We start from the raw sequence: 42,119 nt of genomic DNA, 5'->3' as shown, positions 1-42,119 counted from the left end.
CCTGAGCGCCTTGCCGCCCGCTGGCCCAGGCCGGTTCCACTCGTTTGAAAAGTTGCACCGGCCTGGGCCAGCTACCACCGCGCAGGTGGGGTCAATTTTGCACGCCGATAGGGGGTCAATTTTGCGCGCCGATTGACAGCATTCTCTCCTAAGGCGAATATTTTCGGCGAATACACTTTGATTGGAAATGAATTCATCAAACGACTTCGGAGTCACCAAGCACACCATGTCGACGCGGAGCGGAATAGGCCCGTAGCCGAACGCAAGACTGCATGAGATTCGCGCGAAAACAGGCGAATTGACGAGCAATTCGACGCCGCACCTTTGAAAATTCAGGTTGGTCAAAGACGCGGACACAACCGGTTGGCGCAAAGTATTGCTGCTGTTGTTCTATTATGGCTTTACTTAAAGCCGGGGCCGTAGCGCCGCGCGATCCGCGCGATGCATCCTTTGAAGGCAAGGTTAATGCGTTTGAGCTCATCAGAACCGCTGCAGGCTTCCGTGCGCACCGTGCGCCGGTTTCGCCGCGCGTCCGCGGATGGGTTAGCTTTCGTGCCTTACGGGCTTTTGCCCCTGCTCGGCCTTGGTTTGCTTACGGTGATCGTCTGGACCAGCTTCGCGCCCCACAGCATCGAGTCTTCCGTGCGTCAGTCGGCTGAAGAAGCCGTCGCAGATACCGGCGCTGAGTGGGCGAAAGTGGAAGTCTCAGGCCAATGGGTCACGGTCAGGGGCACGCCGCCCACGCCCGAAGCGGGCGAACGCCTGCTCAACGCAATCCGTACCGCGCGCGCGCCGACCTGGCTCGGGTCCGCGCGGCCTGCGACACGCGTGAGAGGCAACTTTGGCGGCGTAGCTTCCGCGCGTCCCGACTTGGCCGGCAGCGACGGAACGGTCGTACCGGGCAGCGGTACGCCCGAGTTCCTGTTCCGGTTGTCCGGCCCGAAACTGACTTTGGAAGGCCGCGTACCTGACATTGCGACGCGGGACGCCTTGATTGCAGAAGCGAATAATGAGCGGCCTGCGCATGTCGAAGAAGTGGTCAGCCATATCGAGACTCTGGGTGTCGCATCTCCGGCGGGCTTTCAGGAAACGGCGCTTCGCGGCGTTGACGTGTTGAAACAATGCGACAGCGGAACGGTGAGCCTGACGTCCAAGCGGTTCAATGTCCGCTGTGCGCTGCCGCAGAGCGAAGCTGATCGTGTGCGTGCGTTGGCGTCGCGAACATTGCCCTATGGCAGCATCGGCGATGTCGAAATCCTTGCGCAGGAAGTTGTCGAAACCTGCGAGGAAGAGCTCGCGCGTCTTCTGGAAGCTTCGCGGATCGAATTTGATCCCGGCAGCGACCTGATCACGAGTTCGAAAGCCGCGTTGCTCGACCTTACCGCCAGGGCCGCAACGGATTGCCCGGGTCGCTTGCGCGTCGAAGGGCATACTGACAATACCGGCAGCGCGGCGCTGAACGAAAGCCTCAGCAAGCGCCGCGCCGAAGCCGTCCGTGCCGCCCTGATCCAGAGGGGCGTCGCACCCTCTCGGATCCTCGCTGCGGGCTATGGCGCCTCGAAACCGATTGGCGACAACACGACTGACGAGGGCCGCGCTCTCAATCGCCGCATCGAAATCCGTATCGTGAAGGCGGACGAATGAACCGCTTCATCCTTCACGCCTTCACACCCCATTCTGCCGGAGCCTGACCATGTGGTTTCTCCTCGTCAAAATCTTCCTTCTGCTTGGCCTCGCGGCGCTGCTAGGTGCAGCTGTCGCCTGGTGGTGGATGCGTCGGCGGTTCGTGGATGTCACGGAATCCCATGCGGAACTCAGCCGTCAGGTCGATGCCTTCCTGGCGCAAGGCAAATCCCTGACGCGCGAAGATGTCGAGTATGCCTTGAAGATGGCACTCGAAAGCTATCGGCCGCCTCAACCGGATTTTGCACCGGTACAGCACAAGCTGATCGACCTTGAACGAACACTCGCGGCGCCAGATCAGGAAGTGCGCGCCTTGAACGAAGGGCTCAGCAACCGTCTTAGCACGCTCGAACAGTCCGTCTCTGCGATCTCGGCGGCTGTGTCATCGATGCGCACGGTACACCTCGAAGCCATCGATCAGCATCTGCGCGGTGTGTCAGCCCGTATCGACAACCTTCGCATGCCCGACCTTGAGGGCGTGAATGCCAAAATCGCCGCCCTGTCTTCGCATGTCACCGAGTCCCGCGTGCCGGACATCCTGCCTGCCATCGAGCCGCGACTTGCCCAGATCGAAGAACTCATCGCCAGCATCAAGATCCCCGAAGCCGATCTCGGGCCGGTTCATAGCGGTTTGGCTGCCCTGCAGCTCGCCGTCGAAAACCTCGAACTGCCAGAGCCCAATCTCGCGCCGCTACAGAGCCAGATGGATCATCTTCAGCTACGGATCGAGGAATACGCGGCACGCCCTGACCTTGAAGTCGTTCTGGAGCGCGTCAGCGCGCTCGAAAAGGCCGTGCGCGACGTGCAGATCCCCGAACCGGATCTCGAGCCGATCATCACCCGCCTCGCAGGGCTTGAATCCAGTATCGCAGAAGGCGTGTCATCGGACGCGCTTATGAGCATGCTGGCGGGCATCGAGAGTGATCTCAATTTCCTCTCGCGCAAGTCGAACGATCTGGAACCTGTCTACAGCCAGTTCGCATCACTGGATGCCTCCCTTGCTTCCATCCGCACCGATCTACGCGGCCAGAGCCGGAACGAAGCGCTTGATCGCCGACTGGCAGCTTTGCAGGAGGCTGTGCTCAATCTTCCGCAGCCGGACTATACGCGCATCGATCTCGCGCTGCGATCGATCGAATCTACATTCGATCTCGGCGCTCTCGAAGACCGCTTGACCGCAATCGAATACGGCCTGTCTGCCGTACACCACATGTTGCGCACCCGCGCCGAGTTTCCCCGTCCGGAACCCGAAGTCCGCGCCCGTCCTGAACCGGCGGCGGTGTACGATCCGCGACCTGCGCCCCGCCCGGTGCGGGTGGCTCCAGCAGCGCCGGAACCGGCGCCGCGTCCGCCACGGCGGCTCGATCCGATTACGGTTGCGCGAAAGCCGGATGACCAGGCCAACCTGCTGACGCACGCGGCCTTCGGTGTGGGTGACCCGCTGGAAGACATCATTGGCGTTGGTCCGATGCTCAACGACCTACTGCACGAAGTCGGCGTGTTCTATTTCTGGCAGATCGCAGAATGGGACGAGGCCGACATCGAATATGTCGATGGCCTTCTACGTCATTTCCGGGGCCGTATCGAACGAGATGACTGGGTCGGACAGGCACGCGAGCTTGCCGCTCTGCCCCACACAGCGAAGCGACCCGTCGCAGACTGAGCCTGCCCCGGCGAAAAGGCTTGGTTTTCTGCTTCGGCCGGGCCAAACCCGTCCCAGGAAAATCAGGAGGAAGCGCCCATGCTGGAAGGCATCAAAGTCGTCGAATACGCCACCTACATGGCAGCGCCGGGCGCCGGGTGCATCTTGCGGGACTGGGGCGCGGACGTCACGAAGATCGAACCTCCCGGCGGCGACCCGATCCGCTTGTTCTTCCGCACAATCGGTACGGACCTCCAGGACAACCCGGTCTTCGATTTTGACAATCGCGGCAAGCGATCGGTGGTCATCGATACCAGCAAGCCCGAAGGTCAGGCCCTGATCCGCGAACTGGTTGCAGACGCCGACGTATTCTTGACCAACGTGCGTCCGGGCGGCTTGACCCGATCGGGCCTCGACTACGACTCCTTGTGCCAGTTGAACCCCAGACTCGTCTATTGCTCCTTGTCCGGCTACGGTCTCGAAGGCCCGGATGCGGACCGCCCGGGTTTCGACATTGCGAGTTTCTGGAGCCGAACCGGCGTTGCCAATCTCACGATCCCGAAAGGCGGCGAACCTTTCCCGCTGCGTACCGCCTTTGGCGATCACACGACGTCGATTGCGGCCGCAGCCGGCATCTGCGCGGCGCTCGTTGAGGCGCAACGCACAGGCAAAGGACGCCTGGTCGAGGCGTCCCTGTTCCGGACGGGGCTCTACGCCATGGGGTCTGATCTTGCGATCCAGTTGTTCTTCGGCCGGGTCGCTTCGACCAAGGGTCGCGGCGAGCAGAACGTGCCCATCTCGAATTTCTTCCAGTCGAAGGATGGAAAGTGGTTCTGCATTGTCGCACGTCAGGGCGAGACCGATTGGGCGCCGCTCTGCCGTGTTATCGGAAGGCCGGATCTCATTGCAGATCCGAAGTACAACAACGCCAAAGGACGGCGGGCAAACAACGCCGAAGTGGTTGCCATTCTGGATGCAGGATTTGCCGTTCACACCATGGACGCGCTCGCCGAACGCCTCGATGCCGAGTCGATCGCGTGGGCGCCAGTGCAAACGCTCGCCGATGTGGCGCAGGACCCGCAGGCTTTCGCGGCGGGCGCCATCGTCCAGACCCCGAGCGCCAAGGGAGACGGTACCACCTACGCCTCTCCAGCCTCCCCCGTGCGCTTTCCAGGCGCGCACGATGGTCCGAAAGGCCCCTCCCCGTCGGTTGGTCAGCATACGGCGGAGGTTCTGGCGTCGCTGGGCCGTAGCGACGCCGAGATCAAGGCACTGTACGCCGCCGGAATTGTTGCCTGAAGCATTGAGCCGGCGCTCAGGCAGGCGCCGAAACAACGGCGCCGTTCTGGCGCTTATTTGCCCTTGAAAACCGGCGCACGCTTTTCGAGGATCGCGTTGACGCCTTCGATATGGTCCTCGGTTTCGTGCATGAGCGCCTGCGCGGCTGCAGACATTTCCATGATCGTGTCGTAGGACGATGTCGCGCCGTGACGCATCAACGTCTTCGCGAGACGCAGAGCTTGCGGCGGCTGTTGCGCAATCTTCTCAGCCATCGCCATCGCCGCGTCCATCAGCTCAGCTGCGGGCACAACCTTGCTGACAAGGCCCCATTCTGCAGCAGTCTTCGCGTCGATCACATCACCGGTGAAGAGCAGCTCGGCTGCGCGCGACGAACCAATCAATCGTGGCAGCAGCCAGGCGCCGCCATCGCCCGGGATCAGGCCGAGCTTGAGGAAGGTCACGCCCATCTTCGCGGTATCTGCTGCAATCCGGATGTCGGCCATGCAGGCGACATCACAGCCAAGTCCGATTGCAGGTCCGTTGATCGCGGAAATCAGCGGGACTTCAAGATTGTACAGCGCGCGGACAATCATGTGGATGTTGCGGCGATAACCTTCGCGGATATCTGCGGGACTTCCGCCGAATGCGCCGTTGCGCTCCTTCATGGCCTTCACGTCGCCGCCAGCCGAGAAGGCGCGTCCAGCTCCGGTCAGCACCGCGCAGCGGATCGTTGGATCCGCCATGACCTCGGCGCAAACCGCCGTAACCGCAGGGCCGTCGCCTTCCTGCCCGAGCGCATTCATCATTTCGGGCCGGTTGAGCGTCAGGATGGCAATCGGGCCGCGTTTTTCGAGCAGAAGAATCGACATGGCAGGTCTCCAGATGAAAGATCAGGTTTGTCTCGTAGCGGCGCTATCGGACTTGTCCAGCGCGCTCCCGCCGGAAGCGCGTCCCGGGCGCAGGCGGCTCGGAGGGCGCGCCGGCAAAGCACTGCGCCTTGCTCATCCAGTCTGTCGCGACGGGGCCGGTCACCTTCAGCGACGTGTCCGCGATGTTCCGGGTCTGCGTCACGACCTGACAGAACTCGTCCGCACGGCCTTCTATCCGCTCAGCCTCACTCGGCTCGCCATGCGTCCAGATTGCGCCGGACGGAGCGGTCAGGACAAGGTGCGGCATCGGGCCCGGCGGCGGCTCGCGCCGGGTCGCATAGGTCCAGCCGAACGTGTTCACACCCAACGTCACGATGTTACTGATCCGGTCCTCGTTGCGCCGCTCGACGCCGGCAAAATCGTACACTTCCTGGCCATGCGCCCACGTTTCCATCTGGCGCGCGGTGATCGACGAACGCGCGCTCATGTCCGGGCCTGCCCACTTCAGACGGGCCTTTGGATCAGCGTCCGCAAACAGATCAGCTGTGCGCTCTGCAAAGTTGCGCCAATCCGACAACAAGGCCTGCTCGCCGAGATGGCCAAGTTGTGCGGCCTCGTAAGCGCGCATCGACGATCCACTCGCTTGCATTGCCTTGAGGTGTCCCGAAAGCTGCTCGGGATCGCTGAGTTGGAAATGCGCCATCCTGTTCCAGAAATGCAGGTGGCGAAGGACGTCTACAATCGTCCAGGCCTTGAATTGTGTCGGCGTATGAAAGTCGTCGAGCGACAAGGTTTCAACCAGGTCGGCGAGCGCCCGGGTCTCCTGCCGGAAATCTTCTGCTTGTTGCACGGCGCAGCCTCCCCTTTTGGGGGTAGCATTGAAGGTGCGGCCACGTCTTGCAAGCCCTGACGCCGGGAACGGCGCGTCGGTAGATTACTTGAGCAACAGGTCGACCTGCACTTCAAGCGCTTCAGCGAGCCGCTTGGCGGTCTTGAGTCCGTAGGACATGCCGCGTTCAATCGCCGAAATGTGATTGGGCCGGATGCCGCTGCGATCGCCGAGTTCTCGCTGTGTCATCAGACGGAACTGCCGGATCGCGCGGACCGGGTTTTCGCCGTCATTGATCCGCTTGATCAGGGCTGCCGGCAGCGGCGCTAGCCCCGACCCTGCCGACGTTTTCCGCCCTGCCACAAGGCCGTCGATCTGCTTTTCCAGATCAACCACCTTCTTCTCGAGATCCAGCAACCGGATCTCCAGCGAGTAGACAAGTTTTGGATCGCTCATGACGTCAGCCCCGATTTTCGATCCATTATTAGGAGCGTTGTGAAACGGTTCAGTGTCGGGCACGTCACAGTTTTGTGTATTATCGGGTCTTGGCGTAGGCTCCGCCGCCCCTTGGGTGGCCTTGCCTGAACCGGCAATCACCTCCACCAAGGCAAAGTCCAGCAATCCTGAGCCGATGCCCAACGAGATCACTGCCGCACCCGCGCCGTTCGAGATCCCGCTCTTTCGCCGGATCTGGATCGCCAATGTCATGTCACAATTCGGCGGCCAGATGCAGAGCGTCGGGGCGGCATGGCTCATGGTGCAGCTGGGCGGCAGCCACACACAGATTGCGCTCGTCGCGGCTTCGGTGACGCTGCCCATCCTGTTGATCGCACTGGTGGCGGGCGCGGTTGCTGACAATTATTCGCGCCGTAGCGTGATGTTGGTCGCGCAAGTTTACATGTTTGCCCTCTCGGTCACGCTTTGCGGGCTCGCCTGGGCCGGTTTGCTGACGCCTTGGTTGCTGCTCACCTTCACCTTCCTGATCGGTTGCGGCATGGCGATGAATGCGCCGTCGTGGCAGGCGACTGTGGGCGATATCGTTCCGCGCGGAACCATTGCAAACGCCGTCGCGATGAACAGCATGGGGTTCAATATCGCCCGCTCGGCGGGCCCTGCGCTGGGCGGCGCAATCGTGGCCGCGTTCGGCGCAGCGGCGACCTTCACCTTAAACGCAATCAGCTATGTCGGGCTTATTGCGGTCCTGTTCCGCTGGAAGCCGGCCGGTCCGGAAAAGCCCAGGCTGCGCGAGAGCCTCGGCAATGCCATGCTCGCGGGTGTGCAATATGTGTCCCTGTCGCCACCAATCCGGCGCACGATGGTTCGGGGGGCGCTGTTCGGGATCGGCGGCGGATCGATCACTTCCCTCATGCCGCTGGTAGCCAAGGACCTTGTCCAGGGCGGCGCAGCCACATTCGGATTGCTTCTCGGGGCATTTGGCGGCGGCGCTGTGTTAGGTGCCATCTCGAACGGGCGCCTGCACCGGCTTTTCACGAATGAAACCGCCGCCCGGATATCAGTTGGCATGGTCATCGCGAGCATGATCATCGTCGCGACAAGCCGGTACTTGCCAATAACGATGCTGGGACTGGTTCTCGGCGGGGGCGGCTGGCTCATCACCGTTGCGACCATGAACGTCGCCGTCCAGATGTCGGCGCCGCGCTGGGTCGTGGGGCGCGCCTTGTCGATCTACCAGATGGCAACATTCGGGGCGATGGCCGCGAGTAGCTGGACGAGCGGGCTGCTGTCCGAGAGCTTCGGCGTTGCGGGTGCCCTGATGATCATGGCGGGCCTGATGATCGTGGCATTCGCAGCCGGACTGTTCTTCCGGCTTCCGGAAGTTGATCACCTGAACCTCGAACCGGTCGGACGCTGGCGCACGCCGGATGTGAAGGTCCAGATCGAGCCGCGCAGCGGGCCGATCCGGGTAAGCATCCACTACCGGATTTCAGAAGCCGATATTCCGGCATTCATCGCCGTCATGGGCGAGCGCCGCCGCGTGCGCCGTCGTGACGGCGCGCAAGGCTGGATCCTTTCCAGAGACCTTGAAGACCCCGAAGTCTGGATTGAACAGTACAGGTTCGCCCGCTGGACCGAATGCATCCTGCACAATGAGCGCCGGACCCATGCCGATGATGAAAACCTGGAAGCAATCAGGGCATTACACAAAGGACCATGGCCGCCGGAGGTGCACAGGTTCCTCGAACGCCAGGTCAACAGCCTGACCATCGATCCGGGTCTGCCCATCGACACGACGATAGACCCGACTCGCTCAAGCTGACTCGAAGTGGTGCCGGCTACAGGACTCGAACCCGTGACCCCCTGATTACAAATCAGGTGCTCTACCAGCTGAGCTAAGCCGGCACGGGTCTGGCGTTACCGGAATCGTCCTGCCTGCGCAAGAAGCGGACCTGCACCGAGCTTGTCAGAACTCAAACGGCACCGCATGATCGCGTAGGGACCCACGAGGGACGTCATGACGGACCTGAAGCCAGACCGCCCGGATCGTTTTCTCATGCCGGATCTTGTCCGCGCTTTTGCCCTGTTCGGCATTGCGGTGGTCAATGTGGCTGGATTTGCCCAGCCTTTGACGACCGGCTTCCACGCCGGAGGACTGGACCGGCCGGCGGACCAGTTCGCGTACGGCGCGGTCGCCACTCTTTTCCTGATGAAGTCCTACCCGTTGTTCTCGATGATGTTCGGCGCGGGTCTCCACTACCAGCAACTGGCCGCGGAGCGCGCAAATGTTGATCTGCGACCACGATATTTCCGACGGATGGCCGCACTGTTGGTGCTCGGCGGGCTGCATTTCATCTTCTTCTGGATCGGAGACATCCTGATCACCTATGGCCTGCTCGGCGCCCTGCTTTTCACACTGCGGGGCGCGTCTGTACCCGGTTTGGTCCGCACGGGAGCCATCCTGATTGCGCTCAACACGGTCCTGCTGCTGTGCCTTGCGGGTCTGCTATGGGGCGCCGAACGCTCCGCGCCTGGCCAGTTGGCCGGATACGAGCGCATGACCGCCGACTCGCTGCGCGCGTTTGGCGAAGGTTCTTTCTTGGATGTGGCCCGGTACCGCTTTGTTCTTCTGCCAACCATCCTGGTGAGCTTGATCGGCCAGCAAGGGCTTTCCGTCTTCGGATTCTTTTGCTTCGGCCTGGCCGCTGCGAACTCCGGGGCCATTTCCCGTCCAGACGCGCCGATCTGGCGACGCTGCCGGCGGATATTCCTGCCACTAGGGCTGACAGGCAGCCTCGTGGGAGCCTTGATCCTTTTGCAAGCGCACTCGTCGGTGGACAGCACCTACCTGTTCGGCTGCGCTGTTATGATGGGTTTCTCGGCATTTGGTGCCTTGGGCTACATGGGGCTCATCGCGGCTTCGGCCCACAAAGCGGGGCCGATCCGGCGATTCGCGGCGCGGGCGGGATCGGCCTCGCTGACGGCCTATCTCCTGCAGTCGGTGATCCTGTCGGTCATCTTCACGGGTTACGGCTTGGGCGCATTTGGCCGCTTGAGCGCCGGAGAGGCCATCGCGGTCGCGGCCGCCGCTGCTGTACTGTCCCTGGCGTTCGTAGCGGTCTGGCGCGGCTTCGCGGCGCGCGGGCCCATGGAGGTGCTCCTCCGGCGCGTCACCTATTGGGGGCGCGCCTGACGCTTTCCTTTGCCGCTCAGGGCGTTAAAAGGCGCAGTTCCCTGACCCAGAAGGCTTTGAAGCGTCCCCATGACCCAGCCCCGGCGCATCCTGATCACATCGGCCCTGCCCTACATCAACGGCGTCAAGCACCTCGGCAACCTCGCCGGTTCCATGCTGCCGGCCGACGTTTATGCCCGTGTGATGCGCCTGAAGGGCCATGACGTGACCTATATCTGCGCCACGGATGAACACGGTACGCCCGCCGAACTCGCGGCGCAGGCGCAGCAGATCCCCGTGCAGGCCTATTGTGACGCGCAATTTGAAATCCAGCGGGCAGCCGGCGAAGGGTTCCATCTGTCGTTCGACTGGTTCGGACGCTCTTCGCGTCCGGCCAACCACGCGCTGACCCAGCATTTTGCGCAGGCCCTCGAAAAGCGCGGCCTGATCGAGGCGCGCATCTCGAAGCAGGTCTATTCGGTCGATGACGGCCGCTTCCTTCCGGATCGCTATGTTGAAGGCACCTGCCCCAACTGCGGCTTCGAAAAGGCGCGCGGTGACCAATGCGACAATTGCGGGACGTTGCTGGACCCTGTTGAGCTCATCAATCCCTACTCGGCCGTGTCTGGAAGCCGCAATATCGAGATCCGGGATACCGAACACCTCTATCTCCTTCAGGCAAAGATGCAGGACGAGATCCGCGCGTGGGTAAACCGCAAGGGCGCGAACTGGCCGCAGCTTGCTGTCTCGATTGCCAACAAATGGCTCGATGAAGGTCTGATTGCCCGCTCGATCACGCGCGACCTCAGCTGGGGCGTCAAGGTGACATCCGCAGACGGATCACCCCGCCCCGGGTTTGAGGACAAGGTCTTCTATGTCTGGTTCGATGCGCCGATCGGCTACATCTCTGCCACGCAGGAATGGGCCGAAGCGAACGGCAAGGACTGGGAAATTCTCTGGCGCACTGACAAAGGCGCGGACGAGACCGAGTACGTGCAGTTCATGGGCAAGGACAACGTCGCCTTCCATACGGTTAGCTTCCCGGTCACGCTGCTCGGCTCCGGCGAGCCCTGGAAAACCGTCGACAAGCTGAAAGCCTTCAACTGGGTCACCTGGTATGGCGGCAAGTTCTCGACGTCCAACAAGCGCGGCGTGTTCATGGACCAGGCGCTGGACCTTCTGCCGGCGGACTATTGGCGCTGGTACCTGACTGCAAACGCGCCGGAAGGTTCCGATGCAGCCTTCACCTGGGAAGGCTTCCAGAGCGCCGTGAATTCTGATCTCGCCAACGTTCTCGGAAACTTCGTCAACCGGATCACGAAGTACTGCGCCTCGAAGTTCGACAGCAAAGTGCCTGAAGCGGGAGAGACCGGAGAAGCTGAAGCCTGGATGGCGAACGAACTCGCCACGCGGCTGAAGACGCTGGATGAACATTATGAAGCTATGGAATTCCGCAAGGCCGCAGCCGAAACGCGCGCAATCTGGGCTGCCGGCAACGAATATCTGACGAAGGCCGAACCTTGGGTGAAGTACAAGTCAGACGTCGATGGCGCGGCTGTCGGCGTACGCGCCGGACTCAATCTGGCGGCCGTCTTCGCGATCATCGCATTGCCGATCATTCCGGAGGCCGCGACGAAAGTGCTCGACGCGCTTGGCATTCCTTTGGAAAATCGACGCTGGCCGTCCTGGCAGGACAGCGGCTTGCTGGATGCGATTCCGCGCGGCGCGCCGATCAATCCACCTGAAGTGCTGTTCCAGAAAATCGAGGACACGCAGGTTGCCGAGTGGACCGAACAATTCGGCGGCGGCAAAGCCTGAGCTGCTTTCTTCAGCGCGTCTTTTCGAACTCGAACATCTCGGTTGTCACGCTGGCCTGCCCCATCGCGTTGTAACGTGGACCGACTGCGCGTTCCGGCGAGAAGTGTTGATCGAGTCGTTTCACCTGATCCGGCGTAAGTCGCACCTGCGCAGCGTTGTGATTTTCCGAGAGGTGGGCGGGTTTCGTCGTGCCAGGAATTGGAATGACGTGATCGCCTTTCGCCAAAGTCCACGCCAAGGCGAGCTGAGCGACGGAACAGCCAGCTTCTTTCGCAACGGCGCGCGCCTCTTCGAGTAAGGCGAGATTCTGGGGATAATGATCGGGGCCGAACCGCGGGAATAACGTGCGGCGCATGTCGATCTCGTGGAACTTTGAAGGATCAGCCGGCGGGTCGGCGAGAAAACCGCGGCCGACCGGTGAAAAGGCAACCAGCGCCGTTCCGAGTTCTGCGCAGGCTTCCAGCACTGCGATTTCCGGATTGCGAACCCAGAGTGAATATTCGGATTGCAGCGCCGCAACCGGGTGCACGGCATGGGCGCGGCGCAGATGATCCTCGCCCATCTCCGACAGGCCGATGAACCGAATCTTTCCGGCGGCAACGAGATCGGATAGTGCACCCGCCGACTCTTCGATGGGTACTTTCGGATCAGGCCGGTGAAGGTAATAAAGATCGATAACGTCCGTCTGCAGACGTTTCAGGCTCGCGTCACAGGCCGACTTGATCGCTTCCGGCCGCCCATCGAGCACGCGGGCGCCGTCCTTGTACCCGAGCACGCATTTGCTCGCGAGGAAGTACTCGTGTCGCCGATGACCCAGTGCCTCTCCGATAAGTTCTTCGCTACGCCCGAGGCCGTAGATGGTTGCCGTGTCCAGGAAATCGCACCCGAGATCGAGCGCCTGGACGAGCAAAGCCTTTGCATCGGCTTCATCAATCGGCGGACCGTAGGCGTGCGTTATATTCATGCATCCGAGGCCAACCGGGTAGACGTCCCGGTCACCAATTCGACGTTTCAGTACCGTCATTTACTCAGCCTTTGCCGTAAACCGTTGGCGCAGCTCGGCCTTGAGAATCTTCCCGTTGGCGTTTCGCGGAAGCGGATCGTTCTGGAACTGGATTTCCTTCGGCACCTTGAAGGCGGCAAGCATGCCCGCCACGTGCGCGCGGAGTTCCGCTTCCGTTGCGGTTTTACCGGGCTTTAACTGCACGACCGCGCCAACTTCCTCGCCCAGTACCTTGTGCGGAATGCCGACAACGGCGGCGTCCATGACGGAAGGGTGATCGTAGAGGGCGTTTTCCACTTCGATACAGTAGATGTTTTCGCCGCCGCGGATCAGCATGTCCTTGGCGCGGTCGACCAGGTAGAGGAAGCCCTCTTCATCAAGACGCGCAAGATCGCCCGTGACAACCCAGCCATTGCGGAATGTCTCGGCCGTCGCATCAGGCCGGTTCCAGTAGAGCCGGCAATTCATCGGCCCCTTGCACCAGAGTTCACCCACTTCGCCGTCCGGTAGCGGATTTCCGTCCGGATCGCAGATCTTCAGCTCCACCGCGCCAGGAGGCGCTCCGGCGCTGGTCGGACGGTTCACATAGTCTTCGCCGATATTGAGGGTCGCCGTAGCGCAGGTCTCGGTCATGCCCCAGCCGTTGCCGGGCGCCGCATCGGGAAAGCGCTTCTTGATGCTGGACACGAGCTCTGGCGCCGACGGCGCGCCGCCATACGAGATCACCTGGATGGATGACAGGTCGTATTTGTCCCGGTCCGGATGTTCGAGCAATTGCCAGGCTATAGCCGGCACACCGCCAATAGAGGTAATCTTTTCAGCTTCGATGATCGGGAGCGCCTGCCCCGCATCCCATTTGAACATCGACACGATCTTGTCGCCGCGAATGGCTGACGGGATCAGGATCGCAAAGGAACCGGTCGCATGGAAGAACGGAATCGATAGCAAGGTGGCGCGCATCGCTTCCGGATCCGGCTCAGGCAAAGGTTCGCCTTTGCGCAGATACATGCGGGCCTGGCACGTCATTGAATTGAACATGTTTGAGATGACGGCCCGGTGAGTTGCCAGCGCGCCTTTGGGTTTCCCGGTCGTTCCCGAGGTGAACATGATCGTTGCATCATCTTCCGGCTGAAGGTCGACTGACACCGGACCGGGGTCAGGCAGGTCCACCCAATCGTTCGGCTGTCCGACAATCGCCTCTAGCGACGAAACACGGGGATCGGCGATTTCATCTGTCGGATCGCGCGCGATCAGGATGTGCTGCAGGTCCGGCAGGCGCTCGAGATGGCCGCGAATGCGCTCATAGATCTGGCCATCGACAATCGCGACCTTCACGCCGGCGAAAGACAGTCCGTACTCCAGCTCCTCAGCCGTCCACCAGGAATTCATCGGTGTCGCAATCGCCCCGAGGCTGAGCGCGGCGTAGAAACCCAGTGGCCATTGCGGGTAGTTGCGCATGATAACCGCAACCCGGTCGCCCTTCTGAACGCCGTATTCCGCCTTCAGCCGATGCGCCAGCGTGCGCGAGGCGAGTTGGAGAGCGCTGAACGTGACCCGTTCGTTCTCGTAAACGAGATAGGTGCGGCCACCGAACTGCTCTGCGGCAGCGTCAAGGATGGACGGAATGGTCGGGGGCGCATTGCTGTAGACTTTCATCGGCACACCGCGGATGACCGCATCCTCGAGCGCCAATGGCGACCCCGGCCCGGCGAGCGCCGCATTTGCCGCTGCAATCGACATTACGGGCCAGTCTGGAGTTGCGCCTTCAGCCATTGATCAATTCCTCCGATATGTTGTTGCGCCCACAAACCATGTCCGCCCCGCGGTTTGAAGGGGGGCCGCTACAATTTGAAGGGAAACAACGACTCGCAGCTTCGGGCGAGGAGGACCGGTTTGATCACCGCGACAACGCGGCGTCAGCTCGTCTGGCCGAGACCGCCGCAGGTCCTCATCCTTCCAAAGGATGGGCGACCTGCGGCGATACCCGGTCAAGCGAGTCTACACGCGTCGACCCGAAAGGGCTCGGCTCGCGCGATTATTTGCCGAAATCGCAGAACCGGAGATTGCGGACCGTGCCATCACGGTCCGTGACCGAGTAGGCCCGGCCCGTCAGGTTGGAATCGTCGCACAGGTAACCGATCTGGTACATGGCGAGCAGTTCCTCGTTGCCCGGGAGGATATCGTTGGCGACCATCAGGTCGATGGCTTCCTGATGGCGACCAAGGTTGAACAGCGCCTCGAACTCCTGCGAGCGGGTGGTGTCCAAGGATTCGAGCGCAGCGATGTAACCAGCGACCTTTGCTTCTGCCGCAGGAAGCGCCGCAGCAGCAGGCGCCGCAGCGCCCGTCATTCGATAGTCGGCGAGAACTTCCTTGAAGTAGGAGACGGCTCCTTCGGCGTTGTACCCGGTCGGGGACCCGCTGAGTTCACCCAGCTTGTAGAGCACATTCGCGGTCTGGTCCGGGGTCAGGCTGGTATCTCCGACAAGCTGCATGAGCCGCTGGATCGCGGTCGGCGTATTGCCGGCGGCAACCAGCTCGTCGGCGGTCTGGAAGCCGAGATCGTAGGCCGAAGGCACAACGGCCGTTTCGGTAGCGCTGGAATCGGACTTTCCAGCCGCTTCCGGCGATGAAGCGCATGCGCCCAGGACGAGGGCTGAGGCCATGGCGAACAGGAGGGGACGAAGCATCGGTATTCTCCGTTGAAATTCAGGACTGCGCTGAATGGGAAGTGCGCAAAGCATTGCTTAGCTTGCTAAAATGCGCCGCAACAGGTCCGAACTGAGGTCAAACTGTGGCGCGTGGGCCTCAGGCCGTTGCCGCACGTTCAATTGCAGAAATGTCACCCCGGCCCAGCGCTTCGATGGCGCGTGCCGCGATATGGCGCGCGGTCAAGCCCGCGGCATTATACATGATTTCTGGGGTGTTCTGGTCCTGGAAAACGTCCGGCAGCGTCATGACGCGCACCTTGAGGCCGCCATCGAGCGCGCCGGTATTTGCCAGATGTTCAAGTACAAAGCTGCCGAAGCCTCCGGTTGCGCCCTCTTCGATCGTGATCAACACCTCGTGGTTGCGAGCGAGCCGCTCGACGAGGTCCTTGTCCAACGGCTTGGCGAAGCGGGCATCGGCCACCGTCGCACTCAGCCCTTGAGCTGACAAAAGGTTCGCCGCCTTAAGCGCCTCTTGCAGGCGCGTGCCGTAGGACAGGATCGCGATGGTGGTCCCTTCCCGCATGACCCGGCCCTTGCCGATCTCGAGCGCTTTCAGATCTGACGGGATCTCGACGCCCACACCTTCGCCGCGCGGATAACGGAAGGAACTGGGGCGGTCGTCGATCTCGAGGGCGGTCTTGACCATTCGGGCAAGATCCGCCTCGTCGGCCGCTGCCATGCAGATGAAACCCGGTAGCGCGCCAAGATAGCCGATATCAAAACTGCCGGCATGGGTGGCGCCATCCGCGCCGACGAGACCCGCGCGGTCCAGGGCGAAGCGCACCGGTAAGCGCTGGATCGCCACATCGTGGACGACCTGATCATAGCCGCGCTGGAGGAAGGTCGAATAGATCGCACAAAAAGGTTTCATGCCGTCTGCGGCGAGGCCGGCCGCAAACGTGACGGCGTGCTGCTCGGCAATGCCGACATCGAAATGACGTTCCGGAAAACGTGCCGCGAAAATGTCCGTGGACGTACCAGAGGGCATGGCTGCCGTGATCGCACAGATCTTGTCGTCGGTCTCGCCCAGCTTTGTCAGCGTCTGTCCGAACACTTTCTGATAGGATGGCGCGCTCGCCGCGCCCTTCGCTTGCTCGCCGGTGACCACGGAGAACTTGGAGACGCCGTGATACTTGTCAGCCGAATTCTCGGCCGGCGCGTATCCTTTGCCCTTTTGTGTGACGACGTGGATCATCACCGGTCCGTCCTGCATGGCGCGAACGTTCTCCAGGATCGGGATGAGCGTATCGAGGTCATGGCCGTCAATTGGCCCGACATAATAAAAGCCGAGCTCCTCGAACATCGTTCCGCCCATCGCAAAGCCGCGAAGGTATTCTTCGGCGCGGCGAGCGGGAGACTCGAGCCCCATCGGCGCGACAACCTTCTTGGCGAAGCGGCGAAGACCCCGATAGGGGCGCGACGAGACGAGGCGCGAGAAGTAATTGCTCATCGCGCCAACGGGCGGCGCAATCGACATGTCGTTGTCATTGAGTATGACGATCAGGCGCGACTTGTCGGCGCCGGCATTGTTCATTGCTTCATAGGCCATGCCGGCCGACATTGAACCGTCGCCGATGACGCAGATCACGTTGTTTTTTGCGCCCTGCAGGTCACGCGCCTTGGCAAAGCCGAGCCCGGCAGAAATCGAAGTCGCGGCATGCGCCGCGCCAAAAGGATCGTATTCGCTTTCCGACCGTTTGGTGAACCCCGACAGGCCATCGCCCTGGCGCAGGGTGCGCATGCGGTCGCGCCGGCCTGTGAGGATCTTGTGGGGATAGCACTGGTGGCCGACATCCCAGACCAGCTTGTCGGCCGGCGTGTCGAAAACGGAATGGATCGCCACGGTGAGCTCGACCACACCCAGCCCCGAGCCGAGATGTCCCCCGGTCACGGAGACGACATCGATGACTTCTTCACGCACTTCCGCCGCAATCTGCTTTATTTCAGCGCGTGAGCGCCCCTTCAGATCGGACGGGGAATGGATCGAATCGAGCAGCCGGTTGGGGCGTGTTTCTGTCATCTCGCCTTGTCTTTTCTAATTGCCATTACGACCGATTCAACGCGGCCGGTTCAGCACATAATCCACCGAATGCAGCAGGATGACGGCCTTGTCACGAAAAATTGCCAGATGTTCCTTGGCTTGTTCGGCAAGCAATCGAACTCTCTGACGCGCCCCATCAACGCCCAAAAGCGTCACAAAGTTGGCCTTTCCTGCCGCTTTGTCCGTCCTGAGCGGCTTTCCGGCGACGGATTCATCGCCTTCCGCGTCCAGAATATCATCCGCAATCTGGTAAGCGAGGCCGAGGTCGTTCGAGAAGCCCGCAAGCGCATTGCGCTCCCCTTCCCGTGCATGGCCGATGATCGCCGCCGCTTCGGTCGCATAGGAGATCAGGGCCCCCGTCTTGAGGCGTTGCATGCGGGTGATCGTGTTGAGATCGCGCGGACTGTCGAGTTCGAGCATGTCGATCATCTGCCCGCCGACCATGCCGCGCGCACCTGCGGCATCGGCCAGTCGTTCGATCAACATCACCCGGATGGCAGGGTCGTCGTGGGTCTCGTTTGACGCCAGGATCTTGAAGGCGAGCGTCAGGAGCGCGTCCCCGGCCAGCACAGCGGTCGCTTCATCGAATGCCTTATGCACCGTGGGCTGGCCCCGGCGGAAATCGTCGTCGTCCATGCAGGGCAAGTCGTCATGGACGAGCGAATAACAATGGATGCACTCGAGTGCAGCAGCGGTCCGCAACAGGCTCTTCTCGGACGCATCGAACATCGCACCCGTTTCAAGCACGAAAAACGGCCGCATCCGTTTGCCGTTCGCAAGCGCGGCATGGCGCATGGCACGCATCAGATTGGCTTCAGGGCCGCTGGCGGGTGGGATCAACTGATCAAGGGCGACTGTTACGCGGTCCGCCACTTCCTTCAGCCGCTGTTCGAAATCGGTCACTTCCCCCATCGGCCTGCCCGAACCTCAATCGAAAGCCGCAGGTTCGGTCGCAGGGCCGTTTGTGCCTTGCACGATCTGTTCGACCTTCAGTTCGGCCGACTTCAGCCGCGTTTCGCAATGCGCCTTCAGCGCAGCGCCGCGTTCGTAGATCGCGATGGACTTTTCGAGATCGACATCGCCCGCTTCTAGTTGGCGCACGATCACTTCGAGCTCGGCGAGCGCCTCTTCGAAGGTCATCTTGTCGACGGGTTTGGTCTTTGTCTCAGCCATATCGGGCAATTTCCTCACGTCCGTTCCGGCATGTCTAGAACCCAGAACAAGGGGCGACAACCGAAATACCGGCCAACGGGCGGTTTATCCCCCGCGATACTCGTAGATGCGGTAACTCCAGTAGGCGTCCCCGCCATCCTTGACGCAGATCCAGCCCAGCCGCCGAAGTTCGGGCCGAAGCATTCGATTGAACCAGCCATGGGCTGCCAGATAGACTTTTCCCTGGGCCGAGGCCTCATGCAGCCGCAATGCGGCAATCTTGGCCCTGAGGTGTGCTTCCCGGGCTGTTTCGCCGCCGAGACTATGACCGCCCAGCCAGGCTGTCCGGGCGAGCACGTTCCACGTCTTGGGCAACATGCGAAGGCCGCTGAGCGTTGGCGGCGGCAAGGTTGCTTCATTGAACACCGGGTCGTGGGCCGCCGGCTTGTGCGGCAAGGCGCGCTCGGCTGTCTGCTGGGCGCGCAGGCGGCCGGACGCAAATACGATGTCTGCATCCGCGACGATGTCGATCAGCTCCTGGGGCGGCGCCTGGTCGTCAGCCAATGGCCCCGCTTCATAGCGGTCCCACCAGTGCACATAATCCCGCCATCCGAGCCGGGGACCGGCCCTCCGGTCCAGCGCCGGCCGGCCATGCCGGGAAATAATGATAGGCCCTCGCGGCGATCGAGCCGATGTCGTTGCTGGCATCGTCCTTCCTCGTCGGTTCGGATTCCGGTGGGCCCTCTGCCCTCCCCCTCCGACTAACGGCGTTGCCCCGATGGGGCAAGCGTCTTGCCCGCCTCAAAGAGGCTGCCAGACCCGTTTCCTGCAGGATGCATCATCCTGCAGCTTGCAGCGGTGGAAGGTGAGCAGCACCGTGTCCGCACGTCCGATCAGGTGATCGAGCGGCACAAAGCCGACCGACGCATCGTTCGGGTCGCCCCGCAGGGGGCAGCCGGCCCGGTCGACGACGCCGTTGACCGGCGGGCAATGCCCGGACAGCTCGCGGCTGTCGTAGGAATTGTTCCGGTTGTCGCCGACCATGAACAGATGGCCTTCCGGGACAATGAAAAGGAGCGAGTCCGAAACTGGACGGCCGCGCAGGCCCCGGTGCGTGATCCAGGACTTGTCGCCGATCGTTTCACGCCATTCCTCGGCCTGGTCGATCACGACTTCCTTGTCCGGGACATAGCGCACGGTCCGAAGATACTCGGAGTCCACAGGCTCGCCGTTGATGATGAGCGTCTCGTTCAGCATCTGCACCGTATCGCCGGGCAAACCAATGACGCGCTTAATCATCACGCGGTCAGAGTGCGTGTGCTCGAACACCACGACGTCGCCGCGCTCCGGCAAGCTGGGGAAAAACCGGCCATGGCCGAGCGGCAGATACCGTCCCAGGCTCAGCGGCAGGGAATACCGTCCGTAGCCGTAGGCAAATTTGGCAACGGCGACGCGGTCCCCGACTTCCAGGGTCGGCACCATGCTCTCGGAGGGGATCACCCGCTGCTCGTAGACCAGACCGGTAAAAAGCAGGAAGGCGGGCGCGACGATCGCCAGCGTCGCCGCCCATTCCTTGAGTTCGCGAACCACCTTTTGCCAGGTCGTCAGAGGCTCTTCCGTTTGCGACGGGGCATCGGTTTCGCTCGACATTCTGACCTCGACAATCGGTTTCCGGAGGCTGTCTTAGACGAAATCGCCCGCTCCTGCGAAGGCGAAAACACGGATTCGACTGCTATTTAACCGCGAGGCCCGATTAGGCGAGACCATAGAGTGTCACACCGTCGGAATTGACCGAAAGTGACAATTCTCCGCGCTGTTTGAGGTAATTGAGGTGCGCGAGCGCCTCGCCTGTGGCCATGCCCAATTCTTCGCCGTCGATGGCCCGCCCGAAGACGGAGACAAACGTTTCGAGCACCGGCACCGGCCCTTTCGCGAGCTTCTGGCGCAAACGGGTCAGGGCCGTCTCATGTCCATTGATCAGGTGCTGCAGGCGCGGGTGGGCGCCCACAAAGGGTTCATTGTGGGCCGGCAACACCAGGCAATCGGCCGGAATCAGATCCAGAAGCTTGCGGCAACTGGCGAGCCATTCCTCAAGTGGGTCCGCATCCGGTTCAGTCGGGTGGACCGACACATTCGAAGAGATCCGCGGCAGGATCTGGTCCCCTGAGATCAGGAGGTTCCGCTGTGCGCTGTAAAGGCAGGCATGCTCCGGGGAATGCCCCGCCCCGACGATGACCTGCCAGTCGGCACCGCCCATCCGGAAAGTGTCCCCATCCGACAGCCGGTGATAGGCATCCGGCATGAGGCTGACCCCACGGCCAAAGCCGCCGAAGCGCGCCTTGTAATGTTCGATCGCCTTCTCATTCCAGCCCGCGCTTTTGTAGAAATCGAGCCCGGCCTTTGGCGCCTTGCGGCCCGTATCCGCAACAAGCATGCGACAGGTGATGTATTCGAGCCGCGTCATCCACAGCTCGGCGCCGTATTTGTGGCACAGCCAGCCAGCGCTTCCGACGTGGTCGGGGTGCATGTGCGTGATGATCACCCGCTTGAGCGGCTTTTCGGGCGTTACCCGAGCGTCAAGCAGCTGGCGCCAGGCATTCTTCGTCTCAGGCAGAGGCAAGCCGGTATCGACAATGGTCCAGCCATCACCGTCATCGACGAGCCAGAGATTGATGAATTTGAGCGAGAATGGCAGCGGCATGCGCACCCATTCGATCCCGGGCCCGACCGGGATCGTCTCGGCGAGGCCCGGCGTAACCTCACCGAAAGGGTAAGTCAGCCCGAACCGGGTCGTGGGAGCGAATTCAAAACCATCCATGGTGCGACGATACCCCTGACCGCGCGCCCGTCGAGCCGTCACGCGGGGGAAAGTTACTTGATCGGGCTGCGCGGGCGTTTTGGCAGCTTTGTCCTCCGGAACCCCTCGCCTGTTGGACCATAGGACCGCGTTTTGTAGGTTGCTTTCGGGGGCTGCTCCGTGGCGGCTGTGACGGACTTCTGCGTTGCCGATTTCCGGGGCTTTGGTGCCTTGTCCGCTTCCTTGCGGGTAGCGGCCTTTTTGGCGCCGGTTGCCACACTGGCAGCAATCAGGGCTGCGCGTTCCTTGTGGCTCAATGGGCGCCATTTGCCCTCTGCGAGGCCGCCAAGCTCAACGGGGCCAACCCGAATCCGTTGCAGATCCAGCACGCGCAAATGGACCAGAGAGCACATGCGGCGGATCTGACGGTTGCGGCCCTCGTTCAGCACGAAACGTAGCGTGTCCTTGCCCTTGGCCTCGACCGTTGCAGGGCGCAGCTTGCGGCCGTCCAGTTCGAGGCCATGGCGAAGCAATGACAGCTTTTCGGAGGTGATCTCGCCTCCGACTTTCACGATGTACTCTTTGTCGACATCGCTGAGCGGCCCGATGATGGCCTTCGCGAGCACGCCGTCCTCCGAGAGGATGAGCAAGCCGCGCGAATCCTTATCGAGCCGGCCGAGCGGCGCCATCTTGTTGTTGCGCCCGGGTATCGCCTGAGCCTGGCCGGCCAAACGCTCCTTGACGATCAGGCGAATGGCCGGGGTTTCGCCCGGCTCGGGTGTGCCGGACACAAAGCCAACGGGTTTGTTGAGAACAATCGACAACTGGTTGTCGAGGGCGCGTTCGGCTTTGGCGGCTAGACTCATGGTCTGGCCAGGCAAGATCCGCTCGCCGAGTTCGGTGATCTTTTTGCCGTCGATCTCGACAAGACCCTGTTCGATCAACGCATCTGCTTCGCGGCGCGAACAGACACCTTCAAGCGCCAGCCATTTGTTGATGCGCAGCGGCTCGGGGCCCTCATAGGTCTTCTTCCAGGCCATTTTTGGAACTGTCTCCTGCCGCGAGTGCTCCTCTTATCCACAGGGCGAAGTCGCTGCAACAGCTGCTGCCGGAGGAGGCAGAACGGCCCAACGATGCGGACTTGCGCTCTCGTCTCATCGACAGGTTCACTGCGAGTCGCGCTTAAGCCGCCGGAATGACGCCCTTCTCCCTTGCTTCCCGCGCGCGCGTGATCACGTTCGTCCTGATCGTGGGGGCCAACTTCGCCGGCAAGCTCACCGAGCATTTCGGCGCCGAACCCATGATCCTGTTCGGTTCGGCGTTGTCGACGGCGGTTCTCCTCGGATTTCTCGCCTACCCGTTTGCCGGGGGATCACACCCCGTCGCGCTGTGCCTGCTGATCATCCCGACAAATGTCGGCCTCGGCTTCCTCGGACCTCCGGGCTTCTACCGCGCCGTACTGGCCTCGAAGGGCGGCGACGCGCTGGTGCTCGCGGCCGTTCTCACGACAACAGCAGGCGGAACGGCCGCCGCAGCGCCATTTGTCACGTTCGGGAACGTGCCCCGGGTCAGCCTCGCGGCAGCGGTCTCCAGCGCATCGGTCGCGTGTCTGCCGCTGCTGCCCAAACTGGGCGATGCATCAGTCGATCCCGAACAAGGCCTTGCTGTTTACCAGGAAGGTTGAGCCACCCTCCGTAATGCTCGCCAGCGTGCCGGGCGCGGCCGTGAGAATGGTTTCAGCAAAGAAGCCTGCCAGCGCCACCTTGCGCGCGCGGTCGCTCAGATCTTCGCTACCGCGCGCAGCGAGTGCAGCGCGGGTCAGGAAGTGACCGCCGATGACGTTTCCGGCGAGGCCGAGATAGACCGTGGCGCTGGCGAGCGCCTTATCCTGCTCTTCGGCTTTCATCGTTTTCAGCATCCAGTCCGTCGCATCACCCAGCGCCTTCGACGCCGTCCAGAGACGCTCCGCCAACTGAACGAATTGCGGATCATTGGAAGACCGGGCCATGCGGACGGTTTCGTCGATCTCTTCGAGCATGGCGCGCATCGACGCGCCGCCATTGCCGGCAAGTTTGCGTCCAACAAGGTCGATGGCCTGAATGCCGTTGGTGCCTTCGTAGATCGGTGCAATCCGGGCATCGCGGTAAAGCTGCGCCGCCAGCGTTTCATTCATGAAGCCCATGCCGCCGTGCACCTGAACCCCTAGGCTGGCGATATCCACACCCATGTCGGTGCTCCACGCCTTGGCAATGGGGGTCAGCAGGTCTTCGCGCGCCTTTGCGGCAGACCGGACCGATGGAATTCTGGACGCATGCGCTAAATCTGCCGACACCCCACAGGCATAGCAGATCGCCCGTGCAGCCGCGACGCGGGCACGCATCGTGATCAGTGTACGGCGCACATCGGCATGATGAAGGATGGGCGCAGGACCGGCAACGCCGTCGACTTTGCCTTGCTTGCGCTCCTGGGCATAGTTGAAGGCGGCCTGATAGGCGGCTTCGCCGACGGCAACCCCTTCAAGGCCTACATTGAGACGCGCAGAATTCATCATCGTGAACATGCACGCGAGGCCCTTGTTTTCCTCGCCGATCAGCCAGCCCTTGGCGCCGGAATATTCCATCACGCAGGTCGGGCTCGCATGAATTCCGATCTTCTTCTCGAGGCCGATGCAGCGAACACCGTTGCGGTCGCCCAGCCTACCATCCTCGTTCACCAGGAATTTGGGCACGAGGAACAGGGAGATGCCCTTTGAGCCGGCCGGCGCGTTCGGCAGTCGCGCAAGCACCAGGTGTACGATATTGTCCGTCAGATCGTGGTCGCCCCAGGTGATGTAGATCTTCTGACCGGTGATGGCGTAGCTTCCGTCCCCATCTGGCACAGCTTTGGTCGTGAGCGCGCCGACATCGCTGCCGGCCTGCGGCTCGGTCAGGTTCATCGTGCCCGTCCATTCGCCGGATACGAGCTTCGGCAGATAAAGGCGTTGCTGGTCCGGCGTACCGTGGGTCTGAAGGGCTTCAATGGCCCCGAAGCTGAGCAGCGGGCACAGACCGAATGCCATGTTGGCGGAATGGAACATTTCCATCACACCCAATGCCAGCGCTCTGGGCAGGCCCTGACCGCCGAAAGTCTCAGGTGCAACCAGACCCATCCAGCCGCCCTGGCGGAACGCGTCATACGCCGCCTTGAAGCCTTCAGGGGAGATTACCCCATTCTCACCGAGCCTGGCCCCTTGGGAATCACCGACGGCGTTGAGCGGCGCCAGAATGTCACGCGCCAGCTTGGCAGCTTCTTCCAGGATCGGCCGCACGAGTTCTTCGTCATAGGCTTCGAAGCCGGGCAAGCCTTCAAGCTGGTCAAGGCGGGCTACTGCCTTGAGTGAAAACTCGATTTCGTCGATCGGTGCATCGTATGCCATCAGTCATTCCGTGTTTCGGATAGGAGTTATGCCGGCCCAGTGATAATGATTTGGTTCAATCGCGCAAAGTCCGCATTACCTTGCGGGTCGACCCGTTGGGCAATTTGGAGAGGAATACAATGCGACTTTTATTGATTTCAGCCAGCGCACTGGTGCTCGTGGCGTGCACGCCAGCTGCAGAGACGGCGCCGGCCGCCGAAGCGCCTGCTACAGCCGCAGACACCGCCGCGCCTGAAGCTGCGCCGGCACCGGAAGTGGCCTTTGGCGAGGCCGGCACCTACAAGGCCGATCCGACCCACACCTCGATCACCTGGCGCGTCGGCCACCTCGGTCTTTCGAAGTACACGGCGCGGTTCACGACGTTCGACGCGACGCTCCAATTCAATCCCGAAGATCTGGCGGCGAACTCGGTCGATGTCACAATCGATCCGCTTTCGGTCGAAACGGATTTCCAGGGTGACTACAAGGGCACGCACAAGGATAGCCCCTATGCCAGCTGGAACGAAGACCTCGGCAAGAGCCCGGTCTGGTTCAACGCAACCGCTTTCCCGCAGATCACCTTCAAGTCGACCGGCGTCACCCAGACAAGCCCGAACGCTGGTACTGTGACCGGTGACCTGACCTTCCTCGGCGTGACCAAGCCTGTGACGCTGGACGTGACCTACAATGGCATGGTCCAGCTGCCCTGGACGCCGGATCAGGATCGGATCGGCTTTTCGGCCAAGACGACCCTCAAGCGGTCTGATTTCGGCATGACGAGCAATCTGGAATTCATCGGCGATGACGTCGAAGTCATCATCGAAACGGAATTCCTCGAAGTCGCGGAATAAGATCCGTGAGCGCCGAGGCGTCGCCACGATACACAAATATCGCCATCGCCCTTCACTGGGCGATGGCGGCCCTGCTGCTTTTCATGATCTGGCTCGGCTGGAACATGGACGACAACGAGGTGCGCTATCAGCTGCACAAATCGATCGGGATCACGATCCTCTTCCTGGCGCTCGCCCGTCTGGCATGGCGCTTTGCGAATCCGCCGCCGCCCCTGCCGGAAGGTATGCCTGCCTATGAGAAGACAGCGTCCCACGCGGTGCACATTGCGTTCTACGTGCTGATGATCGGCATACCGCTCGGAGGCTGGTTCATGGTTTCGGTATCGCCATTCCAGGTTTCGACGGTGCTGTTCGGCCAGGTCAGCTGGCCGCACCTTCCCTTCACCGACGGCCTCATCGGCAAGGAACTCTATGAGTTTGTAGCCAACATCCATGGCAAAGGCGCCTGGGTCATCATTGTTCTTCTGGCGCTGCACGTCGCTGGCGCAATCAAGCACGAGCTGGCCGCCGAAGACGGCGTTCTGAAGCGGATGATCCCTGGCCTGTTCGGCAAGACGAGCCCGCCTTTGCTGCCGGCACGCGGGGCGCTGTTTGCCTTTGGCGGCAGCCTTCTCCTGTTTGCCGCGATTGCGGCCGTTCCCCTCATTGGAGCGGGCGGCGCGAAACCTGCGCCCGCAAGCGCGCCTGTGGAATTGGCCGGAAACTGGGACGTGGACTACAGCCAATCCGAAATCACCTTTTCCGGTCAGCATGAAGGCAACGCGTTCAACGGTGTGTTCGGCAGTTGGACGGCAGACATCACCTTTGATCCGGACGCGCTGGCAGACGCCAAGGTGCACGCGGTGGTCGATACGCGGACGGCCAAGACCGGCACCAAGCTCTATGACGACAGCCTCAAGAGCAAGGAATGGTTCAATGTGGCAGAGTTCCCGGAGGCTACGGTGGATCTGTCGGATTTCCGGAGCGTAGGCGCGGGGTACACGGCAACCGCCACGCTGACACTGAAGGGCGTGCCCGTGAGTGTTCCGCTCAATTTCACGCTGGATATAGCGGGCGACACCGCTACGCTGGATGCGACCGCCGAGTTCTCCCGCAAGGCGCTGAATCTCGGCCAATCGTCAGATCCGGGAGCGTCCTGGGTCGCCGATGCGGTTGCAGTGAACGTAACCGGTCAGGCGAAGCGCAAACGCTGAGGGGCCTTTTGCGTGACGCCTGAGAGGTGATAAGGGCGGGCGATGACCGCCGCCATTGCGCCTATCTTGCCGGAAACCATTGCCCTTGCCGCTGATATTCTCGGTGATGGCGGGCTGATCGCCATGCCGACTGAAACAGTTTATGGCCTTGCGGCGGACGCGGCCAATGCCGAGGCAGTTGCGCGCATCTACGAAGCCAAAGGCCGGCCCCGGTTCAATCCCCTGATCGCGCATGTATCCTCCTGGGCGATGGCGGAACAAGAAGCCGAGTTTTCGCCGCTCGCGCGCCAATGTGCCGAGGCGTTCTGGCCGGGGGCTCTGACACTCGTTTTGCCGGCCAAGCCGGGGGGGCAGGTTTCCGATCTGGCGCGCGCGGGGCTTGATACGATCGCGATCCGATGGCCTGCACACTACGCGGCGACCGCGCTGATCACGGCATTCGGACGCCCGCTCGTGGCCCCCTCCGCCAACTTATCAGGTCATGTCAGCCCCACACGGGCAGACCATGTGATGGCCGATCTGGGAGACCGCATCGATCTGGTACTGGATGGCGGGCCCTGCCAGGTCGGAATGGAGTCGACGATTATCGGTGTTGATGGAGACGAACTGGTCCTGCTGCGGCCGGGCGGTATCCCGACGGAACTGATCGCGGAGAAGACCGGCCGACCCGTGCGCGTGCATACGCCGGATGACGCGATCAATGCGCCGGGGCAGATCAAATCCCACTACGCCCCGAAGGCCCGCTTGCGCCTTAATGTCTCTGCACCGGAACCCGGTGAGGGCTATCTGGCCTTCGGGGCAGACAATCCGGGCGGCCTCAATCTATCTCCGAGTGGCGACCTGGTCGAAGCGGCGACCAAGTTGTTCGCGATGCTGAGGGCACTCGACGCACGCTATGAGCGCATCGCTGTCGCGCCGATTCCGGAAGACGGACTCGGAGAAGCCATCAATGATCGTTTGAAACGTGCCGCGTACCGTGAGGGAGACGGAGCGGCCTAGCCGCCCATGATGTCTTCCTGCAGCACAGTCATCATGAACTGGTAGGACGTTTCGCCCTCTTCGTCGTCGCGGTAGACGACGGCGAGAAACTCTGCACCAAGATAGACCTCTGCCGAGTCATTAGCTTTGTCGCGCGGCAACAGGCGCAGGCCCGGATTGAGCTTTTCCTTGAGGTAGGCCTCGAGGCGCAGCATTTCTTCTTTGTTCATCACTAAATTTCCTGAACCAAATCAACACGCGCGGAGACTAGACGCTTTGGGCGCCTGAGCAAAGTGCCGGGCTGCAAGGTTTGGACTAACCGTTGGTCTGGTCCGGGATGCCCTGGTCCATCGTTTTTGCCGGCTGGCAACAGCTGGGCCCGCCAACGACCTTCGCAGGCACGCCTGCGACCGTGCAATGGGCCGGCACGTCTTTCAGCACGACACTGCCGGCGGCGACTTTCGCTTCATCGCCTACAGTGATGTTGCCAAGGATCTTGGCGCCGACCGACAAGAGAACGCCGCGGCCGATTTTGGGGTGTCGGTCGCCGACTTCCTTGCCTGTTCCTCCAAGCGTGACGCCGTGCAGAAGCGAGCAGCCTTCGCCCACGACAGCCGTTTCACCAATCGTGATGCCGGACGCGTGGTCGAGCATCACGCCGGCGCCGATGCGGGCAGCCGGGTGGATATCGACATCGAACAGCTCCGACGCGCGGCTCTGGAAGTGGAAGGCCAGCGTCTCCCGGCCCTGACGCCAAAGCTGGTGGGCGACGCGGTGTGTCTGGAGCGCGAGGAAGCCCTTGAAGAAGAGGAAGGGCTGGAGCAGCCCCCGGCAGGCAGGATCCCGTTCGAGCACAGCCTGCATGTCGGCCTCGGCCAGCACAACCAGGCCCGGATTGGACTCGTAGGCGCCCGTGATCACATGGCGCACCTGCTGGGTGCTCATTGCCGGGCTCGAGAGCTTTTCGGCGAGATGATACGACAGGGCTTGCCCCAGCGTGGCGTGCGTGAGGATTGCCGCGCTGAGATATCCCGAGAGCGAATGCTCCTCTGCGGCCGCGGCGGTTGCCTCGAAGCGGAGGCGTTTCCAGGCCGGTGCGGGCGCGCCGATGTCCGGATTGTCGATCATGATAGGCCTCCTCAGGCTTCGTACGGACCTAGATGGCGCCCGAACGGCCAGATTTCAATTGCGGGAATCGCTTCAACTCAGGCTATTCCGCGTGCGCAACGGTCGGCTGCCGCCGCTTCGACCGCCGCCCGAACAGGCCCATGGTCGAAAGCCGGAAGACGGCCGGCGTGAAATACAGCGCCAGAAGCGCCGAGCCACCGACACCGCCTGCGATACCGGCCGCAAGGGGCATCCAGAACGCATCGCCGCCAAGCAGGATCGGGACAAAGCCGCCCATCGTCGTCAGCGTTGTTGCGATGATGTGGCGGGTGGCGTTCATCACCACCTCGCGCTGAGCAACAATGTCGTCGGCCATGGCCTCGGGACTGTCGCGCAAGAGGGACAGCACAACGATCGTGCCGTTGATCGCGATTCCGAAGAGCCCGAGGCTGCCCACGATGGCGTTGAACCCGAATGGCAGATTGAACAGCCAGACACCGAAGAAGGCGTAGAAGACGGACAAGACGCCCGAAACGATGATCAGCAGCATCATGCGGAATGAATTGAACACGAGCATGATGGCGCCGGCCATCACCAGCATCAGCGGTATGCCGACCGCCGCAAGATTGCCTACGGCTTCTCCGGAGTTTTCTGCTTCACCGCCAATCAGCATGTCGTAGCCGGGGGGAAGCGAGAAACCGGAAGCCTCAAGACGTTCCTGGAATTGCGCAAGGCTCGGCGCAGGCAACGTGTACGGATCAAGGAATGCCAGAATCTGGTTGGTGCGAAGGCCGTCGCGCCGGGAAATAATGGACGTTTTTGGCGTCAGTTCCATTTCGCCCAGCGCCGACAGTGGCGTGCCGGTGTCGCCAGGCGTCGCGCCTATGGTCTTGGATTGAAGGTCTGTCAGGTTCGTCCGACGGTCACTCGACGATGTGATCCGCACCGGGAGTTCTTCGGTGCCTTCGAGAACCGAACCGGCCCGGACCCCTTCGAGTTCAGAATTTATGTTTGCAGCGAGGTCCGTCAGACGGCTGCCGGCGAGATTGGTCGCAGATTCGTCCGCCTTGAGACGCAAGGTCGGCGAGCCCAGTTCGAGCGACGCTAACGAATACGTGATTCCCGGTGTCTGGTTCAGCACGGTGCGGACGTCCTGACCGAGCTGGTTCAGAATCTCGAGATCGGGCCCTCGGAGGATAAGTTCGATTGGCGCGTCGGCTGGCGGCCCCTGCTCGAACGGCAAGGCAAGAAAGCGCGCAGACGGGAACTCGCTGCGAAGCTGGCGCTGAACATCGTCCACGATCTGGCGCGTGCGCTGGTTTCCGTCGAGTTGAACCCAGCCTGATGCAAATCCTTCGACGCCGCGCGTATTGTTGAACGAGTTATAATACACACGAGGCGATGGTTCGCCGAGCACCCACGTGACCGACTTCACGCCCTCATTCTGCATGACGAGTTCGGTCGCACGCTCGGTGATAGCAATTGTGTCGGCGAGGCTGGATTCCGACGTCAAACCAAGCGTGAGCTGGAACTGATCCCGCTCCGTAGGCGGAAAGAACTGTTGCGGAAGCTTGGTCATGAGCATCAAGCCCATGATCGCTGGCGCGACGCAGACAATGATTCCCAACAAGGGATACCGTATTACAGCCCCGACTGTTGCGCGATACCCGTCCGACACCAGATCGATCGCAATCCCATCGCGCCACCAGCGGCGCGGCCTCCGCATCGCTCCCTTTTCCCAGCTGCGCTTGCGGTCGAACCAGCCGGCAAAAGCTGGCACGATCGTGATCGAAATCAGGAACGACGCTGTGATCGAATAGATCACCGAGATACCGATCATGCCGATGAACTCACCAGCCGGTCCAGGAAGCATCGCAATGGGCGCAAAAGCGAGCGCGGTCGTCAGCGTTGACGCCGCTAGCGGCGCCAGCAGATGCTTGAGGCTGCGATCAATGGACTCCAGCCGTGAGAGTCCCCTAGCCCGCCACTGATCGATGTCATCGACGACGACAATGGCGTTGTCGATCAGCAGGCCGAGCGAAATCACTAGGCCGGTGACGGACATCTGATGCAAAGGCTGGCCGAATATATTGAACAGGATCAGCACCAGTGCGACAGTCAGCGGCATCGCCGTGCCGCAAACGAGCGCCGAACGCCAACCCATCGTGAAAAACAGGACGGCGAAGACAATCAGGGCTGAATAGCCGAGGTTTTGCGCGAGCCCGTTCAATCGCGCTTCGGTATAGCGGCTCTGGTCGAAGACGACCTCAACCTTGATGCCCGGCGGCACATCGGCGGCGAATTGATTGACAGCGTCGCGCGCCGATTTCGCCCAACGGTCTACGCGCAGGTTCGGCGAAATAAAGCCCGCGACAAGCACCGCGCGCTTTTCATTCTCGAACGCCATGCGGGTTGGCGGATCTTCGAAGCCCTTGATGACAGACGCGACATCGCCGACACGCAACACTGACCCGCCGGGCATTTGTCGGATCGGCACAGAGCGCACACGCGCAAGACTGTCGAGATCACCGTCGACCTCGACGCCGATCGTGCCACCATCAGTGCGCAGGCGTCCGGCGGGCGCCTTTGAATCAGCTGCCGCGATGGCTCGCGCGGCGTCAGCAACGCTGACACCGGATGCCGCGAGCATGTCACCGTCTACCGTAACCCGAATCTCTTCGGCCGGAAGGCCGAACGTTTCGGTCAGTTCAGTTCCGTTGAGCCGCTGGAACGTGTTCTGCAGGTCCAGCGCGAGACGGCGCATGACGGCAAGCGGCGGCTCTCCCTCCCCTGTCCAGGTCAGGGAAACGATCATTGTGCTGGCGCCGACATAGAAGCGCGTGATGTCAGCGTTGCTCGTTCCCGGGGGGAACGATTGCTGCGCTTTCGCGACCTGTTGCCGGATGAGCGTCCAGGCGTCGTCGACTTCGGCTTCAGTCAGATCATCCTCGATGTTGAGACTGACCTGCACCACGCCGCTGCGCGCAAACGTCTCGACCTGTTTCAGCTCCGGAAGCTCCATCAATGCCGCTTCCAACGGCTGCGCAACCAGCGCTTCCATACGCTCTGCATCGGCCCCCGGAAGGGTGACGACAACGATTCCGAACCGTTCAACCAGCGTGGGGTCTTCCTGCCGACCGAGCGAAAGCAGCGCGCCCAGCCCGCCGAACAGGATCACGAGAACCGCAAGTGCGGTCAGACGCGGGAGACGATAGAACAGGGACAGCATTGGAGTGACCGTCCCTAACCGTCGTGCTCTGTCGACGCCCTCTGGGAGTCGATTGGGGTGACGGGCACGCCGGGTGTGATCCGGTGAAGACCATCCGTGATGATCCGGTCGCCGGGCTGCATGGGTCCGCGCACGAAGGCGCGGTCACCGGAGGTGTGTACCATCTCGACGACGCGTGACTCTGCCCGGGCCCCGCCGCCATCCGGCACCGCCACATAGATGGTCCACAACCCGCGGGTAGCGCTCGTCAGGGCCTTCAGCGGCACCCAGAAGCCGCCCTCATCGATCGTCCTGGGAATTGAAAGGCGTACAATTGTGCCAGCCGGGACGGACGCGGCGTCGTCAATATCGAAGACAGCCGCGACCGTGCGCTGCGAGGCATTGACAACGCCGGTGACGCCGCGGAGTGTCGCATCGACCGGGCCCGTCTCGGCGGTGAGCGTGTAGACCTTGCCGGGCTCTAGGTCGGCCACGGCGCTCGCCGGCACGCCGATCTCCGCCTCCAGCTTTCCAGCTTCAACCAGCTCCAGCAACGGTGTCCCTGGGCCGGCGATGGCGCCCTCGTCGGCAAACCGCGCTGTCACAACACCGTCGAATGGCGCCGTGATTCGCGCGAGATCGATCTGCACCCGGAGCGTATCCGCCTGCGCTTTGGCCGAGGCTATTCGCGCCGCTGCGGTTGCGGCCTGCGCTTCGGCTTCGTCGACACGCTGTGTCGAGACATGGCCCTGCGCTAGCAACGTTCGCTGGCGCTCGACTGTATCCAATGCCAGCTGATAGGACGCGCGTGCTTCGTCAACGACGGCTTCGAGTGAAGCGAGTTGGGCCGCAAGCCCCCTTGTGTCCAGCTTGGCAAGCGTGTCGCCAGCTTTGACGTGGTCTCCGACCCGTACACGGATGGATTCAATCCGTCCGCCGGACGGAAATCCCAGCTGACTGGTACGCTGCGCTTGGGCGAGGCCGGAATAGGCTTCGTCCAGGACGAAATCCTTGACCAGAACGGCTTCGGTCACCTCAACCGTCATCGGCTCTGGCTCGGCGACGGCCACCTTCGGTCCTTCGGCGCTTCGCATCAGGAAGGCTCCGAACAGGAAACCTGCAATCACGAGCCCCAGAAGGACAAGGAAAACAACCCCCTTCATGAAGGTCGGGCGGAATTCTCTCTGATCGCTCAGTGAATGATAATCCGGGTCAGACATCTGTGCGCTCTTTGTTTCCGGGAGTTGGTGCAGTCGGCCCATGTGTGTCGCAAAGGCTGCGGACCAACAGGCCGACATGGAAATCGGTGAAGGCATCGTTGGAAAGGACGCCGCGATCATTCGGCATCATTTCCGGAAAATGGGGAATATGGATCAGCAACTGCGCAAGGCCGTGCATCGACGCCCAAAGCGATTTCGCAGCCTGATAGGGATCCATTTTGGCGTCAAAAACCCCGGCGCTCTGACCTTGCTGCACGAGCGACACCACCATTCCGAAGGCTTGGCCCTTCTTCATGTTCTGGAAATTCGCCCAGTCGGTGGCCGAACCTTGCGATGCAAACGCGGCGAGGTAGTGGTGCGGCCGCTCCACGGCGACACGGATGTACGTCTTGAAACAGGTCCGGACGCGCTCTTCGAATGAAAGCGAAGTGATCGCCGCGTGATCCACGCGCTCCATCAAACGGCCGAAAAAAGCCTCCTTGAGCTCGTCGACCAGCTCTTCCTTGGAGCCGAAATACTTGTAGATCGCGGACGGTGAATAGTCGATTTCCTCGGCCAGCCGGCGAATGGACAATCCGGCCTCGCCCTCGACGGAGAACACACGCTCGGCCGCCTCGAGAATCGCTCCCCGGACTTTCTGCCGGCGGCGCTCTGCAGGCGAAGCCTCTAGTTCCAGCGGCTGCGACAAACGAAGCTCCTCCCCGAGCGGCGTTTAATTAGTGAACACTGTTCACTTTAGAAGAATTAGGCCGCGCGAACCGCAACGGCAAGCCGGATTGAAAAATTAATTCGCGCCTTCTCCTGAGGCCGTCCGGACATTAAAGCCTGAGAGTGATGACCAAACGATTTCCGCCGCCGCCGCTCCGAGACATACCCTTGCCTGGGGCCCGCCCTAGCAGGGAAGCCCGCGCGATGCTTGCCTTGCGCAAGTCCGCCAACAAGCTGCTTCTAGGACCGCCGGGACCTTCGCCCGAAGAGTTGGATGAGTTGCTGTGCGTTGCGATGCGGGTGCCGGACCACCGCAAGCTGGCGCCGTGGCGATTCGTCGTGTTTGAAGGCGATGCACGCGACAGGATCGGCGCTGAACTCGCTGACATCCTCAGCGCACGAGGTGCGCCTGAGCCGCAGGTCGCGGAAGCCGCAAAATCAATGGTTCGGGCGCCTGTTGTCGTGATGATCGTCTCAAGTCCGGTCGATGACGGGCGTACGCCGGTTTGGGAGCAAGAGCTTTCGGCGGGCGCGGTCTGCTACAATCTGCTTCTGGCCGCCAATGCCAGCGGCTGGGCCGGCGTCTGGCTGACTGAGTGGCCCGCGTTCGATCCCGACGCTGCCATTCGTCTTGGCATCGGCTCATCGGAACGGATTGCAGGCTTCGTGCACATCGGCACGGCGCGTGCGCAGACGCCCGAGCGCGAACGACCAACTCTGGATGCCAAGGTCACGCGTTGGCCTTGAAGGCGCCCGCCGCTTAAATCAGGCTGATACGAGGGATCAGGCCGAACGTCATGCCCATGTAGAGGGCGTAGCCCAGGAGCAGCACGCACCCTTCCCAGCGCGCAATCTGCCGCCCGGTCATCGCGAACAGCATCAACAAACCTGCCGACAAGACGAGCGCGCCCACATCCATGGACGAGATGATACTGACCGGCTGCGAGCCAGCCATCGCGACTGCACCTTCATCCCCCCGGATGCTGAACGGTTGGACCAGCGCCGTCACACCGACAATTCCAAGGATATTGAAGATGTTCGAGCCGATGATGTTGCCGAGTGCCACATCGGCCCGCTTGCGCAAGGCTGCAACAACGGACGTTGCAAGTTCCGGAAGGCTGGTCCCCACCGCCACGATGGACAGACCGATGACCGTCTCGCTGATGCCGAATGACCGGGCGAGCGTCGATGCGCCCGTCACCAGCAGGTTCGCACCGAAAACGACGGCAACAAGACCTGCGGCGGCAATCAACAGGCCCAAAGTGAGACCATACCCGGCCTCGACCAGCTCTCCTTCAGCCCGGTGCATCTCAGCCGTCGCGTCCTGGCGCCGCTGATCGGCGATCAACGAAAAGGCCAGGTAGGAAACGAGCAGCGCGACCAGAATGATGCCGGCGATACGCCCGAACTGGTCGAACCAGAGCAAGCCGCAGAGCAGTATGGTTACCGCGATCATGATCGTGCCGTCGCGCGCCAATGCGCTGGGCTGCACCATGATCGGCGTGATGATGGCCGCCACAGCAAGAACCAGGAAGATGTTGGCGACGTTGGAGCCGACGACATTTCCGATAGCAATGCCGACCGAGCCGTTCCCGACCGCCTGAATACTGGTGACCAGTTCCGGGACTGACGTGCCGAAACCGACCAGAGTGAGCCCGATCACGAGTTCGGATATGTTCAGTTTGCGGGCAACGCTTACCGAGCCCCGGACGAGCGCTTCGCCGCCGATGAACAGCAAAACCAGTCCGCCGAGCACAAAAAGATACATCATATGACCGAATCCCGCCGTTTCCCGGCCATATAGTGTTACGAAACTGCATGATGCAATCAAACCTGGCGGTTCACGTCATTTACCATTCACCCATCAAGTGAACGTAATGGTTTCAGGCTCATGGATGGGCCAGAACTTGCATCCCTGCTCCGGCAGAAAGCTGAGAACGCGATGAAAGAGGCGAAGCCGGCAAATGCCTGGACGATCGCCCGGCCTTTGGCCGGGGCCTGTCTGCTGGCCGCAACCTCCGCCTGCGCACTGGTGCCCGGGCTCGACACTGTCGCGACCCAGGAAGCCGAAAAGACGCCTCGGGCGACGATCGAAGGCGTTCCCCTTGCCCTCGAAGTGCGCGCCAATTCGCTCGTGCGTGTGGCTGAACCGGCGCCGCGCAGCGTTCTGGAAGCCCGCAACCGCGTCAACAAGTCCGCCGACCTCGTGCACGACCTCTTGTCATCCGAAGGCTACCTCGCAGCGGAGGTTACCCCGTCGCGCATCGAATCGACCGATGGGACTCCGATCCTCGTTGCGGTCCCGGGCGAACGGTTCACCGTGTCGACAGGGACATATTCGGGCCGGGATGCGATTGTGCCCGAAGTTGCCCGGCAGCTTGATGCCGATCTGGGCGAATTGCCGGTTGGCTCCATCGCCCGCACGCCAGATATCGAGCGGATTGACGACCAACTCGTGATGTCCCTGCGCAAGCAAGGCTATGCATTTGCCTACAGCGAAGGGATCGATGTTCTCGCCTCCCGGTCTGAGTCGAATGTCGATCTCACCTTCCTTCTGGTTCCCGGGCCACGCGTTGCACTCGGCGCGCTTGATCTGCCAGGCGTTGATGCGCGCGGCTCGAAAATGATCGGGACCATGAAGACCTGGAGCGACGGCGATCTCTACAATCCGGCGATCATCGACAAGCTGCGCACGCGGCTGCGGTCTACGGGGCTCTACGAAGGCATCGGTGTGACGGTGGCCGAGGTGCCCGGCCCTGACGGTCTGCACACCGTCACCGCCACCCTGGTTCAAGCTGACCCCCGGACCATCAGTATAGGTGCGACGGCATCGACGACCGAGGGAATTGGTGTCGATGCCTATTGGGAGAAACGCAACCTCACCGGACGGGCGGACCGTCTGCGCATCAGCGGCGAAGTCGCAACGCTCGCCCGTGACCTGACAGCGACCTACGAGCGGCCAAATATCGGAACGTATGGGCGGACTTTGACGCTCGAAACCGGCGTCCGGGCTGAAGAGACAGATGCATACGACCTGACCGGCGCGAAAATCGGCGCCTCGCTTTCACAACCCTTCATGAAGAACCTGACGCTTTCAGTCGGTGCCACACTCGATGCCACCCGTACCCTGGATCAACGTGCACGCATCGTGGGCGGTACCGAACGGGATCAGTTGACGTTGTCCTTCCCGATCTCTGCCAACTATTCGGACGTCGGCGATCCGCTTGATCCGCAGTCCGGCGTCAGACTGTTTGCAGGCACGGAGACCGGCGTGTCTGTCGGTGACGAGACGCCGGGCTATACGCGACTTCACCTCACCGGCGCGACCTATCGTGCGATTACTGACAATATCGTCGGCGCGTTTCGTGCTGAATATGGCGCTTTCGTCGGTTCGAATGCCGTGCCGCCCGACAAGCTATTCTTTGCGGGCGGTGGCGGCACCGTTCGTGGATATGAATACCAGAGCCTGTCGCCGCGCGACTCGGCCGGGATCCTTACCGGCGGCCGCAATCTGTTTGCCTTGTCGGCGGAAGTTCGCTGGCGCGCGTCGGAACGGTTCGGATATGCTCTTTTCACAGACTTGGGCGCAGCCGGCAACGATGCCGGCTCGGTGATTTCAAATGCGTCGGCGTCTGTAGGTGTCGGTGTTCGCTACTACCCCGGCTTCGGTCCGATCCGTCTGGATCTTGCAACCCCGCTCGACCGGCGGGATGGTGACGCACCTGTTCAGGTTTATATCTCCATCGGACAGGCGTTCTGATGGGTCTGTTCTCCGGTTTCACTTCCTTACTCCGCCGGCGCCCGTTGACGTCCTCGCTCGCGGCGCTCGTTCTCGCACTTGTGGCGCTGACTTCCTTTGTGCGTTACTGGATCACAACTGACGCCGGACGCGATTTCGTGATCTCTCAGCTCGATGGCCGTGAGATTGCCGGATACGGCAAGCTCAGCATCCGGAATATCGAGGGCGATCCGCTCTCGGACTTTTCCGTAGGGCTGATCGAGATACGCGATTCGTCCGGCGCGTGGATCAGCGCTAAGTCCATCAAGGTGTCGTGGTCACCGCTAGTCCTGCTTTCACGGCGCCTGGATCTGTCGGAGGTCGCGGTCGAAGCCATCGACCTGAGCCGCCTGCCGGACCGCACGCCCCAACAAGCTTCAAGCGGCAAGGCGTGGGAGGTACGGCTTGGCAATGCCACAATTGACCGTCTGCATATTGCCAAAAGTGTCGCGGGACCTGAATCTGCGTCGTCGATTTCTGCACGCTTCCTGACCGCCCGGACCGGAAGTATCGACGCACGGCTGCGTATCTCGCCGCTGGAAGGCGCCGGTGATCAGATCGACGCCCAGATCAAACGCGATGCCGCTTCGTCCTTCGAACTCCAGATCGACGGCATTGCGCCAGCAGACGGGCTGTTCGCCCATCTCCTCCGTCTGCCGGAGGGCTCGGCGGCTGTCCTGACGGCCTCGGCCGCAGGTGATCTTTCCGACGGCCGCGGCGAAGCCCTCCTGTCGATAGACGGCGTCGACAAGGTACTCGTATCGGGCAAGATCGAAAACAATGCACTGGAAGCCAATGCCCGTTTCGATGCCACCGCTTTGCCGCTTACCGAAAAGCTCTCTGCGTTTCTTGGCACGCAAGCCGAAGCGGACCTTCTGGCGACATTCGCGAAGAAGTCGGCGACGGTAGGCCTGGATGCGCGCATAGCGGCTGGCTCGCTCAAACTCACCGGCAAGTCGCGGCTCGACCGGCTTGAGCTTGTCGAGCCCGCGAATCTCGAAGCAAACCTGACAACGCTCCTTCCCTATTGGGGCGGCGCGGACGGATTGAAGCTGAACGGCACGCTGTCGAAACAGGATGACGGCTACCAGTATTCCGGTGAAACAACGCTCAGAATTTCCGAACGTTCTTCCCTTCCCTTCGAAACCGCCTCGGGTCCCGTCACGGCTACGCTGGAAGATGGACGGATTCCATTCTCTGCGACTTTGACGGTAACGAAGCCGGTCGCCAGAAACGCAACCTTCGCCGGTATTCTGGGCGAACAGGTCCGCCTGTCCGGCACGGGCGTCTATGAGCTTCAGGGCCGCCGCCTGCTGATGGATGCCATCGAGCTTACGCACAAGACCGGCACAGCGCAGTTGCTGGGCGAAGCGGACTTCCGCAGCAGTGATCTCAACCTGACCGGAAAGATCTCCCAGGATATAGCCGCCCTACCGGGTGGTTTCGGCGGCACGGCATCAGGCTTCGTTCAGGCCAAGGGGCAGCTGCGAGACCTGGAGCTCTCGCTGAACCTCAACCTCGCCAACGTGACCTCCGGTCTGGAAACGCTATCCCCCTTGGTCAATGGTTTTGGCACGTTGCGCGGTGTGATGTCGATCAAGCCGGACGAAGGCGCGATCCAGAAAATGGAACTGAAGCTGCCGGGACTTCAAGGCCGGGTTTCGGGACGCGCCTACGGAACACGGGCGCCTGACCTCAGCATCGAGGCCGAACAGCTGGAGCCGATTGTGATGTCCGGCAACCAAATCAATCTCGGATCCATCTCGACCCAGCTTCGCAGGACGTTCGCAGGTTTGCGCCTGAGCGGATCATCCGAAGATGGCCGCGCCATCATCAGTGGACGCACCATCTCCAGCCTCGTCGCAAAAGCCGATCTGCTTATCGATGACGGAACCATAACCGGTCCCGTGACACTGGCTGGCGTTACCGATGGCCAGCCGGCCACTGCGTCGTTCATTCTCGATCGGCGGGCCAAAACGACACGGATCAGCTCGCTCGATGGCCGGTTCGGCGCGATCGACCTATCCGGATCTGCAGCAATCTCGGATTCCGGATCGATCGAGGCCAATATCAATGCCGACGCCAGCACATTCAAGGTCGGCGGGGTGCGTTTCGGCAGCTTGACGATCAAGACGTCGAATAGTCCGGCCGGCAGCAATGCCTCGGCGCTCGGCGCCTCATTCGAGGCCACCGATGTCTTGCTCACATCCCGCTTGGCGGTCGACAGGATCACCGGCTCAGTCATCTCCACAACGGCAGGTTATCGCTTTGAAGGCCGGATTCTCGACGACAAGAACGGCGCAGCCAGCGATATCCTGTATTCGGGGCTTTTCCGGACCGGGAGTGAAACACCATCGGGCACACTGGCCTTGACGGGTAATCTCTTCGGAGCCCCCATCGCCACGCGCAAGGACATCACATGGACGATGGGTGCCGCGCCCACTGCCGATGTCGATCTATCCATTCTGGGTGGACGGATTCAGGCGCGCGTCAGACCGGGTAACACGACCGACAGCAGCACGCTGACGATCGACAAGCTGGTGCTTTCGCCCGCGCTCGCAGCCTTCGGCTTGCCCGAAATTGATGCGGTGATATCGGGCGACGCCAACGGGCGATTGTACGGTGAGAATCCGGAAGGCCGCTTCGTTGTGACGGGCACCAGCGGATTGTCCGGCCTGAAGACGGCGCTGGATCTGACGCTGACTGGAAACCTAAACCGCCGCGCTTTGACGTTTACCGCAGAAGCCGGGTATGGCCCGGAACTGAACGCCGCAGCGTCGGGACGCCTTCCTGTAATGACGGCTCCCGCAGCTGTCGTGAAACTCGACCGCGACAAGGCGATGGACGCCGAGCTTGATCTGGCAGGAAACCTTGACGCGCTCCGGCTGGTCGCCCTCGCCTACGGGCACGACATTGGCGGTCAGATCGATGCCCACGCAAAAGTCGCCGGCACGCTGGACAACCCCAAGATCACTTCAAACGCCACGATCACGAAGGGGAGATACGAGTATGGCGCGACCGGCCTCAGCCTCAAAGATCTCGAGGTAAAAGCCGACTACCGCGACATGACCACAACGCTCTCCGGCGCGGGTGCAGGTGCCCAGGGCGGCAGTCTAACGTTCGATGGGCGGCTTGCAGAAGCCGAGACCGGCGTGAAGGTCAAGTTTGATCGCCTGCTTGTTTATGACAAGCTCGGCGACCAGGCGCGCATCTCCGGCGATGCCCAGCTCGTTGAGGGCGCAGATGATCGTTTGCTGAGCGGTGCATTGACGGTCAATGAGGCCAGGTTCAACATCGACAACTTCTCCGACAACTCGATCCGGACACTGAATGTGCGCTGGGATACAGATGATCCGGATGCCGCGCGCCGGGCAATTCTCAACAAGCCGATCCGGCTCGACATGACCGTGTCCTCCAAGCGCGGCGTTGTCGTGCGCGGGCGCGGACTGGACAGTGATTGGGGCGTGGATGTTGCAGTGACGGGAACGCCATCAAGCCTGCTGTTCAACGGGCGTGCAACGTTGGTGCGCGGCACGCTGGAACTCGCGCGGCGCCCCTTCGAATTCCAGACCGGACAGATCACATTCGATGGTCCGCTTGATTCCGCCCGCTTGGCTATTTCAGCGACACGTGAGGTCAATGGTTTCTCGGTTAACGCCGATGTCAGTGGAGCTGTCAAAGATCCTACGATCGAACTTTCGAGCACACCATCGCTTCCTCAAGACGAAATCCTCTCTCGGATGTTGTTTGGCAGATCGTCTGTTGATCTGTCCGCGCTGGAGGCGGCAGAGCTTGCCTCATCGATCGCCCGTCTCGCCGGACGGGACACCGGCGTTGATCCCGTCTCTGCAATCCAGTCCGGTCTTGGTGTTGATAGACTAAGGCTTGGCGTGGATAGCGCCGGCAATGCCGAACTCGGCGTCGGCCAGTACCTGGCACCGGATGTCTATCTTGAGGTGACAACCCAAGGCGCTGCTGGCAATAGTGTGGAAGTCGAGTGGCAGCCACGCCCTCAGGTTTCGGTTGCATCAGAGACGAGTTCCACTGGAGACTCGCGTATATCGATCCGCTGGAAAAAAGACTACTGAGTGTGTTTCGGCGTGCAAGTTTGACCCCTTAGACGGGGTTATCGGCGTCCAACTTTGACCCCCCGTTTGGAGTGTTTGACCATCCGCGTTTTGGTAGCGGATGGAGCTGGAGTTGAAGGGCGTGGATACGATTGCGCGGGT

33 protein-coding genes and 1 tRNA gene are annotated in these 42,119 nt (G+C 61.7%); 13 read left to right on the top strand and 21 right to left on the bottom strand.

All coding sequences use genetic code 11. The annotated features are described in order from the left end of the window. Positions 1-465 precede the first annotated feature (465 nt). The 3 genes from GC148_RS15500 (at position 466) to GC148_RS15490 (ending at position 4,624) form a co-directional block, all read left to right on the top strand. Positions 466-1,644, top strand: a complete 1,179-nt coding sequence (locus GC148_RS15500; protein WP_291072200.1) for an OmpA family protein — start codon at positions 466-468, stop codon at positions 1,642-1,644. Between the two features lie 49 nt (positions 1,645-1,693). Next, positions 1,694-3,346 (top strand): hypothetical protein, encoded by a 1,653-nt coding sequence (locus GC148_RS15495; protein ID WP_291072198.1) that lies wholly within the window; start codon positions 1,694-1,696, stop codon positions 3,344-3,346. Positions 3,347-3,424: 78 nt separating this feature from the next. Next, the gene (locus tag GC148_RS15490; RefSeq protein ID WP_291072197.1) at positions 3,425-4,624 is read left to right on the top strand and encodes a CaiB/BaiF CoA-transferase family protein; all 1,200 of its coding nucleotides are present in this window, start codon (positions 3,425-3,427) and stop codon (positions 4,622-4,624) included. Between the two features lie 53 nt (positions 4,625-4,677). Here GC148_RS15490 and GC148_RS15485 read toward each other — a convergent pair whose 3' ends face one another. The 3 genes from GC148_RS15485 to GC148_RS15475 form a co-directional block, all read right to left on the bottom strand. After that, positions 4,678-5,475 (bottom strand): crotonase/enoyl-CoA hydratase family protein, encoded by a 798-nt coding sequence (locus GC148_RS15485; protein WP_291072195.1) that lies wholly within the window; start codon positions 5,473-5,475, stop codon positions 4,678-4,680. Positions 5,476-5,518: 43 nt separating this feature from the next. Next, on the bottom strand, positions 5,519-6,325 hold the full coding sequence (locus GC148_RS15480; protein WP_291072193.1) for a TIGR03084 family metal-binding protein: 807 nt from the start codon (positions 6,323-6,325) through the stop codon (positions 5,519-5,521). An 84-nt stretch (positions 6,326-6,409) separates the two neighbouring features. Further along, the gene (locus tag GC148_RS15475; RefSeq protein ID WP_291072191.1) at positions 6,410-7,012 is read right to left on the bottom strand and encodes a helix-turn-helix transcriptional regulator; all 603 of its coding nucleotides are present in this window, start codon (positions 7,010-7,012) and stop codon (positions 6,410-6,412) included. On the opposite strand from GC148_RS15475, the gene GC148_RS15470 reads away from it, so the two are divergent. After that, positions 7,011-8,582, top strand: coding sequence for an MFS transporter (locus tag GC148_RS15470; RefSeq protein WP_291072189.1), 1,572 nt, complete (start codon positions 7,011-7,013; stop codon positions 8,580-8,582). The two genes, GC148_RS15475 and GC148_RS15470, sit on opposite strands and share 2 nt — an antisense overlap. 7 nt (positions 8,583-8,589) lie before the next feature. Here the strand turns inward: GC148_RS15470 and GC148_RS15465 are convergent. Next, positions 8,590-8,665: transfer RNA gene (locus GC148_RS15465), tRNA-Thr, on the bottom strand. 112 nt (positions 8,666-8,777) lie between these two features. Between GC148_RS15465 and GC148_RS15460 the strand changes: the two genes are divergently transcribed. Both GC148_RS15460 and metG read left to right on the top strand, forming a co-directional pair. Next, complete coding sequence (locus tag GC148_RS15460; protein WP_291072186.1) at positions 8,778-9,953, top strand: DUF418 domain-containing protein; 1,176 nt, start codon at positions 8,778-8,780, stop codon at positions 9,951-9,953. A gap of 69 nt (positions 9,954-10,022) precedes the next feature. Continuing rightward, on the top strand, positions 10,023-11,750 hold the full coding sequence (gene metG / locus GC148_RS15455; RefSeq protein ID WP_291072184.1) for a methionine--tRNA ligase: 1,728 nt from the start codon (positions 10,023-10,025) through the stop codon (positions 11,748-11,750). Between the two features lie 10 nt (positions 11,751-11,760). Here metG and GC148_RS15450 read toward each other — a convergent pair whose 3' ends face one another. The 10 genes from GC148_RS15450 to GC148_RS15405 form a co-directional block, all read right to left on the bottom strand. After that, a complete protein-coding gene (locus tag GC148_RS15450; RefSeq protein ID WP_291072182.1) occupies positions 11,761-12,774 on the bottom strand; it encodes an aldo/keto reductase in 1,014 nt (337 codons plus the stop codon). Beyond that, positions 12,775-14,526, bottom strand: a complete 1,752-nt coding sequence (locus tag GC148_RS15445) for a class I adenylate-forming enzyme family protein (RefSeq protein WP_291072181.1) — start codon at positions 14,524-14,526, stop codon at positions 12,775-12,777. A gap of 262 nt (positions 14,527-14,788) precedes the next feature. Further along, on the bottom strand, positions 14,789-15,442 hold the full coding sequence (locus tag GC148_RS15440) for a hypothetical protein (protein ID WP_291072179.1): 654 nt from the start codon (positions 15,440-15,442) through the stop codon (positions 14,789-14,791). Positions 15,443-15,560: 118 nt separating this feature from the next. After that, the gene (gene dxs / locus GC148_RS15435; RefSeq protein ID WP_291072177.1) at positions 15,561-17,483 is read right to left on the bottom strand and encodes a 1-deoxy-D-xylulose-5-phosphate synthase; all 1,923 of its coding nucleotides are present in this window, start codon (positions 17,481-17,483) and stop codon (positions 15,561-15,563) included. 36 nt (positions 17,484-17,519) lie between these two features. Then, entirely contained in the window at positions 17,520-18,407 is an 888-nt protein-coding gene (locus GC148_RS15430; RefSeq protein WP_366064057.1) for a polyprenyl synthetase family protein, read from the bottom strand. A 24-nt stretch (positions 18,408-18,431) separates the two neighbouring features. Next, positions 18,432-18,677, bottom strand: coding sequence for an exodeoxyribonuclease VII small subunit (locus tag GC148_RS15425; protein WP_291072174.1), 246 nt, complete (start codon positions 18,675-18,677; stop codon positions 18,432-18,434). A gap of 84 nt (positions 18,678-18,761) precedes the next feature. Next, complete coding sequence (locus tag GC148_RS15420; RefSeq protein WP_291072173.1) at positions 18,762-19,220, bottom strand: histidine phosphatase family protein; 459 nt, start codon at positions 19,218-19,220, stop codon at positions 18,762-18,764. 237 nt (positions 19,221-19,457) lie between these two features. After that, positions 19,458-20,306, bottom strand: coding sequence for a signal peptidase I (gene lepB / locus GC148_RS15415; RefSeq protein ID WP_291072171.1), 849 nt, complete (start codon positions 20,304-20,306; stop codon positions 19,458-19,460). Between the two features lie 103 nt (positions 20,307-20,409). Then, positions 20,410-21,474 (bottom strand): MBL fold metallo-hydrolase, encoded by a 1,065-nt coding sequence (locus GC148_RS15410; protein ID WP_291072169.1) that lies wholly within the window; start codon positions 21,472-21,474, stop codon positions 20,410-20,412. Between the two features lie 53 nt (positions 21,475-21,527). Further along, positions 21,528-22,493 carry a pseudouridine synthase gene (locus tag GC148_RS15405; protein ID WP_291072167.1) on the bottom strand — a complete coding sequence of 322 codons (966 nt, stop codon included), beginning with the start codon at positions 22,491-22,493 and terminating at the stop codon, positions 21,528-21,530. A gap of 155 nt (positions 22,494-22,648) precedes the next feature. Between GC148_RS15405 and GC148_RS15400 the strand changes: the two genes are divergently transcribed. Beyond that, positions 22,649-23,137: a hypothetical protein gene (locus tag GC148_RS15400; RefSeq protein WP_291072165.1), complete on the top strand. Its 489-nt coding sequence runs from the start codon at positions 22,649-22,651 to the stop codon at positions 23,135-23,137. Here the strand turns inward: GC148_RS15400 and GC148_RS15395 are convergent. Then, entirely contained in the window at positions 23,093-24,868 is a 1,776-nt protein-coding gene (locus tag GC148_RS15395; protein ID WP_291072163.1) for an acyl-CoA dehydrogenase, read from the bottom strand. The two genes, GC148_RS15400 and GC148_RS15395, sit on opposite strands and share 45 nt — an antisense overlap. 119 nt (positions 24,869-24,987) lie before the next feature. Between GC148_RS15395 and GC148_RS15390 the strand changes: the two genes are divergently transcribed. The 3 genes from GC148_RS15390 to GC148_RS15380 are packed head-to-tail and all read left to right on the top strand — an operon-like array spanning position 24,988 to position 27,890. Beyond that, positions 24,988-25,698, top strand: coding sequence for a YceI family protein (locus GC148_RS15390; RefSeq protein ID WP_291072161.1), 711 nt, complete (start codon positions 24,988-24,990; stop codon positions 25,696-25,698). Between the two features lie 5 nt (positions 25,699-25,703). Then, positions 25,704-26,891, top strand: a complete 1,188-nt coding sequence (locus GC148_RS15385) for a cytochrome b/b6 domain-containing protein (RefSeq protein WP_291072159.1) — start codon at positions 25,704-25,706, stop codon at positions 26,889-26,891. Between the two features lie 42 nt (positions 26,892-26,933). Then, a complete protein-coding gene (locus GC148_RS15380; RefSeq protein ID WP_291072158.1) occupies positions 26,934-27,890 on the top strand; it encodes an L-threonylcarbamoyladenylate synthase in 957 nt (318 codons plus the stop codon). Here GC148_RS15380 and GC148_RS15375 read toward each other — a convergent pair. The 5 genes from GC148_RS15375 to GC148_RS15355 form a co-directional block, all read right to left on the bottom strand. Continuing rightward, on the bottom strand, positions 27,887-28,099 hold the full coding sequence (locus tag GC148_RS15375) for a DUF3126 family protein (protein ID WP_291072157.1): 213 nt from the start codon (positions 28,097-28,099) through the stop codon (positions 27,887-27,889). The two genes, GC148_RS15380 and GC148_RS15375, sit on opposite strands and share 4 nt — an antisense overlap. 85 nt (positions 28,100-28,184) lie before the next feature. Next, on the bottom strand, positions 28,185-28,997 hold the full coding sequence (gene cysE / locus GC148_RS15370; RefSeq protein ID WP_291072155.1) for a serine O-acetyltransferase: 813 nt from the start codon (positions 28,995-28,997) through the stop codon (positions 28,185-28,187). 82 nt (positions 28,998-29,079) lie between these two features. Next, entirely contained in the window at positions 29,080-32,205 is a 3,126-nt protein-coding gene (locus tag GC148_RS15365) for an efflux RND transporter permease subunit (protein ID WP_291072154.1), read from the bottom strand. A 14-nt stretch (positions 32,206-32,219) separates the two neighbouring features. Then, entirely contained in the window at positions 32,220-33,347 is a 1,128-nt protein-coding gene (locus tag GC148_RS15360) for an efflux RND transporter periplasmic adaptor subunit (RefSeq protein WP_291072152.1), read from the bottom strand. 49 nt (positions 33,348-33,396) lie between these two features. Continuing rightward, complete coding sequence (locus GC148_RS15355) at positions 33,397-34,092, bottom strand: TetR/AcrR family transcriptional regulator (protein ID WP_291072150.1); 696 nt, start codon at positions 34,090-34,092, stop codon at positions 33,397-33,399. A 224-nt stretch (positions 34,093-34,316) separates the two neighbouring features. Between GC148_RS15355 and GC148_RS15350 the strand changes: the two genes are divergently transcribed. Then, positions 34,317-34,859 carry a nitroreductase gene (locus GC148_RS15350; protein ID WP_291072149.1) on the top strand — a complete coding sequence of 181 codons (543 nt, stop codon included), beginning with the start codon at positions 34,317-34,319 and terminating at the stop codon, positions 34,857-34,859. Between the two features lie 13 nt (positions 34,860-34,872). On the opposite strand, the gene GC148_RS15345 is transcribed toward GC148_RS15350, so the two are convergent. Beyond that, on the bottom strand, positions 34,873-35,883 hold the full coding sequence (locus tag GC148_RS15345; protein WP_291072147.1) for a calcium/sodium antiporter: 1,011 nt from the start codon (positions 35,881-35,883) through the stop codon (positions 34,873-34,875). Between the two features lie 171 nt (positions 35,884-36,054). Between GC148_RS15345 and GC148_RS15340 the strand changes: the two genes are divergently transcribed. Both GC148_RS15340 and GC148_RS15335 read left to right on the top strand, forming a co-directional pair. Further along, the gene (locus GC148_RS15340; RefSeq protein WP_291072145.1) at positions 36,055-37,872 is read left to right on the top strand and encodes a BamA/TamA family outer membrane protein; all 1,818 of its coding nucleotides are present in this window, start codon (positions 36,055-36,057) and stop codon (positions 37,870-37,872) included. Continuing rightward, on the top strand, positions 37,872-41,978 hold the full coding sequence (locus tag GC148_RS15335) for a translocation/assembly module TamB domain-containing protein (RefSeq protein WP_291072143.1): 4,107 nt from the start codon (positions 37,872-37,874) through the stop codon (positions 41,976-41,978). The genes GC148_RS15340 and GC148_RS15335 overlap by 1 nt, the downstream gene beginning before the upstream one ends. The last annotated feature ends 141 nt before the right edge of the window (positions 41,979-42,119 follow it).

This window comes from Hyphomonas sp., assembly GCF_016125515.1.
Taxonomy (GTDB): domain Bacteria; phylum Pseudomonadota; class Alphaproteobacteria; order Caulobacterales; family Hyphomonadaceae; genus Hyphomonas.
Note: the sequence above shows the minus strand (reverse complement) of the source record. Positions and strands in the feature narration are given on the sequence as shown.

Coding starts and splice junctions, on each gene's coding strand:
- GC148_RS15440 (WP_291072179.1), bottom strand. CDS start 15,442: ATGCTTCGTCCCCTCCTGTTCGCCATGGCCTCAGCCCTCGTCCTGGGC.
- GC148_RS15450 (WP_291072182.1), bottom strand. CDS start 12,774: ATGACGGTACTGAAACGTCGAATTGGTGACCGGGACGTCTACCCGGTT.
- GC148_RS15405 (WP_291072167.1), bottom strand. CDS start 22,493: ATGGCCTGGAAGAAGACCTATGAGGGCCCCGAGCCGCTGCGCATCAAC.
- cysE (WP_291072155.1), bottom strand. CDS start 28,997: ATGATCGACAATCCGGACATCGGCGCGCCCGCACCGGCCTGGAAACGC.
- GC148_RS15425 (WP_291072174.1), bottom strand. CDS start 18,677: ATGGCTGAGACAAAGACCAAACCCGTCGACAAGATGACCTTCGAAGAG.
- GC148_RS15340 (WP_291072145.1), top strand. CDS start 36,055: ATGAAAGAGGCGAAGCCGGCAAATGCCTGGACGATCGCCCGGCCTTTG.
- GC148_RS15470 (WP_291072189.1), top strand. CDS start 7,011: ATGTCACAATTCGGCGGCCAGATGCAGAGCGTCGGGGCGGCATGGCTC.
- GC148_RS15460 (WP_291072186.1), top strand. CDS start 8,778: ATGACGGACCTGAAGCCAGACCGCCCGGATCGTTTTCTCATGCCGGAT.
- GC148_RS15410 (WP_291072169.1), bottom strand. CDS start 21,474: ATGGATGGTTTTGAATTCGCTCCCACGACCCGGTTCGGGCTGACTTAC.
- GC148_RS15375 (WP_291072157.1), bottom strand. CDS start 28,099: ATGAACAAAGAAGAAATGCTGCGCCTCGAGGCCTACCTCAAGGAAAAG.
- GC148_RS15365 (WP_291072154.1), bottom strand. CDS start 32,205: ATGCTGTCCCTGTTCTATCGTCTCCCGCGTCTGACCGCACTTGCGGTT.
- GC148_RS15490 (WP_291072197.1), top strand. CDS start 3,425: ATGCTGGAAGGCATCAAAGTCGTCGAATACGCCACCTACATGGCAGCG.
- GC148_RS15400 (WP_291072165.1), top strand. CDS start 22,649: ATGACGCCCTTCTCCCTTGCTTCCCGCGCGCGCGTGATCACGTTCGTC.
- GC148_RS15335 (WP_291072143.1), top strand. CDS start 37,872: ATGGGTCTGTTCTCCGGTTTCACTTCCTTACTCCGCCGGCGCCCGTTG.
- GC148_RS15500 (WP_291072200.1), top strand. CDS start 466: ATGCGTTTGAGCTCATCAGAACCGCTGCAGGCTTCCGTGCGCACCGTG.
- GC148_RS15390 (WP_291072161.1), top strand. CDS start 24,988: ATGCGACTTTTATTGATTTCAGCCAGCGCACTGGTGCTCGTGGCGTGC.
- dxs (WP_291072177.1), bottom strand. CDS start 17,483: ATGACAGAAACACGCCCCAACCGGCTGCTCGATTCGATCCATTCCCCG.
- GC148_RS15345 (WP_291072147.1), bottom strand. CDS start 35,883: ATGATGTATCTTTTTGTGCTCGGCGGACTGGTTTTGCTGTTCATCGGC.
- GC148_RS15445 (WP_291072181.1), bottom strand. CDS start 14,526: ATGGCTGAAGGCGCAACTCCAGACTGGCCCGTAATGTCGATTGCAGCG.
- lepB (WP_291072171.1), bottom strand. CDS start 20,306: ATGTCGAGCGAAACCGATGCCCCGTCGCAAACGGAAGAGCCTCTGACG.
- GC148_RS15380 (WP_291072158.1), top strand. CDS start 26,934: ATGACCGCCGCCATTGCGCCTATCTTGCCGGAAACCATTGCCCTTGCC.
- GC148_RS15485 (WP_291072195.1), bottom strand. CDS start 5,475: ATGTCGATTCTTCTGCTCGAAAAACGCGGCCCGATTGCCATCCTGACG.
- GC148_RS15475 (WP_291072191.1), bottom strand. CDS start 7,012: ATGACATTGGCGATCCAGATCCGGCGAAAGAGCGGGATCTCGAACGGC.
- GC148_RS15395 (WP_291072163.1), bottom strand. CDS start 24,868: ATGGCATACGATGCACCGATCGACGAAATCGAGTTTTCACTCAAGGCA.
- GC148_RS15360 (WP_291072152.1), bottom strand. CDS start 33,347: ATGAAGGGGGTTGTTTTCCTTGTCCTTCTGGGGCTCGTGATTGCAGGT.
- GC148_RS15495 (WP_291072198.1), top strand. CDS start 1,694: ATGTGGTTTCTCCTCGTCAAAATCTTCCTTCTGCTTGGCCTCGCGGCG.
- metG (WP_291072184.1), top strand. CDS start 10,023: ATGACCCAGCCCCGGCGCATCCTGATCACATCGGCCCTGCCCTACATC.
- GC148_RS15350 (WP_291072149.1), top strand. CDS start 34,317: ATGCTTGCCTTGCGCAAGTCCGCCAACAAGCTGCTTCTAGGACCGCCG.